Origin of the sequence: Longispora sp. NPDC051575, assembly GCF_040681875.1 — a bacterium.
Classification (GTDB): Bacteria; Actinomycetota; Actinomycetes; order Mycobacteriales; family Micromonosporaceae; genus Longispora.
The window spans coordinates 113786-171456 of record NZ_JBFAZP010000003.1 but is presented as its reverse complement, the minus strand read 5'-3'; the positions used below and the strand labels follow the sequence as shown (position 1 = coordinate 171456).

General features: G+C 73.6%; 44 protein-coding genes (2 of these 44 running past the window's edge). 21 read left to right on the top strand and 23 right to left on the bottom strand.

Annotation, left to right across the window (positions count from 1 at the left end; translation table 11 throughout):
* Positions 1-13, bottom strand: partial view of a WHG domain-containing protein gene (locus AB0M43_RS08240; RefSeq protein WP_363722337.1) — the 5' end (the start) only. The gene continues 686 nt to the left of window position 1, outside the view; 13 of the gene's 699 nt are visible here — the first part of the coding sequence; the start codon lies at positions 11-13; the stop codon falls past the left edge of the window.
* A 115-nt stretch (positions 14-128) separates the two neighbouring features.
* On the opposite strand from AB0M43_RS08240, the gene AB0M43_RS08235 reads away from it, so the two are divergent.
* The 10 genes from AB0M43_RS08235 to AB0M43_RS08190 all read left to right on the top strand — a co-directional run bounded on the left by AB0M43_RS08235 (position 129) and on the right by AB0M43_RS08190 (position 14091).
* Complete coding sequence (locus tag AB0M43_RS08235) at positions 129-1016, top strand: NAD-dependent epimerase/dehydratase family protein (RefSeq protein WP_363722335.1); 888 nt, start codon at positions 129-131, stop codon at positions 1014-1016.
* A gap of 94 nt (positions 1017-1110) precedes the next feature.
* On the top strand, positions 1111-5667 hold the full coding sequence (locus AB0M43_RS08230) for a HEAT repeat domain-containing protein (RefSeq protein ID WP_363722332.1): 4557 nt from the start codon (positions 1111-1113) through the stop codon (positions 5665-5667).
* Between the two features lie 98 nt (positions 5668-5765).
* The gene (locus AB0M43_RS08225; protein ID WP_363722330.1) at positions 5766-6707 is read left to right on the top strand and encodes a threonine/serine dehydratase; all 942 of its coding nucleotides are present in this window, start codon (positions 5766-5768) and stop codon (positions 6705-6707) included.
* Positions 6708-6896: 189 nt separating this feature from the next.
* On the top strand, positions 6897-7919 hold the full coding sequence (locus tag AB0M43_RS08220; protein WP_363722329.1) for a hypothetical protein: 1023 nt from the start codon (positions 6897-6899) through the stop codon (positions 7917-7919).
* 9 nt (positions 7920-7928) lie between these two features.
* Complete coding sequence (locus tag AB0M43_RS08215) at positions 7929-9530, top strand: VWA domain-containing protein (RefSeq protein ID WP_363722327.1); 1602 nt, start codon at positions 7929-7931, stop codon at positions 9528-9530.
* Positions 9517-10071: a hypothetical protein gene (locus AB0M43_RS08210; RefSeq protein WP_363722325.1), complete on the top strand. Its 555-nt coding sequence runs from the start codon at positions 9517-9519 to the stop codon at positions 10069-10071. The genes AB0M43_RS08215 and AB0M43_RS08210 overlap by 14 nt, the downstream gene beginning before the upstream one ends.
* Before the next feature lie 27 nt (positions 10072-10098).
* Entirely contained in the window at positions 10099-11469 is a 1371-nt protein-coding gene (locus AB0M43_RS08205; protein WP_363722323.1) for a glutamine synthetase family protein, read from the top strand.
* Positions 11457-12512: an amidohydrolase family protein gene (locus tag AB0M43_RS08200; protein ID WP_363722321.1), complete on the top strand. Its 1056-nt coding sequence runs from the start codon at positions 11457-11459 to the stop codon at positions 12510-12512. The genes AB0M43_RS08205 and AB0M43_RS08200 overlap by 13 nt, the downstream gene beginning before the upstream one ends.
* A gap of 85 nt (positions 12513-12597) precedes the next feature.
* The gene (locus AB0M43_RS08195; RefSeq protein ID WP_363722319.1) at positions 12598-13164 is read left to right on the top strand and encodes a hypothetical protein; all 567 of its coding nucleotides are present in this window, start codon (positions 12598-12600) and stop codon (positions 13162-13164) included.
* Between the two features lie 306 nt (positions 13165-13470).
* Positions 13471-14091: a carbonic anhydrase gene (locus AB0M43_RS08190; protein WP_363722317.1), complete on the top strand. Its 621-nt coding sequence runs from the start codon at positions 13471-13473 to the stop codon at positions 14089-14091.
* Between the two features lie 14 nt (positions 14092-14105).
* On the opposite strand, the gene AB0M43_RS08185 is transcribed toward AB0M43_RS08190, so the two are convergent.
* Positions 14106-14291 carry a hypothetical protein gene (locus AB0M43_RS08185; protein ID WP_363722316.1) on the bottom strand — a complete coding sequence of 62 codons (186 nt, stop codon included), beginning with the start codon at positions 14289-14291 and terminating at the stop codon, positions 14106-14108.
* A gap of 213 nt (positions 14292-14504) precedes the next feature.
* Between AB0M43_RS08185 and AB0M43_RS08180 the strand changes: the two genes are divergently transcribed.
* Entirely contained in the window at positions 14505-15701 is a 1197-nt protein-coding gene (locus AB0M43_RS08180; RefSeq protein ID WP_363722314.1) for a geranylgeranyl reductase family protein, read from the top strand.
* Positions 15702-15854: 153 nt separating this feature from the next.
* Here the strand turns inward: AB0M43_RS08180 and AB0M43_RS08175 are convergent, their stop codons facing one another.
* Complete coding sequence (locus tag AB0M43_RS08175; RefSeq protein WP_363722312.1) at positions 15855-18422, bottom strand: tetratricopeptide repeat protein; 2568 nt, start codon at positions 18420-18422, stop codon at positions 15855-15857.
* 133 nt (positions 18423-18555) lie between these two features.
* On the opposite strand from AB0M43_RS08175, the gene AB0M43_RS08170 reads away from it, so the two are divergent.
* Positions 18556-19650, top strand: coding sequence for an FAD-dependent oxidoreductase (locus AB0M43_RS08170; RefSeq protein WP_363722310.1), 1095 nt, complete (start codon positions 18556-18558; stop codon positions 19648-19650).
* Here the strand turns inward: AB0M43_RS08170 and AB0M43_RS08165 are convergent.
* Both AB0M43_RS08165 and AB0M43_RS08160 read right to left on the bottom strand, forming a co-directional pair.
* Positions 19601-20248: a hypothetical protein gene (locus AB0M43_RS08165; RefSeq protein WP_363722308.1), complete on the bottom strand. Its 648-nt coding sequence runs from the start codon at positions 20246-20248 to the stop codon at positions 19601-19603. The two genes, AB0M43_RS08170 and AB0M43_RS08165, sit on opposite strands and share 50 nt — an antisense overlap.
* Positions 20245-22032 (bottom strand): carbamoyltransferase C-terminal domain-containing protein, encoded by a 1788-nt coding sequence (locus AB0M43_RS08160; protein WP_363722306.1) that lies wholly within the window; start codon positions 22030-22032, stop codon positions 20245-20247. Before AB0M43_RS08160 ends, AB0M43_RS08165 begins: the two co-directional genes overlap by 4 nt.
* A gap of 84 nt (positions 22033-22116) precedes the next feature.
* On the opposite strand from AB0M43_RS08160, the gene AB0M43_RS08155 reads away from it, so the two are divergent.
* Genes AB0M43_RS08155 through AB0M43_RS08145 form a run of 3 tightly spaced genes read left to right on the top strand, consistent with a single transcriptional unit; the run spans position 22117 to position 25459 of the window.
* Positions 22117-23013 (top strand): glycosyltransferase family 2 protein, encoded by an 897-nt coding sequence (locus AB0M43_RS08155; protein WP_363722304.1) that lies wholly within the window; start codon positions 22117-22119, stop codon positions 23011-23013.
* A complete protein-coding gene (locus AB0M43_RS08150) occupies positions 23010-24203 on the top strand; it encodes an ATP-grasp domain-containing protein (RefSeq protein WP_363722302.1) in 1194 nt (397 codons plus the stop codon). The genes AB0M43_RS08155 and AB0M43_RS08150 overlap by 4 nt, the downstream gene beginning before the upstream one ends.
* Complete coding sequence (locus tag AB0M43_RS08145; protein WP_363722300.1) at positions 24200-25459, top strand: hypothetical protein; 1260 nt, start codon at positions 24200-24202, stop codon at positions 25457-25459. Before AB0M43_RS08150 ends, AB0M43_RS08145 begins: the two co-directional genes overlap by 4 nt.
* Here the strand turns inward: AB0M43_RS08145 and AB0M43_RS08140 are convergent.
* Entirely contained in the window at positions 25435-26370 is a 936-nt protein-coding gene (locus AB0M43_RS08140) for a GNAT family N-acetyltransferase (RefSeq protein WP_363722298.1), read from the bottom strand. The genes AB0M43_RS08145 and AB0M43_RS08140 overlap by 25 nt on opposite strands.
* A gap of 14 nt (positions 26371-26384) precedes the next feature.
* Here AB0M43_RS08140 and AB0M43_RS08135 point away from each other — a divergent pair, with 14 nt between their 5' ends.
* Together AB0M43_RS08135 and AB0M43_RS08130 are read left to right on the top strand one after the other, a co-directional pair.
* Entirely contained in the window at positions 26385-27551 is a 1167-nt protein-coding gene (locus tag AB0M43_RS08135; RefSeq protein ID WP_363722297.1) for a hypothetical protein, read from the top strand.
* A 269-nt stretch (positions 27552-27820) separates the two neighbouring features.
* Positions 27821-30592 carry a CBM35 domain-containing protein gene (locus AB0M43_RS08130; RefSeq protein ID WP_363722295.1) on the top strand — a complete coding sequence of 924 codons (2772 nt, stop codon included), beginning with the start codon at positions 27821-27823 and terminating at the stop codon, positions 30590-30592.
* Between the two features lie 112 nt (positions 30593-30704).
* Here AB0M43_RS08130 and AB0M43_RS08125 read toward each other — a convergent pair whose 3' ends face one another.
* From AB0M43_RS08125 to mtnA, 10 genes are all read right to left on the bottom strand, one after another.
* Complete coding sequence (locus AB0M43_RS08125; protein ID WP_363722293.1) at positions 30705-31766, bottom strand: hypothetical protein; 1062 nt, start codon at positions 31764-31766, stop codon at positions 30705-30707.
* Positions 31767-31794: 28 nt separating this feature from the next.
* Complete coding sequence (locus AB0M43_RS08120) at positions 31795-32643, bottom strand: hypothetical protein (protein ID WP_363722291.1); 849 nt, start codon at positions 32641-32643, stop codon at positions 31795-31797.
* Between the two features lie 149 nt (positions 32644-32792).
* Positions 32793-36428 (bottom strand): NPCBM/NEW2 domain-containing protein, encoded by a 3636-nt coding sequence (locus tag AB0M43_RS08115; RefSeq protein ID WP_363722289.1) that lies wholly within the window; start codon positions 36426-36428, stop codon positions 32793-32795.
* Between the two features lie 38 nt (positions 36429-36466).
* The gene (locus tag AB0M43_RS08110; protein WP_363722287.1) at positions 36467-37279 is read right to left on the bottom strand and encodes a carbohydrate ABC transporter permease; all 813 of its coding nucleotides are present in this window, start codon (positions 37277-37279) and stop codon (positions 36467-36469) included.
* Complete coding sequence (locus AB0M43_RS08105) at positions 37272-38216, bottom strand: sugar ABC transporter permease (protein WP_363722285.1); 945 nt, start codon at positions 38214-38216, stop codon at positions 37272-37274. Before AB0M43_RS08105 ends, AB0M43_RS08110 begins: the two co-directional genes overlap by 8 nt.
* 17 nt (positions 38217-38233) lie before the next feature.
* The gene (locus tag AB0M43_RS08100) at positions 38234-39472 is read right to left on the bottom strand and encodes a sugar ABC transporter substrate-binding protein (protein ID WP_363722283.1); all 1239 of its coding nucleotides are present in this window, start codon (positions 39470-39472) and stop codon (positions 38234-38236) included.
* Positions 39473-39575: 103 nt separating this feature from the next.
* A complete protein-coding gene (locus AB0M43_RS08095; RefSeq protein ID WP_363722281.1) occupies positions 39576-40361 on the bottom strand; it encodes a DeoR/GlpR family DNA-binding transcription regulator in 786 nt (261 codons plus the stop codon).
* Between the two features lie 210 nt (positions 40362-40571).
* The gene (locus AB0M43_RS08090; protein ID WP_363722279.1) at positions 40572-41432 is read right to left on the bottom strand and encodes a hypothetical protein; all 861 of its coding nucleotides are present in this window, start codon (positions 41430-41432) and stop codon (positions 40572-40574) included.
* A gap of 68 nt (positions 41433-41500) precedes the next feature.
* Positions 41501-43138, bottom strand: coding sequence for a choice-of-anchor B family protein (locus tag AB0M43_RS08085; protein ID WP_363722277.1), 1638 nt, complete (start codon positions 43136-43138; stop codon positions 41501-41503).
* A 198-nt stretch (positions 43139-43336) separates the two neighbouring features.
* Complete coding sequence (gene mtnA / locus AB0M43_RS08080) at positions 43337-44311, bottom strand: S-methyl-5-thioribose-1-phosphate isomerase (RefSeq protein WP_363722275.1); 975 nt, start codon at positions 44309-44311, stop codon at positions 43337-43339.
* 77 nt (positions 44312-44388) lie between these two features.
* Here mtnA and AB0M43_RS08075 point away from each other — a divergent pair, with 77 nt between their 5' ends.
* Complete coding sequence (locus AB0M43_RS08075; protein WP_363722273.1) at positions 44389-46386, top strand: bifunctional aldolase/short-chain dehydrogenase; 1998 nt, start codon at positions 44389-44391, stop codon at positions 46384-46386.
* A 42-nt stretch (positions 46387-46428) separates the two neighbouring features.
* On the opposite strand, the gene AB0M43_RS08070 is transcribed toward AB0M43_RS08075, so the two are convergent.
* The 3 genes from AB0M43_RS08070 to AB0M43_RS08060 all read right to left on the bottom strand — a co-directional run bounded on the left by AB0M43_RS08070 (position 46429) and on the right by AB0M43_RS08060 (position 50171).
* Positions 46429-47637 (bottom strand): sialidase family protein, encoded by a 1209-nt coding sequence (locus AB0M43_RS08070; RefSeq protein WP_363722271.1) that lies wholly within the window; start codon positions 47635-47637, stop codon positions 46429-46431.
* Complete coding sequence (locus AB0M43_RS08065) at positions 47630-48151, bottom strand: sigma-70 family RNA polymerase sigma factor (RefSeq protein WP_363722269.1); 522 nt, start codon at positions 48149-48151, stop codon at positions 47630-47632. The genes AB0M43_RS08070 and AB0M43_RS08065 overlap by 8 nt, the downstream gene beginning before the upstream one ends.
* An 88-nt stretch (positions 48152-48239) precedes the next feature.
* Positions 48240-50171, bottom strand: coding sequence for a S8 family serine peptidase (locus AB0M43_RS08060; RefSeq protein WP_363722267.1), 1932 nt, complete (start codon positions 50169-50171; stop codon positions 48240-48242).
* A gap of 164 nt (positions 50172-50335) precedes the next feature.
* Here AB0M43_RS08060 and AB0M43_RS08055 point away from each other — a divergent pair, with 164 nt between their 5' ends.
* Positions 50336-51676: an aspartate aminotransferase family protein gene (locus tag AB0M43_RS08055; RefSeq protein WP_363722265.1), complete on the top strand. Its 1341-nt coding sequence runs from the start codon at positions 50336-50338 to the stop codon at positions 51674-51676.
* Positions 51677-51724: 48 nt separating this feature from the next.
* Here the strand turns inward: AB0M43_RS08055 and AB0M43_RS08050 are convergent, their stop codons facing one another.
* Genes AB0M43_RS08050 through AB0M43_RS08035 form a run of 4 tightly spaced genes read right to left on the bottom strand, consistent with a single transcriptional unit; the run spans position 51725 to position 56503 of the window.
* Positions 51725-52726 (bottom strand): TIGR03842 family LLM class F420-dependent oxidoreductase, encoded by a 1002-nt coding sequence (locus tag AB0M43_RS08050; RefSeq protein WP_363723308.1) that lies wholly within the window; start codon positions 52724-52726, stop codon positions 51725-51727.
* A 2-nt stretch (positions 52727-52728) separates the two neighbouring features.
* The gene (locus AB0M43_RS08045; protein ID WP_363722263.1) at positions 52729-54204 is read right to left on the bottom strand and encodes a CoA-acylating methylmalonate-semialdehyde dehydrogenase; all 1476 of its coding nucleotides are present in this window, start codon (positions 54202-54204) and stop codon (positions 52729-52731) included.
* Between the two features lie 11 nt (positions 54205-54215).
* Positions 54216-55664 carry a dihydropyrimidinase gene (hydA, locus tag AB0M43_RS08040; protein ID WP_363722261.1) on the bottom strand — a complete coding sequence of 483 codons (1449 nt, stop codon included), beginning with the start codon at positions 55662-55664 and terminating at the stop codon, positions 54216-54218.
* On the bottom strand, positions 55661-56503 hold the full coding sequence (locus tag AB0M43_RS08035; RefSeq protein WP_363722259.1) for a nitrilase-related carbon-nitrogen hydrolase: 843 nt from the start codon (positions 56501-56503) through the stop codon (positions 55661-55663). The genes hydA and AB0M43_RS08035 overlap by 4 nt, the downstream gene beginning before the upstream one ends.
* Before the next feature lie 230 nt (positions 56504-56733).
* Here AB0M43_RS08035 and AB0M43_RS08030 point away from each other — a divergent pair, with 230 nt between their 5' ends.
* Positions 56734-57378, top strand: a complete 645-nt coding sequence (locus tag AB0M43_RS08030) for an allophanate hydrolase subunit 1 (RefSeq protein ID WP_363722258.1) — start codon at positions 56734-56736, stop codon at positions 57376-57378.
* Positions 57379-57580: 202 nt separating this feature from the next.
* Positions 57581-57671, top strand: partial view of a biotin-dependent carboxyltransferase family protein gene (locus AB0M43_RS08025; RefSeq protein WP_363722256.1) — the 5' end (the start) only. 791 nt of this gene lie beyond the right edge of the window; only the first 91 of its 882 coding nucleotides appear in the window; it begins with the start codon at positions 57581-57583; its stop codon lies beyond the right edge, outside the window.

The window sequence follows — 57671 nt, the reverse complement described above, 5'->3', positions numbered from 1 at the left end:
TCTGCTCTGCCATGCGGGGAGTATCGCACAGTTTCGAGAGCACTGCTCTTGACAGTGAGCACCCGACCGGGAGAGCATGACTCTTGTTAGAGAGCACTGCTCTCGGCACCTCCCGAAGGAGCACCACGATGCACGTCATCCTCGGCGCCGGCGCGGTCGGCACCGCCGTCGCCACCCAGCTGGCAGCACGCGGCGAGCAGGTCCGGGTCCTCAGCCGGCGCGGCTCGGGTCCCGAGCACCCGGCCGTCGAACGGGTCGCCGCCGACGCCACCGACACCGCCCGGCTCCACGCGCTCACCGCCGACGCGACCGTGCTCTACAACTGCGCCAACCCCGAGTACCACCGCTGGCTCACCGACTGGCCGCCGATCGCCGCCGCGCTGCTCACCGCCGCCGAACGCAGCGGGGCCGTGCTCGCCACCACCAGCAACCTCTACGGGTACGGGCCCGTCACCGGCCCGATCACGCCGGAGACCCCGCTCGCCGCCACCCACCCGAAGCTGCACCTGCGCGCCCAGATGTGGCGCGACGCGCTCGCCCTGCACGGGGCCGGAAGGATCCGGGCCACCGAGGTCCGGGGCAGCGACTACCTCGAAGCCAACTCGATCTTCACGTACCTGGCGGCGCCGGCCCGCGCGGGCAAGCGGATCCAGTCGCCGGTGCCGCTCGACGTGCCGCACAGCTGGACGTCGATCACCGACGTGGCGCGCACCCTGATCGCGGCCGCCGGCGACGAACGCGGCTGGGGCCGGGCCTGGCTCGTGCCCTCGAACCCGCCGATGACCGTCCGCGAGCTGACGAACCGGTTCGCGAAGGTGGTCGACGCGCCGGAGCCCTCGCTGAGCGCGGTGCCGTACCCGCTGCTGTGGACCATGGGGTTGTTCGACCGGATGGCGCGGGAGCTGCGCACGACGCTGTACCAGTTCGAGAAGCCCTTCGTCCTCGACGCCATCCTGACCGAGCGGACGTTCGGCGTCACGCCCTCCGACCTGGACGGGGCCCTGCGGGTCGCGTGACCGCCACGGCCGGACCGGCGGGGTCCGTGGCTCCCGGCGCCGCGCGCCGGAAACCCGGCGGCCCGGGTGGGCACGGGGGACCTAGGCTGCACCCGTGAGCACCGTGCCGGGGGCAGCCCGGAGCACCGAGGACGCGTCGCCGACCGGGCTGCCCGGCTCCCCCGAGGCCGCGCTGGAACTCGCCGGGCACCACCTCCGGCGCGGCGCGGAGGACTGGCCGGACTGGCGGGCCGGGGACCTGCCCGTCCCGGTCCGGGTGGCCTGGCTGCGGGCCGAGATCGCGCACCGGCCGGACGCCCTGCGCGCCGAACCGGCCGGCGAGCTGCTCTACCAGGCGGTGCACGGGCTCACCGGAGGCGACCTGCCGACGCCGGAGGCGTTCCTGACCGAGCTGACGGGTACCCGTCGGGATCTGGTCCTGCGGGGTGAGGCCGTCCGGCTGGCGCGGGAGGCCCTGCACGCCGGATCGCTCGCCCCGGACCGGGCCGGCGCGCTGCTCGCCCGCCTTCTGGACCAGTGTGCCGCTGCCCCGGGCCGGAGCGACGAGCGGCACGGGCAGGCCCCGGCGCGGGTTGTGCCTCGCACGGAGACCGTGCCACCGCACCGGCTGACCCCGGCGCACGAAGGACCCGACTCGCGGGTGCTGGCCGCCGTCCTGCGGGAGTGGGCCGAGCCGTGGGCGGTGCTGGTCGGCCTGCCCGCCGCCGCGCTCCGCCCCCTGCTGGACCGCCCGGAGGCCCTGGAGGTCGCGGCCCGGCACGGCCACGCCGACCTGCTGTGGGCGGTGGCGACCGACGGGACGGCCCCCGAGGACGCCCGGTGCCGGGCCGTCGAGGCGCTCGGCGGGCTCGTGGACCGGTCCGACCTCGACGCGCTGCTCGCGGTGGCCGGCACCGACCCGCTGCTGTTCGGCGGCCCGGCACTGGCCGCCCTCCGCGCCGCCCACCAGCGCGGACACTTCCCCGCCGACCCCACCGCCACCCTGGACCTGGCGCTGGCCGACCACGGGACGGCCGCCACCGAGATCGCCACCGTGCTGTACACGTGCCGGCACGACGCCCTCGCCGCGCTCGTCGCCGCGGCCCCCGACGATCCGAGCTGGCCGCGCCGCCTCGACCTGCTGGTGGCGCTCGCCGACCAGGGCGCGGGAAACCCGGCGGTCGGCGACGCGATCGCGGCCGTGCTGCCCGGGGTCGCCGACCCGACGCCGTTCCTGGACGCTCTCCGGGTACTGCGGCACGCGCCCGCCGAGCGCGCCCTCCTCGACGCGCTGCCCCGCGCAGCCGGCCCGGCCCTGGAGGCCCTCGCCCCGGTCGCCGGCGCCCGGACGGTCGAGGCGCTGCGGGACGGACTGCTCGGGCCGGTGGTCGCCCCGCACCTCCGCCCGGTCCGGTACCGCGCCCTCGAACTGCTCTGGCACCTCACCGACACCCCCGCCGACCGCGCCGGGCTGGTCCGCCGGCTCGACCCGCGTGACCTGCCCCGGGGCATCGCGCGCGACCTGGGAGCCCCGGAGGAGAGCGAGCTGGCGCTGCTGGCCGCCGACTTCGCCCCGGACCGGCCCGATCAGGCGCTGGTCGCCCTCGCCCGGGTGGGCGGGGCGCGCGCCGTGCCCGCGCTGACCGATCTGCTCCGCCGGGTCGTGTCCGCGGGACCGGTCCCGGTCCCCCGCGACCACGACTACCTGCACCCGCGCCGGATCCCCGGCTCCGCGACCCGGACCGGGAGCCGGGCGGGCACGGATCCCGCCCGGCCCGACACCGGAGCCGACGCGGCCGGCGTCGCTTCGGGGCAGCTTTCAGCAGGTCGGGAGCCCGTGCTGCCGGTCGAGGTGACCGACGCGCTGCGGGCGCTCGGCGGGCGGCTGCACGACCGGGGCCGGATCCGGCCGGCGGGCCTGCTCGGCGCTCCGGACGCCCGGGCGGCCGGCGACGCGTTCCTCGCCGGGCTGTGCCTGGACCTGCTCGACCGGCCCGACCTGGCCCCGGCGGAACGCGCCACCCTCCTGGAGGTCCTGGCCGGCGCCCGGCACCCCGACACCCGGCGCCGGGTGTACCCGCTGCTCCGGGACCGGGACCGGCGCGTCCGGCAACGGGCGATCGGGCTGCTCGCGGCGGACGCGCGGACCCTGTCGGCGAGCCTGGTGCCCCTGACCACGGACCGCGATCCGGGCACCGTCCGTCAGGCGCTCCTCGCGCTCGGCACCGCCCGGGCCACCTGGGCGGCCACCGCCGTCGCGGCGTGCCTCGACCATCCGGCCATGGCCGTGAAGAAGACGGCGGCGGCGACCCTCGCGGTGGCGGGCACGCCGGAGGTCGTACCCCGGCTGCTGTTCTGGGTGGGGCGGCACGACAACCCGGGGCTGCGGGCCGCGCTGGTGGCCGCGCTGCGGGCGATCCTGGGCCCCGCGTTCGCGGCGACGGTCCGCGCCGCCCGCGACCACGCCGCCGACGACCGGTCCCGGGACCTGCTCGGCGAGGTGCTCGGCGACGGGTCGCAACAGCCCCCGGCGGGAGTGTCCGCCATGGCGGAACTGGTCCGGGACGGCTGGCAGGACGCGACCGGCGACCGGGTCCTGGCCGCCGGACTGACGACGGAGGAGCTCGCCGTGCTCCGGCCCCTGCTCCCCGACTGGCTCCGGTTCGCCGAGCGCCGGTCGGCGGTGAGGGTCCGGCCGGACGGAGCGGGCGACCGGGGTGGATCCGAGGCGAGCGGAAACCCGTCACCCGGAGGCTCCGAGGTGGCCCGGGTCGCGCTGCGGGTCGCGCCCGGGCCGTGGTCGGCGGCGGAGTCGGCGGAGTTCCTGCGGGTGTTCCCCACGCTGCGCGCGCACCTCGGCACGATCGACGGACCCGACCGGGACCTGCTGCTCGCGGTACTCGAGGACCTCGCGCCCCGGCTGCGCCCCGACGAGGCGACGGAACTCCGCCGCGCGATCCGGGAGCTACCTCCGACCGCCGGCGGCACGCGGGGAACGTTGCCGCTGCTGCGGGCGTCGGGCGCGGTGCTCACCAGGACCGACCTGGACCGCGCCCTCGCCGACGCACTCCTCGGCCCCGATCCGTGGCGCGCTGTCGAACGCACCCTGCGTGACGCCTTCGACCAGCCGCCCGCCCCGGGTCGCGTCCCCGACGGGAACTCCGCCCTGACGGCGGCCGCCGCGACCCCGGAGACGCTCCGCGCGTTCCGGCACCGCTGCGGAGCGGGTCTCCCGGCCACCGACGGCACTCCGCGGCCCGGCGGCCGATCCGGCGCGACGCCGAGCGCCACCGTGGCCGACCGCCCCGGGGCACGGCGGGCGTCCGGCGCCGAGCGGGCCGGTTCGCGGGACCGGCTCGATGCGCTGATCAGGATGTATCCGACCGCGGACCGGGCCGTGCGGGAACCGTTGCTCGACTGGATGCTGGACCTCCAGCCGCTCGGCGCGGCCCCCTGGACCCTGGGCGAGCGGGCCGGGCCGTCCTGCGGGTCGGGGTCGACCGGCGCACATCGTGCCGGCGGGCCCTGGGCGGAGAGCGACCACCGGGGGGAGGCCCGGCACCGACCGGACGGCGGACAGGCCGTGGCCGCGCCGCCGGTCGCGCGCCGGTCCGGGGCGCGGCGGGAGCAGCTGCGGGCGGCTCTGACCGGGGCGGATCCCGGCGCGCGGCGGGCGGCCGCCGAGGAGCTGACGGGCTGGCCGGATCCGGCGGACCGGCTGGTGGTGCTCCGGGAGTACCTGGCCGGGCGGGTCGACCTGCCGATCGGCCGGGCCGTCGCCGGGACGCTGCGCGCCGTGCCCGGGGCAGAGCTGCGCGCCGCCCGGCCGGACCGGATGGTCGACACCCTCCGCTGCCTCGACGGTCCGGGTCGGGCGGCGCACGCCCCGCTGCTGCTCGCCTGGTGGGAACAGGGGCGGATATCCAGGACCGACCTCCGACAGGTACCCGACGAGGCGCTCTTCGATCTGGTCGGCGCCCGGATCTCGGCCGGCGAGACCGGACTGGTGGCGGCGGTCGCCGGCCTGCGGGTGCCGTACACGCCGGAGCGGGCCGCGCTGCGGCGCCGACTGGCGGGGCTGTCCGACACGTTCGAGCTGGTGGAGGGGCCGCTGCGGTCCCCGGCGGACCGGGCGCGCGACGGGGCGGCCCTCGCGGCGCTGCGCGAACCCCCGCACCCGGCCACCCGGCGGGAACCCACCTGGGTGGAACTGCTCGACCGGGCCCGGGCCGGCGACCCCGAGGAGGTCCGCCGCGCGCTCACCCTGCTCGGCGAGGCGCACGGGGACGGCCGGGGCGGCGCGGGACTGCCGGAGCTGCTGGCCCGGTTGCTCGGGCACGGCGAGCCCCGGATCCGGCTGCACGCGCACCGGTTGTCCCGGCGGCTGCTGGACCGCGACACCTACCTCGGGCACACCGAGCTGTTGTTGCGCGACCCGCAGCCGGCGATCGTGCGCTCGGCGGTCGCGGCCCTCGGGCACGCCGGACACCGGCCGGCGGTCCCTGCGCTGGTGGAGCTCCTGTCCCATCCACATCCGACGGTGCGGCGCGCGTCGGCCGCCGCCCTGGAGCTGATCGGACCGGCGGCGGTGCCCGCGCTCCGGCACGCGGCGGGGCGGGCGCGCCCGGACCGGCGGGCGGTGTACACGGCGGTGCTGGACCGGCTGGGGTGAACCCCGGGATGGGCCGCGTCACCCCGGGCGCGGTCCGCTCGGCGGGGTCGGTGCCGGGGCGTAGCGTACGGGGCAGACGATCACGGGAGGACCACAGCATGATCAGCCGTACCGACATCGAGGCCGCCGCCGCCCGGATCGACGGCCGGGTCCGGACCACGCCCGTCGCGCGGGTCGGGGCGGGCGCCTTCGGGCCGGCCCCCGAGCTGTGGCTGAAGTTGGAGTTCCTCCAGCACACGGGCTCGTTCAAGGCCCGGGGCGCGTTCAACCGGATCCTGGCGGCCGCCGGGTCGGGCACCCTGCCGGCCGCCGGCGTCGTCGCGGCCTCCGGGGGCAACGCGGGGCTGGCCGTGGCGTACGCGGCGTCGGCCGTGGCCGTGCCCGCCGTCGTGTACGTGCCCACCACCGCCCCCCAGGTCAAGGTCGCCAAGCTGCACAAGCTGGGCGCGACGGTACGCCAGGTCGGCGCGGAGTACGCGGAGGCCTACGAGGCGGCCGTCCGGTACGCGGCGGACACCGGCGCGCTGTTCTGCCACGCGTACGACCAGCCGGAGATCTGCGCCGGTCAGGGCACCCTGGGCCTGGAACTCCTCGACCAGCTCGGCGGCGAACTGGACACCGTCCTGGTCGCGGTCGGCGGCGGCGGGCTGCTCGCCGGGGTGGCCGCCGCGCTGGAGGGCCGCGCCCGGGTGGTGGCCGTGGAGCCCGAGGGCATCCCGACCCTGCACGACGCGCTCGCCGCCGGCCGTCCGGTCGACGTCCCGGTGGGCGGCATCGCCGTGGACTCCCTGGGCGCGCGCCGGATCGGCGACATCGCCTTCGACGTGGCCACCCGGACGAAGGTGGCCAGCCTCCTCGTGTCCGACCAGGCGATCGTCGACGCGCGCCGGCTGCTGTGGGACCGGTGCCGGGTGGTGGTCGAGCACGGTACGGCGGCGGCGCTGGCGGCCGTGGCCACGGGCGGGTACGTGCCGGCGGACGGCGAGCGGGTCGCGGTGCTGCTGTGCGGGGCGAACACGGACCCGTCCGACCTGGGCTGAGCCGTCCGGCGCACGGACACGTCGCACCTGGCCCGGCCGCGCGGCCCCGGTACCCCGCGAATGGTGCGTTTGATCTTGGTTTGAGGGGCGGGTCCGGGCACGTGCCGTGGCCGGTTCACCCCGAGTTCACGGTCCGGCCACTATGGAGCCCCATCCTGTCGTCATGACATCTACGGGGCTGGGTGCGGCGTGCGGCGTGCGCTGAGCGTGCTGCTGGCGGTCGTGCTGATCGGCGGGGTGGTCACCGCGGTGCTGCTGGGCCGCGACAGCGACGAGGCGCCCGGCGCGACGACCGTGCACGGGGTGATCGGCTCGGAGAAGCTGCCGTTCTTCGCCGACCCCGACGTGGTGGTGGCGTTCGCGAAGCACGGCCTGACCGTGAAGGTCGACCCGCTGGGCTCGCGGGAGATGGCGGCCCGGGACCCGAAGACGTACGACTTCGCGTTCCCGTCCAGCGCCCCCACCGCCGAGCGGATCGAACGCCAGCTGGGCACCGGCCGGCACTACACGCCGTTCTCGTCCCCGATGGCCGTGGCCACGTTCGCGCCGGTCGCCGAGCTGCTCGCCAGCCGCAAACTCGCCGCGAAGGACCCGGCGGGGCACTGGACCCTGGACATGAAGGCGTACCTGGCGGCGGCCCGCGACGGGCTGCGCTGGGGGGACATCCCGAACAGCGCCGCCGTCGCGCTGCCGTCCCGGCACGTGCTCGTCACGACCACGGCGCCCCGCGCGTCGAACTCGGCCGCCATGTACGCGGCGGTCGCCGGCTACCTCGCCAACAACGACCGGGTGCTCGGCGACGAGGCCCAGGCGAAGGCGGTGCTCGACCGGGTCGGCCCGCTGTTCCGCGACCAGGGCTACCTGGAGACGTCGAGCGGCTACCCGTTCGAGAGCTACCTCTCCCAGGGCATGGGCTACTCGCCGATGGTGTGGATCTACGAGGCGCAGTACGTGGGGGCGAAGGTGAAGCCCGAGATGGCGCTGATGTACCCGTCACCGACGATCCTGTCCCAGCACACGGTCGTGCCCCGCACCGACGGCGGCGACAAGGTCGGCAACCTGCTCGTCAACGACCCGGAGCTGCGGAAACTGGCCGCCCGGCACGGGTTCCGCACCCCCGACACCGGTGCCGCGCTGCCCGCGCTCACCCAGACGGTGCCGCCGCCGTCCTACGACGTGCTCGAAGCACTCCTCGACGCCCTGCAACACTGAGGACCGACCATGCGACGCACCCTCGCCCTGCTCTCCGCCGTGGCGCTGCTCGCCGGCTGCACCGCCGACGAGCCCACCGTCAGGGACGACACGCACAAGGCCGCCGCCGGCACCCTGCGCGTGTTGGCCGGCAGCGAACTGGCCGACCTGGAACCGATCCTGGAGGACCTGACCAAGGCCACCGGGGTCAGGGTCACCCTCGACTACACCGGCACCCTCGACGGGGTCGAACAGGTCACGTCCGGGACGGCCGGCAAGGACCACCAGGCGGTGTGGTTCTCCTCCAACCGGTACCTGGAGCTGCAGTCGGGGGCGTCGGGCCGGATCGGCACCCAGACGAAGGTGATGTCCTCCCCCGTCGTGCTGGGGCTCAAGCAGTCGGTGGCGAAGTCCCTGGGCTGGGACGCCAAGCGGCCCAGCTGGCAGGAGATCGCCGACGCGGCCGCCGCGAAGCGGTTCAGCTACGGCATGACCAACCCGGCCGCGTCGAACTCCGGGTTCTCCGCCCTCGTCGCGCTCGCCACCGCGCTGTCCGGCAAGGGCACCGCGCTGACCGCCGAGCAGGTCGGGCCGGTCACGCCGAAGCTGCGCCAGTTCTTCGACGCGCAGGCCCTGACGTCGGGCTCCTCGGGCTGGCTGGCCGACACGTTCACCCAGAAGGGCGGCGTCGACGGCCTCGTCAACTACGAGTCGGTGCTGCTGTCCCTCAACGCGGGCGGCAAACTGCCCGAACCCCTGACGCTGGTGTACCCGGCGGACGGGGTCGTCACCGCCGACTACCCGCTGACCCTGCTGTCCGGGGCCGACGCCGAGGTGAAGGACCGCTACCAGGCCGTCGTCGACTACCTGCGCCGGCCGGAGACCCAGAAGACCCTGATGGAGCGCACCTCGCGGCGGCCCGTCGCGCCCGGGGTGGCGCTGGCCGAGCGGTTCGGCGGCGGCACGCTGTTCGAGCTGCCGTTCCCGGTCAAGCTGGACACGGCGAACGCGCTGATCGACGCGTACAACAACGTGGCCCGCCGGCCGTCGAACACGATCTACGTGCTGGACCTGTCGGGCTCCATGAACGAGGACAACCGGCTCGCCGGGCTGAAGACCGCGCTCCTGGGCCTCACCGGCGCCGACACCAGCCTGTCCGGCCGGTTCTCGGGCTTCCACCAGCGCGAACAGGTGACCCTGCTGCCGTTCTCCAGCGCGCCCAGGGCGCCGAGCACGTTCACGGTGCCGCCCGACGCGCCCGGCCCGGTCCTCGACCAGATCAAGGGGGCCGTGAACGGGTTCCAGGCCAACGGTTCCACCGCGATCTACGACGCGATGCGCGAGGCGTACCGGATCGCGCGGGCCCAGCAGGAGGCCGATCCCGGGCGGGTCACCACGATCGTGCTGCTCACCGACGGGGAGGTCACGGCGGGGGCGAACCTGAAGAGCTTCACGGATCAGTACCAGAAGCTGCCCGCCGCCACGAAGGCCGTACCCGTGTTCCCGGTGTTGTTCGGGGAGAGCGCCGTGGAGGAGATGAAGGCCCTGGCCGCGCTGACCGGCGGGCGGACCTTCGACGGCCGGACGGGCACCCTGTCGGCGGTGTTCAAGGAGATCCGTGGGTATCAGTAGGTACCTGCAGTCCACCCGCAACCTGGTCGGCTCCGCGCTCGGGCTGGTCGCGCTCGGCCTGCACGCGCTGGCGGTCGCCGGCCGGTACTGGCCCCTGGTCGTCGCCGGCTCCTACCTCGCCGGGGTGCTGGCCACGCCCCCGGACCGCCGGGTGGCCCTGGCCCCGGAGCCGGCCGAGGAGCTGCGCACCAGCCTCGCCCGGCTCGCCGCCACCGTCGAGGAACACGAACAGCGGTTGCCGCTCAGCGCCCTGGAACACTTCCGCCGCACGGTCGCCCTGCTCGACGCGCTGCTGGGGACGCCCGTGGACCTCGCGGCGAACCCGGAGAACTGGTTCACCGCGCACACCGTGATCCAGGTGGACCTGCCGCTGGCCGTGGGCGGGTACCTGAACCAGCCGCGCTGGCACGCCGCGCTGCCCGGGGTCCGGCCCGGCGAGATGACGCTGATCGACGAACTGGAGGCCGTGGCGTCGAAGGTCGAGGGGGTCGCCGACTCGGTCTACCAGGAGTCGATGCGGCGCGCCACCGAGGGCCCCTGATCATACTTTGTCCTGAATAATGGCACCGTGGACAGAGAAGAGGAACGACTCCGGGGTGTGCGGTGCGCGGCGGAACTGGCGGCCCGCGACATCCGGGCCGTGGCGCTGACCTGGGTGGACAATGCCGGCGTGACCCGGGTCAAGGGCGTCCCCACGGCCCGGCTGGCGCACGCCGCCGCCTGGGGGGTGGGGGCGTCGCCCGTGTTCGACGTGTTCCTGGTCGACGACGCCACCACGACGAGCGCGCACATCGGCGGCCCCGTCGGGGACCTGCGGCTGCACCCCGACCTCGACCAGCTCACCCCGCTCGGCGCGCAGCCCGGCTGGGCCTGGGCCCCGGCCGACAAGTGGACCCAGGAGGGGACCCCCGCGGCGTCCTGCCAGCGCGGCTTCGCCCGGCGGATGGTCGCGCGGGCCGCCGAGCGCGGGCTGACGTTCAGCATGGCCTTCGAGGTGGAGTGGTTCGTCGGCGCGCCCGACGGCACCCCGGCGTGCGCGGGCTCGGCCTACGGGATGAACCGGCTGATCGCGGTCTCCGACTACCTCGCCGACCTGCTCGCAACCCTCGACCTCCAGGGGGTACCGGTGGAGCAGCTGCACCCCGAGTACTCCCCCGGCCAGTTCGAGCTGTCCGTCGGCGCGACGGATCCGGTGGCGGCCGCCGACCTGACGGTGCTCGTCCGGCAGACGGTCCGCGCGGTGTCGGCGCGGCACGGGTTCGGGGCGTCGTTCGCGCCCGTCGTGGTGCCCGACCAGGTCGGCAACGGGGCGCACCTGCACTTCTCCGCGCACGCCGACGGGCGCAACCTGTTCGCCGGGGGCCCGGGGCCGCACGGGACGACCGCGCGCGGGGAGGGGCTCCTGGCGTCGGTCCTGGCCCGGGTGCCGGCGCTGGTCGCGATCGGCGCGCCGGGGGTGGCCAGTCAGCTCCGGCTGGTGCCGCAGCGGTGGGCCGGGGCGTACCAGTGCTGGGGCCGGGAGAACCGGGAGGCGGTGCTGCGGTTCGTGACCGGGCCGGTGGGCGCGCGGGAGGCGGCCGCGAACGCGGAGCTGAAGTGTGTGGACGGGGCGGCGAATCCGTACCTGGTGGTGGGGGCGGTGATCGCGGCGGCGCTCGGGGGCGAGGCGGGGGCCGGTGCGGCGGCGGCCGGGGACGCGGGCTGGGGGACGTTGCCGCCCGAGGTGACCGTCGACCCGGCGACCCTGGCCACGCCACCGCCCCGGCTGCCCGACTCCGTGGCCGCCGCCCTCGACGCGCTCGCCGCCGACGACGTGCTCCCGGCGGCGCTGGGCCCCGAGCTGTACGCGGCGTTCGTCGCCGTGCACCGCGCCGAGGCCGCCCTGTTCGACGGCCGGACCCGCGCGGAGATCACGGAGGCGGTCCGGTGGACGTACTGATCGACCAGCACTGCCATTCCGTGCTCGCCGACGACGACGTGGACCTGGGCCGGTGGGCCACCGAGGCGGCGCACAGCACCCTCGACGGCCAGCTCGGCCTGGCCCTGCGCCGGTGGTGCGCCCCGGTCCTGGACCTGGAACCGCACGCCCCGCTGGCCGTCTACGCCGCCCGGCGCCGGGAACTGGGCGCCGCCGAGGTGAACCGCCGGATGCTCGCCGCCGCCCGGCTCGACACCCTGCTCGTGGACACCGGCCTGGACACCCCGGGGCTGCTGCCGCTCGCGGAGTTCGGCCGGCTGGCCCCGGTCCGCGAGGTGGTCCGGCTGGAGCACGTGGCGGAGCGGGCGACCGGGGACTGGTCCGAGGCCCTGTACGCCGCGACCAGGGACGCGGTGGCGGTGAAGTCCATCGCCGCGTACCGGTGCGGGCTCGATCTCGATCCCCGGCGGCCCACGGCGGGTGACGTGCGGCGGGCCCTCGCCGGGCACGCGGGCCGGCTGACCGATCCGGTGCTGGTCCGGCACCTGCTGTGGCTGGCCGTGGACCTGGGGCTGCCGATCCAGCTGCACACCGGGTTCGGGGACGACGACGTGCCGCTGGCGCGCGCCGATCCGGCCCTGCTCCAGCCGTGGTTGGCGGCGGTCGAGCCCTCGTGCGTGCCGGTGGTCCTGCTGCACTGCTACCCGTTCCACCGGCAGGCCGGCTGGCTGGCCCAGGTGTTCGGCAACGTGTACGCGGACGTGGGCCTCACGGTCGGCCAGCTCGGTACCCGGGCCACGGCGGTGCTGGGCGAGTTCTGCGAGCTGGCCCCGTTCGACCGGCTGCTGTTCTCCACGGACGCCTTCGGGCTCGCGGAGCTCTACGTGGTCGGGGCGGCCCAGTTCCGGCACTCCTGGCGGATCCTGGTGGACGGCTGGCTGGCCGACGGGGCGCTGTCCCCCGCCGACGCGGCCGCGATCGGCACCCGGGTCGGCGCGGACAACGCCCGCTGTCTGTACGGGCTCGGGCAATCCGACCCGCCGCCCGCCGACATGAATGAATAGTCCCAATTTGGCGGAATCCCCAATTTTGAGATGTCAGTAATTCAATACTTTGCCCTGAACCACTGTCGAGATTCAGGAGGCAGAGATGCGAAGAATCCTCATCGCGATCGGCGCGGCGCTCGCCGCGCTGGCCGTCGTACCGGTCGCGGCGCACGCCGAATCCGGTACCGGCCGGCACTGCGCCGTGCAGCTCACCCAGGACGGACCGCGGCACCAGTGCTTCGGCACGTTCCGGCAGGCGATCGCGTTCGGCACCGACGGGGCGATCACCAGCGCGCCCGACGCCACGGCCGCCGCGACCGACCCGGGGTTCCAGGCGGAGGTGGAGCACCCGGCGACCCGAGCGGCGAACGTGCTGATCGGGATCGAGTACGACGCGACGAACTTCGGCGGCAACACCTTCTCGGTGTTCCGCTACGCCGCCTGCACCGGGCCCACGAACGACGTCGACAAGCAGATCGTCGACCTCGACGTGATCGGCTGGAACGACAAGGTGTCCTCGTTCCGGACGTACAACAACTGCATCGCCGACCACTACTACCTGACCAACTTCGGCGGCGTGCACACCGGGTACCTGGGCTCGTCGGCGACCATGCCCGTCATCAACGGCACCAACATGAACGACAACGCCCGCTCCATCAGGTGGAGCTGACCGTCCTTCATGGACCGGCCCGCGACGGGAGCCACCCGCCGCGGGCCGGTCCGACGGCCAATGACGCACAATCCGTCCGATCCCGCCCGGAGCGGGCTTGGCACGATGGCGGCGGAACGGAGTTCAAGGAAGTAGCCGCCCCGCCGGGCGGTGAACACGTCCGTACCGCCGGCACAACCGTGGCCACCCCGGGCCCTCGCCCAGGGGTGGCCACTGTGGCGAACAGCTCCCTGGGATCCGGCCCCGGCCGGGCGGCCGGGACACTACGCTGCGGGGGACGACATCGGCCGGCACGAGGAGTGACCGATGGTGGACAACGACAGGCCCGAGACCCCGGCCGAGGCGCTGCGGCTGCTCCTGGAGGGCAACCGGCGGTTCGTGGACGGGGATCTGCGGCACCCCAACCAGGACGCCGAGCACCGTACCGCCCTGGCCCCGGGCCAGCGCCCCTTCGCCGTCCTGTTCGGCTGCGCCGACTCCCGGCTCGCCGCCGAGATCATCTTCGACCGCGGGCTCGGCGACCTGTTCGTCGTCCGGACCGCCGGGCACGTCGTGGGCCCCGAGGTGCTCGGCAGCATCGAGTACGGGACCGCGATCCTCGACGCCCCGCTCATCGCCGTCCTCGGACACGACTCCTGCGGGGCGATCGCCGCCACCCTCGACGCGCTCCGCGACGGCCAGACCCCCGGCGGCTTCATGCGCGACGTCATCGAGCGGGTGATGCTCAGCGTGCTGACCGTCCGCGAGGAGGCCCTGGCGGACTCCGAGGCGGCGGTCGAGGAGCACGTCCGGTACACGGTGGAGATGCTCACCCAGCGGTCCACGATCATCGCGGACCGACTGGCCCAGGGCAAGGTGGGCGTGGTCGGGCTGTCCTACCGGCTGGCCGAGGGGACCGTGCGGCGGGTGGCCGGGCACGGGGTGTGAGCTCCCCGCTCCGGTCACTGGCCCGGGCGGCTCCCGTCGTCGGTGTCCTCGGTGCCGTCGTCGGTCAGCCACCGCCGGTCGGTGAACTCGTCCGCGTCGTCCATTTCGTCCGGATCCGGATCCAGGACGGGCACCCGGATCCGGCCGCCGTCCAGCACCGCTCCGGGTGTCGAATCCTCGATGTCGAAGTCCATGGCCATGGTGACCTCCCCGCCGCCCCATAGATAGATTGCACCTTTCGCACATTATGTGTCAGCCGTTGACGAGCAAAACCCAGCCCCCTCCTCCGGGTACCGGCGCGCCGGTCACCCCGCGATCGGCACCGGGGTCCGCCGTGACCGGTCCCTTCCGGCGGGTGCACTGCCGCGCTTCGTCGGCCCCGGTGGGGGTCGCGGCCGCGTAGGCTCGGGCGGGTGGAGTGCTTCGATGTGGCGGTGGTCGGGGCGGGACCGGCCGGGTCGGCGGCGGCACTCGCGGCCCGGCGCGGCGGGGCGGACGTCGTCCTGCTGGACCGGTCGGACTTCCCCCGCGACAAGCCCTGCGGCGACGGCATCGCCCCGGAGGTCCTCGACGTGCTGGCCGCGTTGGGGGTGCGGGGCGTCGCGGACGGGTACCCGCCGGTGCCCGCCCTGCGGCTCGTGTCCCCCGGCGGCGAGGTCGTCGCGCGCCCGTTGCACGCCGGCACCCACACGATTCCCCGGGTCGTGTTCGACCACCGCCTGGTGACCGCCGCCCTCGGGGCCGGGGTCCGGTTCCGCCGGCACCGGGTCCGCAGCGTGGAACGGCTCCCCGACCGGATCGTCCTGGACGGCACGCTCGCCGCCCGGGTCGTGATCGGGGCCGACGGCGCCGGTTCGGTCGTGCGGCAGGCGCTCGGGCACGCCGGCAACCCGCCCGGCCACCTGGCCCTGGCCCTGCGGGGGTACGCGCCCGCGCCGCCCGGCCCGCCCGAGCAGCGGATCGTCACCATCCCCGGCCGGTGGCCCGCCTACGCGTGGTCCTTCCCGATCGGGGACGGCCGCGCGAACGTCGGCTACGGGGAACTGCTGCGCGGCGGCCCGCTGAGCCGGGAGTACCTGCTGGAGCGGCTGCGTACCCTGATGCCGGATCTGGATCTCGACGCGGCCACCGGCTGGCGCGGCCACCACCTGCCGCTGTCGACCCGCCGGCCGCCGCCCGGACGGGGCCGGATCCTGCTGGTCGGCGACGCGTTGTCGCTGGTCAATCCGTTCACCGGCGAGGGCATCTTCTACGCGGTGGTGTCCGGCGCGCTGGCCGGGGCCGCCGCCGCCGCGTCCGTGGCGGGCCCACCGGCCGACTGCGCCCCCTCCGGCACCGGGCGGGGATCGGACCGCGCCACCGGTTCCGCGACGGGCACCGGTGGCGCGGGCGCCGCCGACCTCTACCGCCGCGCCCTCGCCCGGCGGCTGCACGGCCACCTGCGGCACACCGCCGTCACGGCCCGGCTCGGCCGCTGGCCCCGGCTCGTGGACGCGGCCGTGCGCGCCGCCCGCGACGACCAGGGGGTCTTCGACACCCTGCTCGCGATCGGGCTGGCCGACGGCCGCCTGAACCTGCACACCCTGCGGCACATCGTCCGCCACCTCTGACGTCCGGAAGGCCCGGTTCGGGGGCCGCCGCCTCCGCGACCTGCGGGCGTGGACCGAAGGCCGCCGTCTCTGCAGCCTGCGGGCAAGGCCCAGTGCCGCCGCTTCCGACGACTCGCGGGCCCGGCTCAGTGGCCGCCGACGGGCCCGGCCGGGCTACTCCGGGACCGGTACCCCGAGCCGGGTGTAGGCCTCGCGCGCCCGTTCCCGGTGCGCCGCCCCCTCCGCCCCCGGCAGGGCCGCCCCGAGCCCCCGGTGCGCCCGGGCCTGCTCGTACGGGTCCCCCATGTCCACCGCCAGCACCCGCCGGTGCTCCGCGACGGCCCCGGCCTCGTCCCCCAGCGCGTGGCACGCCTCGCCGAGCCCGTTGCGGGCCACCACCTCCAGCCGCCGCGCCCCGGTGTCCAGGGCGATCGCGAGGGCGGCCCGGTGGCTCTCCAGTGCCTCCTCGTGCCGCCCCAGCAGGCCGTACGCGAAGCCGAGGCACGTCCACGCGCTGCACTCGTTGTCCCGCGCGCCGACCTCGCGGGCGATGTCGAGGGCCCGCAGGTGGTGTTCGACGGCGAGGGTGGTCCGGCCGAGGCTCGCGTACACGATGCCGAGGCAGTTGGTGCTGCCGCCCTCGCCGCGCCGGTAGCCGTTCTCCCGGGCGAGTTCGAGGCCCCGGGTGTGGTGGTCGAGGGCCTCGTCGTAGTGGCCGAGGCGTTCGAGGACCATGCCCAGGTTGAAGTGCCAGATGCCGACGGACACCTGGTCGCCGAGCGACGCGAACTCGGCGAGGTTGTGCCGCAGGGTCGCGACGGCCTCCCGGTAGCGGCCCACCGAGCTGTACACGTTGGCCAGGTTGCCGGACACCCGGGACTCGGTGATCCGGTCGCCGGTGGACCGGGTGACCTCCAGGACCCGTTCGTAGTGGTCGATCGCGGCCGGGAACCTGCCGAGCTGCGCGCTCAGGTTGCCGAGGTTGCCGTGGGCGTAGGCCTCCTGGGTGCGGTCGCCGGCCGCCCGGGCCATGCCCAGCGCGTCGGTCTGGTGGCCGATGGCCTCGTCGTAGCGGCCGGTGAGTTCGCAGGTGCGGCCGAGCGCGACGGCGGCGCGGATCCGCTGGCCCGGGTCGCCGAGGCGGCGGGCGGCGGTGTGCAGGACCTCGGCGTCGGGGTAGTGGCCGGATACCTCCAGGTGCCGTTCCAGGTGGGCGGCGAGCCGGCAGGCGTGGTCGGACCAGCCGTGCTCGGCGGCGTGCCGGGCGGCGGCGACCAGCACGGCCCGTTCGTCGGTGAACCACCGGACCGCGCCGGCCTGGTCCGTCACCCCGGGCAGGGCGGGCGTCCCGGGGGTCCTGCCCTGCGGGAAGGCCAGCGCGTCGGCCGTACCGGCGGCGTGCGTCAGGTGGTCGAGGAGCCGGGTCACGGCGGCGTGCTGGCGGCTGTGCGGCTCCTCGACGTGCGCGAGCCGCCGGGCGTGCGCGCGGACCAGGTCGTGCATCCGGTACCGGCCGGGGGCGCCCTCCTGCACCAGGTTCTCGGCGTGCAGCCGGCGGAGCAGCGCGCCGCCCTCGTCGGGGTCCACCCCGGCCAGGGCCGCCGCCGCGTCGGGGGTGACGTCGGGTCCGGGGTGCAGGGCGAGCAGCCGGAACAGTTCACGCTGGCCGTCGGGCAGGGTCGCGTAGGAGGCGGCGAGCGCCGGGCGGACCGCCTCGTCCCGGGGCAGGGCGGCGATCCGGATGACGTGGTCGGCGAGGGTCCAGTGCGCCTGCCGGGCCAGGTCGGCGCCGGTGACGGCGAGGTCGAGGGGCAGGTGGCCGCACAGTTCGGCGATCCGGCGGGCCGCGTCGGGTTCGGCGGCGAGCCGGTCGGTCCCGGTGGCCCCGGCGAGCAGGTCGAGCGCCTCGGCGGCGGTGAACACGTCGAGGGGCACGTGGGTGGCGTCGAGGTCGGCGAGGTGTCGGCGGCTGGTGACGAGCACCCGGCAGCCGGGGCCGGTGGGCAGCAGCGGCCGGACCTGGTCGGTGCCGGCCGCGTCGTCGAGGACGAGGAGGGTCTCCCGGTCGGCGAGCAGGCGCTGGTAGAGGGCGGCGCGGTCCTCCGGGGTCAGCCGGCGGACCTGGTCGGCGGGTGCGCCGAGGAGCAGCAGGACCTCGGCGAGCACGGACTCCGGGGCGGCGGGCGGCGCCTCGGGGTCGTAGCCGCGCAGCCCCACGAACAGGGGGCGGGTGTCGGGCGCGGCGCGCAGGACGGCGTGCGCGGCCCGGACGGCGAGGTGGGACTTGCCGACGCCGGGCATGCCCGCGACCAGGCAGTGCCCGTCGGCGAGGGCGGCGAGGACCCGGTCGAGGTCGGCGACGCGGCCGGTGAAGGCGGGCGGGTCGGCGGGCAGGCCGGTCCGGGCGTGTCCGGGGGTCGACGGCGGGGGGCTCAGGGTGTCCCGGCAGGCGTCCCGCCACCGGCCGGCGGCCTGTTCGTCGTCGGTCAGCGCCCGGACGATGTCGACGACGAGTTCCACGTCGATCCGGCGCCGGCCGGGGCGGAAGCAGTCGTACACGGTGACCCGGCCTGGGGAGCGCTCCCCCGGCGGCAGGCCGCGCCCGGCCCGCAGCCGGCCGATCCGGCGGACCAGTTCGGCGTAGGAGGGGTTGCCGGCCCACGCGCGCAGGGCGAGGAGTCCGGCGGCGAGCGCGTCGAGCGTTCCGGCCGGGGGCGGGCCCGGGGGTCCGGTTTCGGTCACCGTGGGTCCGTTCCGGTAGGTCTGGTCATGATCTCGGTCGAGTCTATCCGGCCCGGTTCGACGCCCGGTCCCGGCGGAAAAGGGCACGTCCGGACCGCCCCGCCCGACCCCACTGTCCCTTTAGGATGCTCGGATGGTGATCAGGGTGGTGGGCGGCGGGTTGGCGGGCGCCACGGTCGCGTACGCGCTGGCGGGGGCGGGCCGCGCCGTCGAGGTGCTGGAGGCGGATCCCACCTGGGGCGGCCAGCTGCGCACCGCCCGGGCCGGCGGCGTGTACTACGAGCCGACCGGCGCGCACATCTTCCACACCCGCGACGCCGAGGTGTGGCGGCTCGTGTCGGGCCTGGTCCGGATGCTGCCGTACCGGCACCGGGTCCGCACCCGGGTGTTCGGTACGGAGCTGAGCTGGCCGCCCCAGCTGGGCGAGCTGCGGAAGCTGGCCGAGTGGCCGGCGATCGAGCGCGAGCTGCGCGACCGCCCGCCGACCCCCGCCCCGGACAACTTCGAGACCTGGTGCGTCGACCTGATGGGCGCGACCCTGTACCGGGAGTTCATCGCCGGGTACACCCGCAAGCAGTGGGGCACCGAGCCGGCGCGGCTGGCCGCCGCCTGGGCCCCGAAGCGGATCGAGCTGCGCGACGACGGGTTCACCGACCTGTTCCGGGACCCGTACCAGGGCTGGCCGGCGGGCGGGTACACCGATCTGGTCGACGCGCTGCTGCGGGACGTACCGGTCACGATGGGTCGCCGGGTGTCGGTCGCCGACTGGGACGGGTTGTGCCGCGACGCCGAGGCCGTGGTGCTGACCTGCGCGCTGGACGAGTTCTTCGCCGAGTCCCGGGGCCGGTTGCCGTGGCGCGGGGTGTCCCTGGTCAGCCACTACCTGCCGGGGGTCGAGCACGAGCTGCCGTGCGGGGTGCTGAACACGCCGGGGCCGGAGGTGGCGCACACCCGGGCGATCGAGACGAAGTGGATGAGCGGCCAGTCGGGGCCGGGCACCGTGGTGAGCTACGAGTACCCGGGCGCGCCCGCGCGGCACTACCCGGTGGACGACGTGGCCGGGGACAACCGCCGGCTGCAGGCGGAGTACGAGAAGGATCTCGACGCGCTGCCGGGACCGCCCCGGTTCGCGGCCGGCCGGCTGGCCACGTACACGTACATCGACATGGACCAGGCGATCAGGCAGGGTCTGAACGTGGCCCGGAGAGTCGCCGGAGCGGGACGGTGAGCACGGCGGCGGCGAGGGCGAGGTGCACGGCCAGGAAGACCACGGCCTCGACCACGGACGGCTGGTGCCCGTAGAACACGGTGATGTGCGAGGCCCACTTCAGGTGGGTGGGCCGGCCGGCGGGCCAGTGGTAGGTGGCCCAGAAGGTCAGGTCGTTGAGCCCGGAGATCATCACCAGGACGGCGGCGAGCCCGGCCCGCGCGACACGCAGGGTGCCCGCGCCGCCGAGCCGGTAGGCGAACAGCACCGCCAGGACCGTGAACGAGCCGACGAACAGCTGCGCCTGGTACAGCGGCGGGAAGGCCGACTCGGCGCCCGACGCGGCGGCGTAGTCGTCGATCCGGGTGATGTAGAACGTGTCCACCGCGCCCATGTAGACCACGAACAGGGCGAACACCAGGCCGAGCCCGAGACCCTTGCGCTGCGGGAAACCGGCGACGGCCAGCACCGCCAGTACCAGTGGACTGGTCTTGAACAGCACTTCCCAGACGCTGTCGATGGACCGGTCCGCCGGGAGGACCACCATGATCACGGCGGCCAGGACGGCGGCGCCGAACGCGGGCAGGATCCACCACCAGCCGCGCAGCAGCCGCGTCACTTCTCCACCCAGAACGGCCCCAGGGCGAGGGCGTCCATGTCGGTCTTCAGGAAGCAGCGCACCGCCTCCTCCGGCGAGCACACGATCGGCTCCTCGTTGTCGTTGAAGGACGTGTTCACCAGCATCGGCACCCCGGTGAGCTCGTCGAACCGGGAGATCAGCGCGTGGTACAGCGGGTTGTCGGCCTTCGACACCGTCTGCACCCGGGCCGTCCCGTCGGCGTGCGTGATCGAGGGCACCTTGTCCCGCTGGTGTTCCAGCACGTCGAAGACCAGGAGCATCACCGGCGACGGGTACCCGCTGGCGAAGTAGTCCCCCGCCCGCTCCGCCAGGCACGACGGCGCGAACGGCCGGAACGACTCGCGGTGCTTGACCTTCTCGTTGAGCCGTTCCTTGCTGTCGGCGCGGCGCGGGTCGGCCAGGATCGACCGGTTGCCCAGGGCGCGCGGCCCGCACTCGCCCCGGCCCTGGTACCAGCCGACGATCCGGCCGTCGGCGATCGCCCGCGCGGTGGTGTCGAGCAGGTCGTCGGGGCGGGTGTGCGCGAGCCCGGCGGCCTCCAGCGCGGCGAGCATGACGTCCTCGCCGAAGGAGGCGCCCAGGAAGATGTACTCGCCGCCCTTCTTCCACGGCCGGCCCAGTTTCGTCGTGCTGACCATGACCGCCGCGCCCAGGGCGGACCCGTCGTCGGCGGCGGCCGGCTGGGCGTAGAACTCCTCGAACGGGGTCTCCAGCAGGATCCGGCCGTTCATGACGCTGTTGAGGGCGACGCCGCCGGCCGTACACAGCCGGGTCTCGCCGGTGGCCTTCGCCAGCCAGTTAGCCGCGTGCAGGCCGACGCGCTCCAGGGAGTCCTGGAGGGCGTAGGCGACGTCGGCGTAGTGCTGGTCGATCTCGCCGCGCACCCGGGGCCGGGGCGGGCCGAACAGCTCGAGGAACTTCTTCGACACCTGGTGCTTGGCGGTGGCGTGGTGCCGGAAGTAGGACAGGTCCAGCTCGTACGCGCCGCCGTCGGTGAGCCCGACCAGGGGCGCGAACGCGTCCACGTAGCGCGGGGTGCCGTACGCGGCCAGGCCCATCACCTTGCCCTCGTCGCGGCTGGGGTGGAAGCCGAGGAAGCCGGTGACGGCCGCGTACAGCGCGCCCAGGGAGTGCGGGAACCGGATCCGCTTGAGGTCGACGATCGTGTCGCCCTCGCCGAGCCCGAAGTAGGTGGAGGTGCCGTCGCTGCCGATCCCGTCCCAGGTGATGATGGCCGCCCGGTCGAACGGGGACAGGAAGTACGCGCTGGCCGCGTGCGCGTGGTGGTGGTCGACCAGGTGCACCTTGAACTTCGTGGGCCGGGTCCAGCCGAGCTGCTCGCGGACGATCGCCCCGAACCGGACCGACCGCTTCAGGTGCAGCAGCAGCGCGCCGCCCACGTGGTAGTCGTCGGGGTGCCGCTGGACGCCCTGGTCGCGCAGCGTGTCGACGAGCCCGGTGGCCTTCGGGGTGAAGTCGCCGCCGTCGTTGCGGAACACCGCGAGGGTGTCGGGCAGGTGCCGGACGAAGTGGGTCAGCGCGTGCCCGATCTCGCGGTAGCCCTGCCAGAAGTACGCCACGTGGTCGACGTCGCCCAGGGTGATGCCGGCCTCGTCCAGGCACCAGCGCGCGGCCAGCCGGGGGAAGGCCCCGTCGTGCTTGAGCCGGCTCAGCCGCTCCTCCTCGATGAAGGCGACGATCTCGCCGTCGCGCAGCAGGGCCGCCGCGGAGTCGTGGTGCTGACTGAGGCCGAGTACGTACATGGCTGCGATCATCCACCGGGGGACCCGACGAATCAAGGGCGTCGATCCCTTCCTTTTGCCCACAGTGGACGCTAGTTTCGCCCGATGACGCCGTTCCCCCTCTCCGTCGTGGTGCCCTGCCACAACGAGGAGGACAACGTGGGGCCCTGCTACGCGGAGATCGTCGCCGAACTCGGCGACTGTCGGCCGCTCCAGGTGCTGTTCGTGGACGACGGCAGCACCGACGGCACCCTGGACCGGATCCGCGCGCTGGCGGCCGGCGACCCCCGAGTCGGGTACCTGTCGTTCAGCCGGAACTTCGGCCTGGAGGCGGCGTTCTCGGCCGGGTACCTCTACGCCGCCCAGCCGTGGATCCTGCACCTCGACGCCGACCTGCAGTTCCCGCCGGCCGAAGGGCTGCTCCTGATCGCCAAGGCCGCCGAGGGCTACGACGCGGTGTTCGGGGTCCGGCCCGACCGGCGCGACTCCGGCCTGCGCAAACTCGCCTCCCTCGTGCACGACCGGATCGCCCGCCGCGTGCTCGGCATCCAGCTGCCCCGGGGCGCGACCTGCTTCCGGCTGGTGCGCACGGACCTGGCCCGGCGGATCGTGCGGCTGCGGCTCGGCACCCCGTACTTCCTGGCCACCGTGCCCCGGCTGACCCGGGCCTGGACGACGGTGCCGACCGCGCACCGGCCCCGGGTGCGCGGGGAGTCGAAGGTGTCCGTCCGGGGCCTGGCGAAGCACTCCGTGGAGCTGTTCGTGTCGTACTCCGACCGGCTGCTCACCTTCGCGGCCGTCGGCTGCCTGCTCGGGGCGGCCGTCGCGCTCGCCGGCTTCCCCGCGGTCGGGCTCGCCCTGGGCCTGGCGGCCCTCGCCGTCGTCGCCCGCTACCTCGTGCACCTGTCCCGGGGCGGTCCCCGCCCGCCACTGTTCCTGGTCCGGGAGACCAACCTGACCGTGGCTCCCGCCGACCTCCTGTACCCCGAGGAAACCCCATGAGAACCCTGGTCGTCCTGGGTGGCGCCGACGGAGCCATCACCACCCTGCGCACCGCCCGCCGGCTCGACGTGCGCACGGTCTGCGTGGACGTGCGGTCCGACGCGCCCGCCGTGGCCTGGGCCGACGAGTTCTGCAACGTCAGCACCCGCGACGTCGACAGGCTCGTCGGGGTGCTCGCCGGCCGGCCCGACCTGGCCGGGGTGCTGTCGCCGGCCAGCGACGTCAACCTGCCCACCCAGCTCGCCCTGGCCGAGCGCCTGGGCCTGCCGTGCGGGCTGTCTGCCGAGGCGGTGCGGGCCTCGGTGGACAAGGGCTTCTTCCGCGCCGTCGCCGACGGGCTGGGCCAGCCGGGGCCGCGCTACGTCCAGGGCTCCCCCGCCGAGGTCCGGGCCGCGCTGCCCGGCCTGCGGCTGCCGGTGATCCTCAAGCCGACCGACTCCAGCGGCGGGCGGGGCATCAGCCTGTGCTCCACGGCCGGCCAGTTCGAGGGCGCGTTGGACGGGGCCGCCGCGTACTCGATGTCGGACACGCTGATCGCCGAGGAGTACCTGCCGGGCCGGCACCTGACCGCCGAGGCCGTGGTCGCCGACGGCCGGGTCGCGCTCCTCGGGCTCAGCGACCGCCGGCTCACCGCCCTACCGCACTTCGTCACCGTCGAGCACACCATGCCCGAACGCGGCCACGGGCTCGCCGGCCGGGTCCGGGCCATGCTCGACGACGTGTGCGCGGCGCTGGCCTACCGGTGGGGCTCGCTGAACGTGGACGTGCTGGTCACCGACGACGGCGACGTGGTGCTGATCGAGGTCGGCGCCCGGCTGGGCGGCAACGGGGTCGCGGAACTCCTCGGGCTGGCGCAGGGCGTGGACGTGACGGAGCTCTACATCCGGATGGCGCTCGGCGAGGCCGTGGACCTGACCCCGGGGGCGGCCCGGCACGCCGGGTTCCGGGTGCTGCGCGCCGAACGGGAGGGCAAGCTGACCTCGATCGCCGGGCTGGACGTGGCCCGGGCGCTGCCGGACGTGGTGGACATCGTGGTGGCGGTGACGGAGGGCGAGCACGTGGAGCCGTACACCCGGGCGGGGGCGAAACTGGGCTACGTGCTGGCGGCCAGCTCCGACCGCGACCAGCTGATGGGCACGCTGGACGCCGCGGAGCGGCTGCTGCGGTTCGACATCCGGGACGCGGCGTGAGCAGCGGCGGCGGGGTGTCGCTGTGGGAGCTGGGCTCCCTCGTCGCGGCGCTGCGGGTCCGCCGCCGGTCACCGCAGGACGTCGAGCGCCGGGCCAGGGCACAGATCAGGGCCTTCCTCGGGTACTGCCGGGAGCACGTCCCCTACTACGCCGACTACCCGGACGTGCCCCTGGAGGACCTCCCGGTCCTGGCCAAGCCGGTGGTCGTGGCCGCCGGCGTCGAACGGTTCCACGGCCCGGTGGCCGACTACCTGGTCGACCGGACCAGCGGCACCACCGGCCTGGCCATCGAGGTCCGGCACGACCGCCGCGCGTACGGCTACCACGGGGCGACCATCGTCCGCCGCTTCCTGACCGCCGGCTACCGCCCCTGGTGGCCGATCACCCAGCTCAAGCCGTTCGACCGGCCGACCCGGTGGTTCCAGCGCCTCGGGGTGTTCCCGCGCACCGTGATCCGGTCGACCCTGCCCGACGCGGACGTGGCCCGCGCGGTGCTGGCCTCGCGCCCCCGGGTCCTGATGGCGTACCCGCTGGTCCTGCGCACCCTGCTGCGCACCCTCACCCCGGACGAACTCGACCGGCTCCGGTGTCGGCTGCGGGTCGTGCTGACCGACTCGGAACTGCTCACCCCCGAGGCCCGGACCCAGCTGGCCGACGCGTTCGGGGTGCCGGTGTTCGACGAGTACTCCGCGTACGAGGTGCTGACCGTCTCCTCCGACTGCGCGCTCGGCCACGCGCACGTCGACCTCGACCGGGTGTGGGTGGAGGTCCTCGGCCCCGACGGCGGTCCGGTGCCGGCCGGCGAGGAGGGCGACGTCGTCGTCACCCACTACCGGGAGCGCGCGATGCCCCTGGTCCGGTACCGGGTCGGCGACCGGGGCGCGCTGGTGCCCGGCCGGTGCGGGTGCGGCAGCCCGTTGCCCCGGATGCGGCTGGCCACCGGGCGCACCGACGAGCACGTCGTCCTGATCTCGGGGCGCCGGCTCGGGGCGGCGCTGTTCCTGCGGGCCGGCGCGTACACCCCCGGGCTGGCCGAGTGCATGGTGCGCCAGGACGCCACCGGACTGATCACCGTGCACCTGGTGCTGGAGCGGGGCGCGGAGTTCGAGCCGGTCGCGCGCGGGTACGACGCCCAGGTCGCCGGCAGCCTCGACGGCACCCGGATGCGGCTCGTCGAGGCCGACCGCGTCGAACTGACCGCCGCCGGGAAGGGCCGGTTCCTCACCTCGGACTACCGGCCCAGGGCCGACGCGTGAGCCAGCACCGTCCACTGCGGCCGGAGCCGGAAGCCCAGGGTCCGCTTCGTCTGTTCGCTGCCCTTGCCCATCACCACCCCGGCCCGGCCCTCGGCCACGCACCACCGGACGCACGCGGTCAGCATGTGGAACCACAGGTGCTTGCGGCCGCCGTCCTCCGGGGCCAGCGCGCCCCAGGACCCCAGCACCGGCCACTCGGCATGGTCGAGCAGGTACGCACAGGCCAGCAGGCGGCCGTCGCGGTCGCGGTAGGTCAGCCAGTGCGTGGTCGGGTCGGCCAGCAGGGCCGCCGCCAGCGCGGGCCCGGTGGACGGGGCCGGCAGCAGGCCGGTCCGCTGCCGGCGGGCGGTCGCCGCGACCAGCCCGACGACCTCGGCCGGCTCCGGCAGCGCGTCCCGGCCGAACCCGCAGACCAGGCCCGGGTCCGCGTCGATCCGGCGCAACTGCGTGGTCAGGGAGTTCCGCCGCCCCTTGCCGAGGCCGGCCAGGTAGCCGTCGAACGAGTCGAAGTGGTTGTCGAACACGGCGACGGACAGGCCCCGCCGGACCACGGCCGGGCCGCGCAGCACCGCCGGCAGGTGGGCTTCCTGGAGCTGGCGGAGCAGCACCGCGCCGCCGAGCGCGCCGCCGACCGCCCGGAGCGCCTCCGACCAGACGCCGGGGTCCGCCGCGACGCCGGGCAGGACGCTGGACGCCGGACACAGCACCTCCGTGGCGCCGGGCACCCCGCGCCAGGCGGCCAGGCCCGCGACCGAGCCGTCCTCGGCGCGCAGCAGCGCCCGGACGCCGCGCCGGCCGGCCCGGGCCCGCAGCACCGGCCACGCCCAGGCCGCGTGCAGTCCGGCGGCCGACACCGCCGCCGCCCAGCCCGGCGGCTCCACCCCGTGTCCCTTGTGGAGTTCCACGCGCATCGCCAGACGGTACCGTGGCGCGGCTGAGGACCGTCGTCACCCTGATCGCCGGGCGCGGCGCGTACCGGATCGCCCAGCAGGTGTCCGAGGTGTCCCTGCTGGCCCTGTGGGGCGCGCACGGGTTCGCCCCGTACGCCGCCGCGACCGGGATCTCCGCGTGGCTGTTCGCGCTGACGTCCAGCGGGGTGGAGAAGGCGGCGCTGACCCTGATCCCCCGGGGCGACGGGCCGGGCCTGGAGCGGTTCTTTCACCGGCTGGCCCTGGTGCCGCTCACGGTGTGCCTGCTCGGCTGGCTGGGGGCCACGGCCGTGCAGCCGGGCGGGTCGGCGGCCCGGTACGCCGCCGCCGCGACCCTGGCCACCGGGATCGGCTGCTGCGCCGTGCAGGTGGCGCTGTTCCGGCTCCGGGGGCTCCCGCACGCCGACGCGGTCGCGTACTCGGCCATCGCGGCGAGCTACGGCTGCGGGGTGCTGCTGGTGGCCGCGACCGGCGCGCGCGCCCCGGCGGTGCTGGCGTTCCTCGCGGGCGCGGTCACCCTGGTCAACGTCGTGCTGGCGCTCCGGCTCCGGCCGCCCGGCCCCCGGCTCGCGACCGGCGCGTGGCCGGCGGCCCGGGCGGCGGCGGTACTCACGGTCGGCGAGGCGCTGGCCATCGCCTCGGTGTCGGTCCTGTACGCCGAACTCGCCGCCCTCTCGACCCCCGAGCAGGTCAGCCTCTTCTACCTGCTGGTCCTCGGCCCGGTGGCCTGCGGCGTGCTGTGGGGCTACCTGCTGCGGATCTGGCAGCCGCGCACCGTGGCCTGGCTGCGCTCCCACGGGCCGGAGGCGGGGGTGCTCCTGGCCCGCCGGGTGCTGCGCTGGCTGCTGCCGCCCGCCGCCCTGGCCACCGGGGTGCTGGTGGTCCGGCCGCACCCGGTGGCCATCGGGGTGGAGATCGCGCTGTCGGCCGGCTGCGTGTTCTGCGTGTACCTGATGGAGAACCTCGACGCCCGGTGGCGGCGCGGCTCGGCCGGCACGGCGGTGGCCCAGTGCGCGACGGTGGCCGTGGCGGGCTGGCTGCTGGTCCCCGGGGCCGGCGCGGTGGGCGGCATCGTGGCCGTGGCGGCCGGGTACGTGGTCCAGGGCGGGGTGTTGTGGCTGCTGCTGCGCCGGGGCGGGCCGGCCCCGACCGGAACGGTCTGAGGACGCGACTCCAGGGCCGCCCGAATGTGCGGGATCGGCCAGGACGAAACATGGCCGACTTCAATTCTTGACGAAGTTAATTTATTGGCGCTACGGTGCTGACACATCATGCGGTAGGTCCACAGGTCGGCGCCGGGACGCGCGGCACCGACGCGCACCGCCATGTCCACGCACGGCGGTCAGGTCACCAAGAAGGGGCCCTAGCTGTGAACGCACTAGTCAGAACAAGGATCGGTCGGGGGTTGTCAAGCGTCCTGATTGGCCTCGGCATGACCGCGGGGACTCTGCCCGTGGCACAGGCGGCGGCCAGCCCGGTCACGGCCGCACCCGCACCCGCACCCGCCGTGTCCGCGGTGGCACAGAAGCCGTACCTGGGCTGGAGCAGTTGGAGTCTGCAGTCCACCAGCTACCCCGGGGTCAACACGCGCGGCAACTACAGCTGGCTCACCGAGGCCAACGTCATGGCCCAGGCCAACGCCATGGTCTCCACCGGCCTCAGGGACGTCGGCTACCAGTACGTCAACATGGACTCGGGCTGGTTCGCCGACTGGAACTGGAACTTCAAGGTCGACGCCTACGGCCGCCCGACCCAGGACACCGTCCGGTTCCCCACCCCCATGGGCACGGTGATCTCCCGGATCCACGCCCTCGGCCTCAAGGCCGGCCTGTACTACCCCGCCGGCATGATGGTCGGGGGCTACGACGCGAACGCCCCGGTGTTCGGGAGCACCACCGGCTGTACCACCAGGAAGGCCGTGCTCAAGGACGCCAACGGGAACCCGGTGCCGATCCGCAACCAGTGGAACGGCTGGTACGTGCTGGACTTCTCCCCGTCGAACCCGTGCGGCCAGGAGTACATCTCCTCGGTCGCTCAGATGTTCTCCGACTGGGGCGTCGACCACCTCAAGATCGACGGTGTGACGCCCGGCTCCACCAACGACAGTCCCGCACCGCTCGCCCACAGCAGCTACTACGAGGTGGCCGCCTGGCGCACCGCGTTCGCCGCGCTCCACTGGCAGGGCGAGATCCAGCTGTCGTACTCGCTGCCGATCTCCTACGCCGAACACTGGAAGGCCAACGCCGAGAGCGTCCGGATCGACAACGACGTCGAGTGCTACTGCGGCACCCTGGTCGGCGGCTGGAGCGGGTCGCTCACCCAGCGCTGGCGCACCGTGGTGCCCTGGCTGCAGCACGCCAGGCCCGGCTTCTGGCCCAACCTCGACTCCCTCGACGTGGGCAACGGCGCCATGGACGGCCTGACCGACATCGAGCGCCAGTCCTACATGACGCTGTGGTCCATCGTGTCCGCACCGCTCTACATCGGCGACGACCTGACCAGACTGGACAGCTACGGGCTGTCCCTGCTGAAGAACACCGAGGTCATCGCCCAGAACCAGTCGGGCCTTCCCGCCCGCCCGGTCAACCAGGACACCGGCCGTCAGGTCTGGACCGTCAGGAACGCCGACGGCACCTACACCGTCGCGCTGTTCAACCTCGACGGCTCAGCCGCCGACGTGACCGCCGACTGGTCCGACCTCGGCCTGCCGGCCACGCAGCGGGCGGCGGTGCGCGACATGTGGAGCCGTACCGACCTGGCGCCCGCCACGGGTCGCTTCACCGCGAACCTGCCCGCCCACGGATCCCGCCTGATCAGAATCAACCCCGGCCCGCCGCCGGTGGGCCCGGAGGCTCCCGGGAACGTCCGGGGCTACGCCCCGTCCCCCACCAGCGTCACGCTCAGCTGGACCGAACCGAAGGACAACACCGTTCCGCCGTCGTCCGTCACCAGCTACGACGTCTACCGGGGCACCGTCAGGGCCGCCACCGTCGCCGGCACCACCGCCACCATCACCGGCCTGAGCGCCGCGACCGCCTACACCTTCACCGTCGTGGCCCACGACGCCGCCGGACACACCGGCCCACCCAGCAACCCGGTGTCGGTGACCACCCTCAACGCCGACGGGTCGGCGACGTACAAGGCCGACGACCCGGGCAACACCCTCGCCGGCGGGGCGAAGGTGCAGGCCTGCACAGGATGCACCGACGGCAACGTCGTCGGCTACCTCGGCGGCGGCGGCACCCTGACCTTCAACAACGTCGGCGCCGTGGCCCCGGGCGCGCACCAGATCAGGGTCGTCTACGTCAACGGGGAGGCCGCTCGCACCGCCGACGTCAGCGTCAACGGCGGCACCCCGGCAACCGCCACCTTCCCCGGAACCGGCGACTGGAACACACCGAGGACCCTCACCCTCACCGCGAACCTGGCCGCGGGCGCCAACACCGTCCGTTTCGCCAACCCCGGCGGCTGGGCGCCCGACATCGACTCCATCACGGTGCTGCCCTCCGGCCCCGTCCCCGGCGACTTCGCGCTGACGCTGGCCACCGCGTCCGGCTCCACACCGGGCGCGGGCACCCTCTCCACCACGGTCGTGACCCAGACCACCGCCGGCAGCCCGCAGAACATCGCGCTGACCGCCTCCGGCGCGCCCCCGGGCGTCACCCTCGCCCTGAACCCCACCACCGTCACCAGCGGCGGCAACGCGACCCTGACGATCACGGTCACCGCAGCGGCGGCGGCCGGTACCTATCCCGTCACCGTCACCGGTGCCGGGGCGTCCGGCAGCCACGCGGCCACCTACAGCCTCACGGTCGCCCCGTCCGGAGGCACCACCACCTACCAGGCGAGCGAAGCCGGAATCCTGGCCGGCGGCGCCGTCGTCCAGACCTGCCCGGCGTGCTCCAACGGTAGGAAGGTCGGATACATCGGCTACGACGGCACCCTCACGATCCCCGTCGACAGCGTGCCGATCTCCGGGAACTACACCCTGCGGATCGCCTACGTCAACGGTGGATCCGGCAGGTCGGCCACCATCACGGTCAACGGGACGGCGACCAGCCGCTCCTTCGGCGGCACGAACGACGACAACTGGAACGTCGTCCAGACCCTCACCGTCACGGTCGCGCTGGCGGCCGGCGGCAACACCATCCGGTTCGGCAACCCGAACGGCTGGGCGCCCGACATCGCGACGATCACCGTCTGACGTCCGCCCCCAGACCCGCTCGGCGGCGGGCGGTCACAACGGCCGCCCGCAGCTGGGTGAGGGGGTCCGGCGGAGCACCCGCGTCCGGTGCTCCGCCGGCACCCCGGCCCGCCTAGACCGATCCCAGGAACGACCGCAGCGACTCCCGGTCCGACGGCAGCCCGTACGACCGGACCAGCATGGACACGTTGCCGAACGTCTGCTCCCCGATCTTCCACGGCCCCTCGTGCTCGGCGAGCACCCGGGCCAGCCGGACCTGCCGCTCGTCGAGCCCGGTGGCCGGCACCCCCTCGGCGAGCGGACCGGTCGGGAACGCCAACCGCAGCGCCTCGCCGAGCACCGGCAGGGTCTCCGTACCCGTCACGGTGGGCATCCGGGTGAGCAGCGCGTCGTAGGTGGCCTCGACGTGGGCGGGGCCGAGCTGGGCGAGCGCCAGGGCCGCGTACCCGGAGAGGTCGCCCTCCAGGAACGGGATCTCCCACCGGACCCCCGCCCCGGTGCGGGTCCAGCCGAGCAGCTCGTCGGCGACCGCCTGGTCCGCGTCGGCGCCCCGCACCCGGGCGGCGGCGACGGCGGCGGCCCAGCCGATGACCGGCCGGTTGTCGACGGGACGCTCGAAGGTGCCGCCGAGCAGCCCGATCGCGACCAGGGCGGTGGCCGCCACGCCCTCGTACTCCTCCGGGGAGACGAGTTCCACCAGGGGCGGCAGGCTGTCCTCGGCGTCGTCGGGGAACCAGGCCAGCAGGTAGGCGGCCATGGTGCGGACCCCGAGGTCGGGCGAGCCGAGCAGGTCGCGGTAGAGCCCGACGCCCGCGCGCACCGCCCCGTAGGCCGCCGACGCCGCCGGGTCCGACCACAGCTCGGCCTCCGTCAGGCCGGCGGGCAGCCAGTTCTCGTCGTAGCCGACCGTGAGGGCCGCCAGCAGGCCCAGCAGGGTGGACTGGTCGGCGGGGGCCTGCGCGGCGAGCACCTCCAGGAGGAACGGCACCGCGTGCGCCGTCGCCTCGAAGCGGGCGCCCTGGTGGAAGATCGTGCCGTACAGCCCGCCGAGGGCCTCGTCGCGGGTCCTCTCGTCGGGGGCCAGCAGGGCGCGGATCAGGTCGGGCACGTCCCCGGCGGATCCGGGCGCGCGGCCGAGCCGTGTCCAGTTGATGTCGTCCAGTCCGGTCAGCACCCGGATATCCTGTCATCCGGGTCCGACATCAGTGCGCCGGGCGCAGGTCCGCCCAGGCCCGGCCGAGCGCCGCCAGCCGCCAGCCGTCCAACAGTCCGTCGAGGAGCCCCGCCGGCCCGGCGAGCCACACCAGTTGGGTACCGGGCGCGACCACCCGTTCCTGGGTCACGCTCCCCTCGCTGCAGCACCGGCACAGCACCCGGGTGTTCGCGGCCGGCTCGGCGCACAGGCCGCGCGCGTCGAACAGGTCCACCAGGTCCTCCAGGTCCCCGGGGGCCGGCACGGTCACCGTCACCGTCCACGAGGACAGCTCGGACGTGCGCCACAGCAGGATCTCGTCGAACACCGGGAACGTCTGGTCGCCGACCACGCGTTCGCCGTTCGGCGCGCCGTCGTGCAGCACGATCTCGCCGAACCGGCGCTCCGAGGCGGTGGGGATGCTGACGACCCGGGCCCGGGTGGGGCAGATCCGGCGCGCCCAGACGACCTCGGAGCCGTCGGCCTCGTCGAGCCGGACGCACGTCATGCCGAAGTCGTCGACGATCTCGCCGTCGCCGGGCGCGAGGTCGATGCCGAAGCCCTGCCAGGCATCGCGGGCGGTGGCCCACTCGCCGAGGACGGTGGCGGCGATGCCGAGGTTCCAGTACGCGGGCTCCTGGACTCCACGCTGGACCCGGGCGGCGGCCCGCACGCCCATCGAGTAGGCGCGCGCCCAGTCCCGGCGGAACTTGTGCGCGAGGGCCGCGTCGAACAGCCACGCGGGACAGCCGGCGTGGTCGGGATAGTCGGCGGCGAGGACCTCCAACAGTTCGGCGGCGGTCTTCCAGTCCTGGGTCTCCCAGGCCGCGTACGCCTGCTCCAACCGCTCCCGCCCCACCGAGCCCACCCACTCCCCGTCGCAACTGACACAGGCGGCCCACCCTAGAGGACGGGCACCGCGACGGACAACTGTGCACAGGTCGCCGCCGGTCACGGGGCGTGGTGGGGTTCCGGGCCGGCCCGACCGACCCGGAACCCCGGTCTCCGCTACCCGCAGGCGAACCGGGCCGCCGCCCAGTCCGCGTGGTCGCCGCCCTTGCCGTCACCCCCGTCGGTCACCACGAGGTCGACGAGCCGGGCCCCGGTGATGTCCACCGACACCGGTACCGGCGTCGACGTGCCGGTCATCAGGGGCGAGCGGTACTTCTCCACCCCGTCGACCTTGACGGCGAACACCACCGAGCCGTAGTCGGCGATCTCGTCGTCCACTCCGACGGTGGCCGTGAACCGGCCGCACTTCCTGTCGAGGTGGTAGGTGACGGTGGAGTCGGCGTGCGCGCCGAGTCCCTTGGGGTACACGGTGCCGGCCAGGGTGAGCGGCGCGCCGTCCCCGCCGTCGTCCTCGCCGTTGCTGCGGTCGCGTTCGACCGGCCCCCAGCCGTTGCTCGACTCGACCCAGGTCAGGTCGCTGGCCCAGGTGTCGCCGGTCGGGGCGGGCGGCAGCGGCACGCTGGCCACGGTCGCGGCGAACAGGTGCAGGGCCGGCGCGTCGGGCAGGGTGATCGCCTGCACCGTCTTGCCGGGGTCGATCCTGACCTGCTGGTAGAACACCCGGTAGGGCGTCGTCGGGTACTGGTGCGCCCCGGCCGGCGTGTTCTTCCCCAGGGTGCTCAGCGCGACGGTCGCCCCGAAGCCGCCGGGGTCGACGCAGCACCAGTTCGGCACCCCGAGGTCCCGGGTCTCCGTACTGCCGTCGGTGTAGCGGACCGTCACCGGCCCGTTGGCCTGGCCCGTGCCGGTGGCGAGGACCGCCAGGTGCGTGCCCTGGCCGGACAGCGAGATCGTCTGGCCCTTCGCGGTCACGTTGTCGGGCCGGCCCGCCGGCACGTCCGGCCAGGTGAAGGAGGTGCCCTTCACGGTGACCGTCGCGCCCGGGGCGGCCCCGGCGGCGGCGAGGGACTGGGCCGAGAAGCTCGAACCGGCGCCGTCGATGTTGCCGGCGGTGGTGGCCGCGTCGTCGCTGGTCGCCACGTTGTTACGGGCGGCGGCCAGGGAGCCGTAGGGCACCTGGGTGGTCGCGTTCGCGGCGGCGGAGTTCTGCCGGCCCCGGACCGTGTAGTCGACCTTGCCCGTGACGGTCTTGTCGCCCGGGCCCTCGGCGGGGGTGACCCGGAACCGGACCTCGAACACCTTGCCGGGCTGCACCAGGTCGGATGTCGGGCGGCCCACCGGGGTGGCGGTCCAACCGGCCGGGGTCTGGATGCTCAGCTTGACGTCCTTGACCGGCTGGCCGGTCAGGTTGCGGAACAGCACGCTCTCCTCGTGCGTCACGCCGGGCGGCGCGAACGCCGGGGCCCCGATCTCGGCGCGCCCGAGCCCGTCGGTCGGGTACAGGCCGCCCAGGGCGGTGCCGCCGACGAGTTCGACGGTCGCCGACGCGGTGACGGCCACCGACGGGGTCTTGACGCGCACCACGCCGGCGCGGTCGGCCGGGTCGTAGTACCAGCCGGTGGTCGCCGTGGCGTAGGCCGCCTTGTCCAGGGCGGGCAGGGTCTCGCCCGCCACGGTGACCATGGTCGGGGCGGAGCCGGAGTGCACGGTCAGCTCGTAGGGCCGGGCGGTCGGGCTGCCGGTGTAGGAGCCGACCGACGGGCCGATCCGGACGGACACGTTCCCGGGGCCGTCCTTCGGGGCGGAGACCGTGAACTCCTGGGCCGCCGACGCCGTGGAGCGGGTCACGCCGTCGTCCTCGTGCAGGGTGAACGACGAGTTCCCGGCCGGGTACACGTCGAGGGTCAGCCGGTCGCCCGGCGCCCGGTCCCGGTGGTTGTTGATGCCCTCGGGCCACATGGGCACGACGGCGCCGGCCTTGACGAACAGCGGCAGGGTGGCCAGCGGCGCCTGGTAGCTCTCGATCGTGGTCGGGCCCTGGTAGAGCCGGCCGGACCAGTAGTCGACCCAGGTGCCCTTGGGCAGGTAGATGCCGCCCCGGGACTCGCCGGAGGTCGACACGGGGGCCACGAGGAAGTCCTCGCCGGCCAGGAACTCGCCCGTCGCGTTGCCGCCCCAGGTCTTCGGGTCGTCCGGGTACTCCAGGACCAGGGACCGCGCGATCGGGGTACCGGTCCGGTGCGCCTCGGCCGCGTACGTGTAGAAGTACGGCAGCAGCCGTTCGCGCAGCTTCAGGTAGTTCCGGTTGATGCTGGTGTACGGCTCGCCGTAGGTCCACGGCTGCTTGTCGTACTCGGCCCAGCCCGACATGCTCATCAGCGCCGGGGTGAACGCCTTCCACTGCAGGTCGCGCACGTAGCTCTCGGCGGAGCCGCCGAAGATGCCGTCGATGTCGCCGGCCGCGTACGCCTGCCCGGACAGCCCGGAGCCGTGGATGGCCGGGATCTGCCAGCGGATCGCGTCCAGCGAACCGGCGTGGTCCCCGGTCCAGGTGACCGCGCAGCGCTGCGAGCCGGTCCAGCCCTCGACCATCCACACGAAGCCGCGCGCGTCGGAGTGCCGTTCGATGCCGTCGTGGGCGTCCTCGCAGCCCGACAGCGCCTGCCGGTAGCCCTCGCCGACCCAGGCGACGTCGAGCTTGCGGACCCGGACGCCGGCCGTGCCGACCTCGTAGGGCTGGTTGGTCAGGGCGCGCTCGGTCCACAGTCCCATGTCGATCTTGCGGTCCCGCAGCGCGGTGCCGACCTGGTCGAGGTCCACGTACTCGCAGCCGTAGCCGTCGTTGACGAGCATCCAGCCGCGCGGCATGTCGTGGTCCACGAAGCCCTGGGCGACCTTGACCGCGTCGGGGGTGCGCAGCTTGTCGGGGTCGCGGGTGCCCTTGTAGCCGGGGTTGGACCGGTTGTAGCAGTCGGCGTCGCCGTACTCCAGGCCGTAGACCGGGGGCATGAAGGGCCGGCCGGTCAGCTCGGTGTACCGGTCGAGGGACTGCTTGAGGTCGCCGACGAAGAAGTACGCGTCGAAGCGGCGCTCGTCGTGCGTGGTGGCCACGGGCGCCGTGAACGCGTAGCTGCCCGGGGCGAAGGTGTTGCGGAAGACGCCGTAGCCGGCGGTGCTCATGTAGTACGGGACGGCGTTGGGGTTGCCGCCGTCCTCCCAGTTGTAGTCGGTGGAGATGGCGATGGTCTGGTCGCGGTGCGAGAACCGGCCGTTCTGCATGCCGCCGCCGAAGAACTGCTCCTTGTCGCCCCGGCTCAGGCTCTGGGTGGCGCTGCCGGAGGTCCAGGACAGGGGCGCGGTCTCGGCCCAGATCTTCTTGTTGTCGGCCCCGTACAGGGTGAAGGTCAGGGCGCTCTTGCGGGCCACGAGCCGCATGGAGGCGGTCCGCAGCTCGTAGGTGTCGCGGGTCTCCTTCCACGTGGTCGCCGGTACCGGATAGTCGGTCTTGACGACCAGGTTGGCCTTCGGCGCGGCCGGGTCGGCGGGCGCCGTGTTCGCCGGGTCGGTGAACTCGCCGTCCGGGGCGAGCCACAGCCGGAACACGTCGGCCTTCTGGAACACGACCCGGACCTTGGCCGCGCCGGAGCTGAAGGTGTAGGTGGCGCCGTCGGCCGCGAAGCCGGTGACCGCGCCGAGGTGGCCCGGATCGGCCGCCACGGCGGTGCCCGGCGACAGGATCGAACTGGCGAGTACCAGTCCGACCGCCGCCGCCAGCAGGGGTTTCATACGCATCTTTCCGACCGCCCGTCGTTGAGAGGGATGAGGCAGTGCTACTTGGAACCGGTGAAGGCGATGCCCTGGATGAGGTGCTTCTGGGCCACCACGAAGATCACGATGACCGGGAGGGTGGCCATCAGGGAGCCGGCCATCAGGACCGGGTACTCGGTGAGGTGCTCGCCCTGCAACGTCGCCAGCCCGGCCGACAGGGTCATCGACTCCGGGGAGGTGTTGACGACCAGGGGCCACATCAGGTCGTTCCAGGACCACAGCACGGTGAGGATGCCCAGCGCGAGCAGCCCCGGGCGGGCCAGCGGCAGCATGACGTGCCAGAAGATCCGCAGCGGGTTCGCGCCGTCGATCCGGGCCGCCTCCTCGATGTCGTTGGGCAGACCGAGGAAGAACTGCCGGAGCAGGAACGTGCCGAACGCGCTGAACATCCCGGGCACGATGAGCGCCGCGAGGGTGTTGAGCCAGCCCAACGACGACACGATCTGGTACTGCGGGATGAGGAACAGCTGGCTGGGCACCATGAGGACGGACAGGAACACGACGAACAGCGCGCCCCGCCCGGGGAACCTCAGCCGGGCGAACGCGTAGCCGGCCAGCGCGCAGAACACGAGTTGCGCCAGCGTCCGCCCGGCGGTCATCAGGACCGTGTTGAGGAACTGCCGGCCGAACGGCAGGGAGTCGAAGACCCGGCCGTAGTTGGACCACTCCCACGAGGGCACGAACGTGGGCGGGATCCGGGTGGACTCCCCGAACGACTGCACCGAGGTGAGGAACTCCCAGAAGAACGGGGCCACCATCGCCGCCGCGCCGATCGCGAGCACCAGGTGCACCGGCCAGAGTCGGCTCCTACTCATAGTGCACCCACTTCTTCTGCAGCCGGAACTGGACCACGGTCAGCGTCAGGATCACGGCGAGCAGCACGACGGCGATGCAGGCCGCGTACCCGCGCCGGTTGTCGACGAACGCCGCCTCGTAGAAGAGGTAGACGATGGTCCGGTTGTCCGTGAGCGCCGGGTTGCCGCGGTCCATCATCATGTAGATCAGGTCGAACATCTGGAGCGAACCGATCACGGTCAGGACCGTCACGAAGAAGATGCTGGGGCTCAGCAGCGGCAACGTGATCGAGAAGAACTGCCGGACCCGGCCGGCGCCGTCGATGGCCGCCGCCTCGTAGTAGTGCTGCGGGATGCCCTGCAGGCCGGCGAGGAAGATGACCGCGTTGTAGCCGATCAGGGTCCACACCCCGACGACGGCCATCGCGTACAGCACGACCCGGCCGTCGGAGACCCAGTACGGGCCGTCGACGCCGAACAGGGACAGGCCGTAGTTGAGCAGGCCGTAGTCGCCGTTGTAGATCCACCGCCAGAGCATCGCCACGGCCGCCGGCATGGTGACCACCGGCAGGAAGTAGAGCGTGCGGTACACGCTGACGCCGCGCAGCTTCGGCGTGTTCAGCAGCACCGCCAGCACGATGGACAGCGGCACGCCGAGCAGTACCAGTCCGGAGTAGACGAACGTGTTCCGCAGCGCCTGCCCCACGGCCGGGTCCTGGAACAGGGTCGTGTAGTTGGCGAACCCGACCCAGGTGTGCCCGCCGAACGCGCCCCACTCGGTGAAGCTGAAGTAGACGGTCTGCACGACCGGCCACAGGTAGAACACGGCCAGGCCGAGCCCGGTCGGGGCGATCATCAGGTACGCCCAGGGCCAGTCGCCGCGCGGCCGCCGACCCGCGCCCCCGGAGCCCCCGAGCCGGGCCAGCCACCCCGGGGCCCGGGTGACCGCGTCGGCCACCCGGGACTCCGTCGCCGTCATTCCTTCGCCAGCGCCGCGTTCATGGCCGTGGCGAGCTCCTTGGCCACGCCCGGCAGGTCGCGTGAGCCGTCCCAGGCCAGCGGGAGCAGCTTGCGCTCCTGGTCGGCCCATCCGGCGGTGTTCTTCGAGATCGGGTACGCCACGGCGTAGGGCAGCTCGTCGAGGAACGCCTTCAGCTGGTACTGCGGCATCGCGCCGACCCACGTCGCCTGCGTGCCCTCGTAGGCGGGGATCACCGTACCCGTCTCGGCCTGGATCCTGTGCGCCTGCTCCGAACCGAGGAACGTGGCGAACTCCAGGGCCTCCTTCGGGTGCTTGCTCTTGGCGTACACCACGTTGCCGAGGCCGTGGATCACGACGGCGCGCTTGTCGCCCCGCGGCAGGACCGCGACGTCGATCTTGCCCTTGAGCGCGTCGTCCTTGGCGAAGCCGACGGCCTCCCAGGAGCCGCCGTACATCATGGCGACCTTGCCCGAGGTGAACAGCTGGGTCGGCTCGGTGTCCGACATCTGTTTCACGGTCGGCGACACCTTGTGCCTGTTGATCAGGTCCACCCAGAACTGGAGGCCCTTGACGGTGGCCGGGTCCTCGTAGCCGGACTTCTTCCTGTCGGCGGACACGACCGTGCCGCCGGACTGGAAGATCGTGTTGTAGTAGTTCTCCTGGCTGTAGGCCGGCGCCGCGATCCCGAACTGCCCCTTGGCCGGGTCGGTCAGCTTCTTCGCCGCCTCGGTCAGGGTCTCCCAGGTCCAGGTCTCATCGGGGTACTTCACGCCCGCCGCGTCGAACAGCGCCTTGTTGTACCAGAGCCCGATGGTGTCGAAGTCCTTCGGCAGCGCGTACTGCCTGCCCTGCCAGTTGTAGGTGTCCACCAACGACTTCGGGTACTTGGACAGGTCCGCTTTGCTGTCCATCGGCGCGAGCACCCCGGAGGAGGCGTAGAGCCCGAAGCGCGGGGCGTTCATCCAGAACACGTCGGGGGCGCTGCCGCCGGTGACCGCGGTCTGGAGCTTCGTCCAGTACTCCTTGTTCGGCGTCAGCTCCACCTTGACCTTGACGGTCGGGTGCGCCTTGGTGAACTCGGTGGCGATCTTCTCCATCGCGGGCACCTGGTTCTTGTCCCACACCCCGTACGTCAACGTGACGTCGCCGCCGGAGTCCCCCGACCCCGAGCAGCCCGCCGTCGCCAGCAGGGCAGCCGTGAACAGGCCCGCCAGCACTCTTCTCCGCAACATCAGTCCGTCCTTCCGCGGTGCGCGTGGCCCCCGATGTTGAGGGAGCCTAGCGCGCACTTATGCAAGAAGGAAGCATAATTCTTGCCGAACTTTGCAGACGGCGTCAGACGGTGAGCACGGTGACCCCCAGGTCCTCGAACGCGCGCACCGCGTCGGCCGGGGCGTCGCGGTCCGTGATCAGCAGGTCGACCTCCCGGGTGTGGCAGATCCGGGCGAAGGACCGACGCAGCAGTTTGGAGCTGTCGGTGACCACCACGACCTGCCGGGCGAGCTCGGCCATCAGGTGGTTGATGCTGGCCTCGCCGTCGTGGTGCGCCGAGGCCCCGAACGCCGGCTCGATGCCGTCCACGCCGAGGAACGCGATGTCGAAGGTCAGCTCGGAGATGATCTTCGTCGCGAGGGGGCCGATCAGCTCGTAGGACTGCGGCAGCGCCACCCCGCCGGTGGCGACCACCCGGACGTTCGGCCGCATGATCAGTTCGGAGGCGATGTTCAGCGCGTTGCTGACCACCGTCACGACCTGCCCGCCGCCCGGGTCGGCCAGCGCGGGGCTGGTCGCGATGGCCCGGGCCACGGCCGTCGTGGTGGTACCGCCGTTGAGGGCCACCACCATGTCCCGCTTGACCAGGGCGGCGGCGGCCGCGGCGATCCGCTCCTTCTCGGAGACGTGCCGGGCCGACTTGTACCGCATCGGCAGGTCGTAGGACACCTGGTTGGCCACCGCCCCGCCCCGGGTGCGGGTGACGAGCTGCTGGGCGGCCAGCTGGTCGAGGTCGCGGCGGACGGTCGCGGCGGACATGCCGAGTTTCTCGGCGGCCTCGTCGATCTCGACCTGGCCCTGGGTGGCCAGGATCTCCAGCAGGGCGCTCAGCCGTTCGTGACGGTTCACGGGGTCCTCTCGTAGCGCGTGTGTTCCACAGACTCCACCATGAGTCCACACGAATCTACGCTCCGCGCACCAATGTTGCAAGAAGCTGCAATATTAGTCGGCAATCTTGCAGTTGGACCGCGCGGCGGGTGGGACGGGCCCGTGCGGCTCCGGCGGTGGTGGTCGCGCGGAGGTACGAGGGGCCGGCGGTCGCGCGCCGGCCCGCACCGGTCACGTCACGAACACCGTGAACTCCGCCAGCTGCACCTTCCCGCCCGCCGCGAACTGCAGGAACATCCGCTGCTCCCCCCGGGTGCCGAACTGGGCGTGGAACACCAGGGTGGACCCGCTCGGCCCGGCCGTCGTCATCGCCGGGGCCAACGGGTGCAGGTGGGTCAGGGCCAGGCTCTGGGACTCGAAGGAGGACAGGTGGGCGTACGCGCCGAGGTAGGGCTCGAGGGCCGTGACCACCGTGCCGGACGCGTCGGACACCTCGAACCGCATCATCGCGCTCCGCCCGACCGGCAACATGGCCAGCCCGTCGAGCCGGGTCACCGTGTACGGGCCGGCGGTCGCGGTCTTCGCCGGGGCCGGCAGCGGGACGAAGTTCGTGTCGCCCGGGATGAGGAAGGGCACCCCGAGAACGGTCGGGTGGCCCGCGCCGCCCCGGCCCCGGGGCAGGAACTCGGCGAAGACCCGGTACGCGCCGCCGTCGGGGACCGCGACCGTCGCGCGCCAGGTGCCGGCGTCCAGGGTCGGGTGCAGGTGCTGGTAGGCGCTCATGTCGTCGCGGACCACGTACATGTGCAGGCGCTGGGTCTGCAGGTCGTCGTACTCGGTGGCGGGTTCGCCGTCGGGGCCGAGGATCCGGAACGCCACCTCCTTGGCCGGGCCGCGCGCGTCGGGGACCGTCACGGCGATCATCCGGTAGCCGTCGTGGCTGTCGGACAGGCCGTCGCCGTGCAGGGTCGGGGACGGCGAGGGCAGGGGGGCCGACGCGGCGGGCGGACCGGACGCGGCCCGCACCGTGTACAGGACGGACGCGGCGAGGATGCCGGCCAGCAGTACCCCGAAAGCGATCTTGAGTTTCACGGGTCCTCCACGGACGCGCCGAGCCCGGGCGGGGAGCGAAGGGGCGCTCCCCGCCCGGGCGGGCGGGATCAGAACTGCAGGTTCCAGGCGTCGATCTTGCCGACGTCCTGCGAGGCGACGTCCTTGACCTGCAACTTCCAGACGCCACCAGGCGCCTCGGAGGAGGCGTTGACCGTGTACGTCTTGATCACGTTGTCGGCGCTGTCGCTGTTGGCGATGTCCTCCAGCAGGTAGACGGTGCCGTCCGGCGCGATCAGGGAGATGACCAGGTCACCGCGGTAGGTGTGCTTGATGTCCACGCCCACCTTCAGCGTGCCCGGCGTGACGGTCGGGCCCGACACCGTGATGGAGCTGGTCACCGTCTGGTTGTCGACGATCGCGACGTCGGCGGTGTTCTCGAAGTAGCCGCCGGTCGGCGGGGTGCCGCCCAGGTTCGGCTTGACCAGCACCAGGCCCTGCTCGATGCCGTTGATGGCCACGATCCCGCTCTTCAGGAACGGGTAGACGTTCCACGCCCCGTTGAACGACTGGTTGTTGTCCGCCGGGTAGATGTCGAAGTAGCCGGCCTCCGTCAGGGTGTTGGAGGCGATGTTCTTCGCGTCCAGGATGTGCAGCCCGGCCCGGTAGTTGGCCTGGTACACGTACCCGTTGTGGATGTACTGGTTGTGGTCGATCGCCGCGCCCATGGTGCTCGGGTTCGGCGTGTAGGTGCCCGACCACACGGGCGCGTCGAGGTCGGCGACGTTCCAGATCAGGGTCCGGCCGTCGTTGTCGAGCTCGTCGTCCATCACCAGCATCTTGTGGTCGGCGGTCAGCCAACCCTGGTGGGTGTACCGGTTGTTGGTGTACCCGGTCCGCGACAGCTGCTTCGGGGCCGACTTCGTGGTCACGTCCACGATGGTCAGCGTGTCCTCGTTGTAGTTGAAGCAGATCTCCTTGTTCTGGTACGCCACGTCCGGCCCGTGGTAGACCACGCACTGGTTCTCGTGGGTGTACCCGTCGTTGCTGACGCAGCCCGCGTTCGTCGGCGACTTCGGGTTCTGCACGTTGACCATGTGCACGCCGCCGCTGCACGTGTTCGTGCCCACGGCGTAGATGAAGCCGGTCTCCTCGTTCACCGCGAGGGTGTGGGAGTTGCCGAAGCCCGTGTAGCGCGCGTCGGCGGTGAACGTCTGCGGGGTGGTCACGGTCCGCAGCCGGGTCAGGTCGAACACCTGCATGCCGTGGGTCGAGATCGAGTCGGCGCCCACGTACGCGTGGTTGGCGTACACCTTGATGTCGCGCCACGAGCTGCTGGTGCCGTTGTACGACGGCAGGTTGCCGAGGTACTTCGGGTTCACCGCGTCGGTCACGTCCACGAAGGACGTGCCGTTGGACCGGCCGACGAGGATGTACTCCTTGTTCGTGGAGGTGTCGGTCCAGCCCCACATGCTGTTGCCGTTGCCACCGCCGATACTCGACAGCGGCAGCACGGACAGCAGGTCGATGTTCGAGCAGGGGTAGCTGCCCGCCTTGCCGTTCACGCACGTCACGGCCGCCCCGGTGATCGGGGCGGTGCGCCAGGCGGGCTGGTGGTCGGCCTGGTGCCGGCGGACGTCCTCCTTGCCGGCGGGCGAGTCGGGATCGTGGGCCGAGGCGGGGGTGACGGTCAGCAGCAGGGCCAGGGCCCCGACCGCCAGACCCGCCACGCGGATACTAGTGCGCACGGCGGCGCTCCATTCCGGGGCGCGCGGACGATCCGACGCTCGCGGCACGGCCGGACGGGCGCCCGGTTCCGCACGACCCTGTGAGTGAGGGGAAGGGTGTCGCGTCCACATATGTGGTGGTCCACATCGTACGCAGACAATCGCCGCACGGCACTCACAGTTGTCTATGTGAAATTTCCGTTCAGCCTGGCACACCGGTCACGGGTACAGCCGCAGCTCCGTCACCACGGCCGTGACCAGCTCGGCCGGCGTCACGTCGAACGCCGGGTTGTACACCCGGGTGCCCGGCACCGTGGCCAGCTCCCCCATCCAGTCGGTCACCTCGGCCGCGTCCCGCTGCTCGATCACGATCCCCGCGCCCGTCGGGGTGTCCGCGTCGATCGTGGACTCCGGCGCGACCACCAGGAACGGCACCCCGCTGCGGGCGGCGGCGCACGCCAGCGCGTACGTGCCGACCTTGTTGGCGACGTCGCCGTTGGCGGCCACCCGGTCCGCGCCCACGATCACCGCGTCGATCAGGCCCGCCCCGATCGCGGCCGGCCCGGCGGAGTCCACGCACAGCCGGTACGGGATGCCCTCGGCGGCCAGTTCCCACACGGTCAGGCGCGCGCCCTGCCGCAGCGGCCGGGTCTCCGTGGCCAGCACCGACTCGACCCGGCCTGCGGCGGCCAGTTCGCGGACCGCGCCCAGGGCCGTGCCCCAGGCGACCGTGGCCAGCGCCCCGGCGTTGCAGTGCGTGAGCAGGCGCAGCGGCCGGTCGCCGTAGCGCTCCGCGAGCAGGTCGGCGGCGCGCTTCCCGGCGGCCCGGTTGACCCGCTCGTCCTCGTCGACCATGGCCACCGCCTCGGCGAGGACCGCGTCGGGCCCCTCGGGCAGCTTCGCCAGGGCCCGGCGCACGCCCCAGGCCAGGTTCACGGCCGTCGGGCGGGCGTCGGCGAGCCGGGCCGCGTCGGCGCGCACCGCAGCCTCGTCGCCCGGGTGCGAGAACGCGGCCAGAGCCACGCCGAGGCCGCCGGCCACCCCGATCGCGGGGGCGCCCCGGATCGCGAGGCGCTGGAGGGCGGCGATCAGGGCGTCGACCGTGTCGAGGCGGATCAGCCGGTACTCGGCGGGCAGCGCGCACTGGTCGATCGCGAGGATCGCTCCGTCGTTCCAGTCCAGGGTCCGGTCCATCGTGAAAGCCTAGGGGAAGGGGGCGGCCGGCGCCCCGTAGCATCAGCCGGGAGATCCACCGAGACGAAGAGGGCCCGATGCGCGACCGCTGGAACGACGCCGACGCACCCGCCGACCCGCTCGGGAGCTGCGTGTACGGCTCGCGGCTGCTCGGGGCCGAACCCGACCTCGTCCTGCACGGCGGCGGCAACACGTCCGTCAAGACCACCGTCGCCGACCTGGACGGCTCCGAGATCGAGGTCCTGCACGTCAAGGGCAGCGGCTGGGACCTGGCGACGATCGAGCCGGCCGGGTTCGCCCCGCTCCGGATGGCCCGGCTCCGCCAACTGCTCACCCTGCCGGCGCTCAGCGACCCGGCCATGATGAACGCGCTGCGCTGCTCCTCCCTCGACGCGGGCGCGCCCGACCCGAGTGTCGAGTCGCTGCTGCACGCGCTGCTGCCGTACCCGGCGGTGCTGCACAGCCACGCCGACGCCCTGATCGCGCTGACGAACCAGCCCGACGGGGCCGAGCGGGTGCGCAAGCTGCTCGGGTCGGCCGTCGTGGTCGTGCCGTACGTGATGCCCGGGTTCGACCTGGCCCGGCGGTGCGCGGACACCGTGCTCGACCAGCTCACCGACGAGACCGTGGGGCTGGTGCTGCTCAACCACGGGCTGTTCACGTTCGGGGCGGACACCCGGGAGGCGTACCGGCGGCATGTCGAACTGATCAGTCGGATCGAGGGGGCGCTGCCGGAGCCGGGGGGCCGCACTGCGACGCCGGTGGGCGACGCGCGGGTGACCGACCGGCCGGCCGGGGACGCGGCCGTCCCGGTGTTCCCGCCGGTGGAGCACGCCCGGCTGCGGGCCGAGGTGTCGGCCCTGGTGGGCGCGCCCGTGATCCTCAGCCGGCACGAGGATTCCGCGCTGCGGGCCTTCGTCGAACACCCCGGGCTGGCCGACCTCGCCGGGCGCGGCCCCCTCACCCCCGACCACGTGATCCGGACCAAACGGGTACCCCTCGTCGGTCGGGACCTGGCGGGTTACGCCGCCGACTACCGGGCCTACTTCGCCGAGCACGCCCACCGGCGCGGCACCGCCCTCACCATGCTCGACCCGGCACCCCGGGTGCTGCTCGACCGCGCGTTCGGGCTGCTCACGGTCGGTCGGCGCGCCGTGGACGCCGACATCGCGGCCGACATCTACCGGCACACGGTGACCGTGATCGGCCAGGCGGAGGAGCTCGGCGGGTACCGGGCGCTGCCGGCGGCGGACCTGTTCGACATGGAGTACTGGGACCTGGAGCAGGCCAAGCTGCGCCGGGCGGGTGCCGCCGCCGAGTTCACCGGGGAGGTCGCCCTGGTCACCGGTGCCGCGTCCGGCATCGGCCTGGCCTGCGCGGACGCGCTGCGGGCCCGGGGCGCGGCCGTCGTCGGCGTGGACGTCGACCCGGGCGTGACCGGCCTGTTCACCGGCCCGGACCGGCTCGGGCTGGTCGCCGATGTCACCGACCCCGACGCCCTGCGCGCCGCCGTGGCCGCCGGGGTGGCCCGGTTCGGCGGGCTCGACATGGTGGTGGCCTCCGCCGGGGTGTTCCCGGCCAGCCGGCCGCTCGCCGACCTCGACCCGGTGGAGTGGCGGCGCACGATGGCCGTCAACGCCGACGCGACCGCCACGCTGCTCGCCCTCGTCCACCCGTACCTGGCGCTCGCGCCCCGGGGCGGCCGGGTCGCGGTGATCGCGTCGAAGAACGTGCCCGCGCCGGGGCCGGGCGCGGCGGCGTACTCGGCCTCGAAGGCCGCCACGACCCAGCTCGCCCGGGTCGCCGCCCTGGAGTGGGCCGCCGACGGCATCCGGGTCAACCTCGTGCACCCCGACGCGGTCTTCGACACCGGCCTGTGGACCCCGGAGCTGCTCGCCCAGCGCGCCGCGCACTACGGGATGAGCGTGGCCGACTACAAGAGGCGGAACCTGCTGGGTACGGAGCTGACCAGTGCCCGGGTCGGGGAGCTGGTCGCCACGGTGTGCTCGGCGGTGTTCTCGGGCACGACCGGGGCGCAGATCCCGATCGACGGCGGCAACGAGCGCGTGATCTGACGGGGCCCGGTGGGGGTGGCGCGCGCCGCCCCCACCGGGCGCCTACGGCAGGGTGGCCGCCCGCCAGGTCCGGCCGTCGTCGGACAGGTACAGGTGTTCCCGGTCGCCGATCTGGAGCCGGCCGGGGCCGAGGAACCGGGGCGGCGCCCCGAGTCCGGTGGCGCCGGGGAGGTCGACGACCTTGTACGTGCGGCCGTCGGGGCTGGTCAGGTAGCGGGTCGACCCGGAGGTCTGCACGGCCATCAGGTGCCCGCCGTCGGCCGTGGCGACCGAGGTCGGGCCCAGGAGGAACGCGCCGCCGGGCATGTTCGCCGCCGTCCGGACCCAGGTCCGGGCGCCGTCGGTGGTGCGGTAGACCCGGGTGTCGCCGCCGCCGACGAACAGGGCGTAGCCGGTCCGGCCGTCGAACGTCGTCACGTAGGGCCGGTACATCGTCGCCGGGTTGGGCCGGGGCGCCTCCCCGTCGAGCACCGTGACCTGCCAGGTCGCGCCCCGGTCGGCGCTGGACGCCACGGCCGGCTTCTGGGTGGCCGGGTCGAAGCCCGTCATCCACAGGCCCTCCCCGGTGGAGCCGGGGTCGAACGCCGGAGAGTCCAGCGCGGGCTGGGACCGCAGTTCGGCCAGGATCCCGGTCGCCGGGTCCACCACGGCCAGCCGGCACTCGTCGCCGTCGCAGCTCAGCGGCCGGGTTCCCGCCGGCACCGCGTCCGCCGGCCGCTCCGACTGCCGCAGCGCCTTCCAGGTCCGCCCCCCGTCGGTGCTGACCTGGTAGCCGGTCCCGGTCGGCGTCGGCGTCGGCTTCGCGGTCGCGTTCGGTGGCCTCGGGATCATGAACCCGCCCGCGCCGCCGACCAGCAGGTCCGGGCCGAGGACCCGGAACCGGGTGACCCCCGGGGCTTCGCGGCGCTGCCAGGTGCGGCCCTGGTCCTCGGAGACCATCAGTTGGCCGTTCCTGAGCACGTAGAAGTGGTCGCCGTAGCCTTCGACGGTGCCGCCCAGGCCCATGCCCAGGTCCAGGCTCGTCGGTTCTCGGAGGGCGGGCGGGCCCGCCGGTCCGGGCTGGCGGTCGGGCGAGCCCGCGGTGAGCGCCACCGCGCCGGTCACCGCGACCACGGCCAGGAACACGCCCCCGAGGACGACCGCCCGGCGGCGGCGCACCGTCTTCACCCGGTGGGTGACGGCGTCGAACTCCGGCTGGCGGGCCGCCGCCTCCGCGTCGGACCGCAGCCCGGCGAAGTCCAGTTCAGGCATGACTGCTCCTCGTCTTCAGGGAGTGGGGGGCCGCGTCGTCGGCCAGGTGCCGGGCGAGTTGGGCCCGGCCCCGGGACAACCGGGCCTTGACCGTGCCGACGGGGACGCCCAGGTTCTCGGCCACGTCCTCGACGCTCAGGTCCGCGAGGTGGTGCAGGATGACCGCCTCCCTGGTCCCCCGGTTGAGCCGGGCCAGCGCCGCGACCAACGCCACCCGGTCCGGGGACACGCCCGGCACCTGTTCGGCGACGCCGATCCGGCGGCTGCGGGCCAACTGGTCGAAGAGCCATCTCCGCCGGTACCGGGTGCGGGCCACGTTGAACGCTGTCCTCCGCAGCCAGCCCTCAGGGTTCGCCACCGCGAGGAAGCGCGCCGGGCGGGTGAGCGCCCGGGCGTACGCCTCCTGGACCACGTCCTCGGCCTCCACGAAACTCCCCGTCAGGCCGTACAACTGCGCCACCAGTCGGCGGTAGTGCGCGTGGTACGCCTGGCGGACGGCTTCGGTCGCGTCCATCTGGTCTCCTCTCGACGACGTCGTCAGTAGACCAGCGGGCGGGGCTTCCGGTTGCACCCGACCTTTCCGGCGCGGGGGCCGGCCCGGCTCAGGCGGTCGTCAGGGTCACGTCGTCGAGGACGAAGCTGGTCTGGAGCCGGCTGTCCTCGATGCTGGTGAACGTCAGGAGCCCCGTGGTGCCGGCGAGCGCGGACAGGTCGACGGTGTGCCGGACGTACCCGGAGCGGGCGTCGCGGTCGCTGTGGCCGGCCACCGCCGTGCCCCCGAAGGTGACCGTCAGCGTGTCGTCGGCGGTGTCCCGCCACTCGAACGTGTCCACGTGCAGGAAGTAGCTGAGGGTGGCGGTGCAGCCCGCCGCGATCCTGACCGGCTGGGACAGCTGTCCGGTGTCGGCGCGGCCGTGCCCGCCCAGCCAGGCGGCCCGGTCTCCGGCGTGCGGCCGTCGCAGGAGGAAGTGTCCGATCGTGACGGTGTCGCCGGTCCAGGGTGCCGTGCCGTCCTCGAAGCCGGGGTTGCCGAGCAGCTGCCGGGCGACGCAGCCCCGGGTGGTCCAGGTGAACGTGGCCGTGCCGTACTCCCCGCCGGGGTCGGTGGCCGTGACGGTGACGGTGGCGGTGCCGGCCTCCGTCGGCGTACCCGAGATGAGGCCTGTGGCGGGGTTGATCGTGAGCCCGTCGGGCAGGCCGGTGGCGGTGTGGCTCAGCGCGTCGCCCTGCGGGTCGGTCGCCTGGATCTGCAACGAGGTCGCCACGCCGACCGGCGAGTCCTGGTCCGTCGGGCGGGTGACCGTCGGGCCGGGGGCGGTGACGAACAGCAGCCGGTTGGGGGAGCCGGCGCCCAGGTCGGTGAGCACGTCCTTCGTGGCCACCGCCAGGAGCCGGGCCTTCGCCTGGGCCATGGTCAGCGCCGGGTCGTCGTGCAGGGCGAGCGCGACCGCGCCGGCGGCCAGGGGCGCGGCGAACGAGGTGCCGTAGTAGCCGCCGACCGTGGCCGTGTCGCTGGAGATCGCCGCCCCGGTGACGTCGGCCCCGGGCGCGAACGCGGTCACGCACGGCCCGTAGCTCGACGCGTGGGCGGCGGTGTTGCGGGCGTCGGCGCGGTCCGTGGCGCCCATGGTGATGGCGCGCGGGTCCTTGGGCGAGTTCTGGCAGTCGCCCCGGTTGAAGTTGCCGGCGATCAGGACGACGAGCAGCCCGCCGTCGACCAGGCCCTTCGCCGCGTCGTCCATCGCCGGGTCGCTGTCGCCGCCGCCGCTCTGGATGCTCAGGTTCACCACGGCCGGCCGGACGGCGTGCGCGGCCGTCCAGTCCATGCCGTCGACGATCTCGTCGGTGGAGGCGCTGTTGTCGCAGCGCAGGATGCGGACCGCGTGCAGGGTCGCCTTCTTGGCCACCCCGTACGTCTTACCGCCGACGTGGCTGGCGACGAACGTGCCGTGCCCGGCGCAGTCGTTCGTGCCGTTGCCGTCGTTGATGGAGGTGTACTCCCCCGTCGCCCGGCCCTCGAACTCGGCGTGGCTGGCGCGCACGCCGGAGTCGACCACGTAGACGTGGGTGCCGGCCGCGTCGCCGGGATAGGTGTAGCTCGTGTCCAGGGGCAGGTTCCGCTGGTCGATCCGGTCGAGGTGCCACGGGGCGGCCGGTTGGGTGCCGCGCGCCGTCTCCATCCGGTGCAGCCGGACCGACTGGACATAGGAGACCGTCGGGTCGGCGCGCAGCCGGGTGAGCGCGGCGGGCGGCAGGTCGGCGGAGAAGCCGCGCAGGGCGGAGGTGAACCGGCGCAGCACCGTGCCGCCGGACGCGCGGGCGGCCGACAGCGGGCCGGCGAGCGCCTGTTCGGGGCCCGAGCGGGGGCCGCCCTGGTCGGGGCGTTTGAGGACGACAACGTACCGGCCGGGGATGTCGCCGGTGTCGGACCGCAGCAGGGGGGCGGGCGCCGCAGCGGCGGGCGTGGCCACCCCCACCGTCAGGCCGCCGGACAGCACCAGCGCCGCGACGCCGACCCGCATCAGGACCGTCATGTCTCCCCCATCGGACGCCGAGCACCTGAATCGGCACGTTATCAGTGCCAATCCCCATAATGGGTACTGATCGCGGGACGAGGACGGACGCGCCGAGTCACCCACCGATGACCCTGGGTCTCCTAGACTGCGAGGATCGCGCAGCCGCCACCGAGGGGGTCCTGATGACCGATTCCGCCTACCGCGATGACCGAGCCCACGTCTTCCACTCCTGGTCCGCGCAACGCGCCCTGAACCCGACCGTGCTGGCCGGCGGCGAGGGCAGCTGGTTCTGGGACGGCGACGGCAAGCGGTACCTGGACTTCTCCTCCCAGCTGGTCAACCTGAACCTCGGCCACCAGCACCCCCGGATCGTCGCCGCGATCCAGGAGCAGGCCGCGAAGCTGTGCACGGTGGCGCCGACGTTCGCCAACGACGCGCGCAGCGAGGCCGCCCGGCTGATCGCGGAGGTCGCGCCCGGGGACCTGTCGCACGTCTTCTTCACCAACGGCGGCACCGAGGCCGTCGAGCACGCGCTGCGGATGGCCCGGCTGACCACCGGCCGGCACAAGATCCTCTCGGCGTACCGGTCCTACCACGGGGCGACCGCCGGGGCGATCACGCTCACCGGGGACCCGCGCCGGTGGGGCAGCGAGCCGAGCATCCCGGGCGTGGTCCGGTTCTTCGGGCCGTACCCGTACCGGTCGGCGTTCCACGCGGTCACCGCCGCCGAGGAGTGCGACCGCGCGCTGGCGCACCTGGAGCAGGTGTTCACGCTGGAGGGTCCGCACACGGTGGCGGCCGTGATCCTGGAGAGCGTGGTCGGCACGAACGGCATCCTGGTGCCCCCGGACGGGTACCTGGCCGGGGTGCGCGAGCTGTGCGACCGGTACGGGGCGCTGCTGATCTGCGACGAGGTGATGAGCGGGTTCGGCCGGTGCGGGGAGTGGTTCGCGGCCGACCGGTGGGGCGTCGTCCCGGACCTGATCACGTTCGCGAAGGGCGTCAACTCCGGGTACGTGCCCCTCGGCGGGGTGATCCTGGGTGCGCGGGTCTACGAGGCGTTCGCCGACCGGCCGTACCCGGGCGGGCTGACCTACTCGGGGCATCCGCTGGCGTGCGCGGCGGCCGTGGCGACCATCCAGACGATGCGCGACGAGGGCATCCTGGAGCGGGTGCGCGACCTGGGTTCCCGGGTGGTCGGGCCCCGGCTCGCGGAGATCGCCGAGCGGCACCCGAGTGTGGGCGAGGTGCGCGGGCTCGGGTTCTTCTGGGCGGTCGAGCTGGTCCGCGACCGCGACACCCGGGAGATGCTGGTGCCGTACAACGCGGCGGGGGCGGACGCGGCGCCGATGGCGGAGCTGGTGGCGGCGTGCAAGGAGCGCGGGCTGTGGCCGTTCACGCACTTCAACCGGGTGCACGTGGTGCCGCCGTGCGTGACGTCGGAGGCGGACCTGGTGACGGGGCTCGACATCCTCGACGAGGTGCTGACGTTGGCGGACCGGCACTACACGGGGAAGGTCTAGCGGCCGGCCGGGGACGCGGATCCGCGTCCCCGGTGTCGCCCATCGGGTTCAGGCCTCCCGCAGCGCCGGGATCACCGTCTCCTCGTAGGCGGCGAGCGTCTCGGCCTTCGCGTCGTGCTGCAGGTACACGGCGAACTGGTCGACCCCCAGATCCCGCAGCTCCCGCAACCGCTTCACGTGCTCCTCGGCGGGCCCGAGCACACAGAACCGGTCCACGATCTCGTCGGGTACGAAGCCCGTGTGGGTGTTCCCGGCCCGCCCGTGTTCGGCGTAGTCGTAGTCCTGCCGGCCCCGGATGTAGTCGGTGAGCGCCTTGGGCACCGCCCCGGTGTCGCCGTACCGGGTGACGATGTCGGCCACGTGGTTGCCGACCATGCCGCCGAACCAGCGGGTCTGGTCGCGCTGGTGCGCCAGGTCGTCCCCGACGTACGCGGGCGCGGCGACGCAGATCTTCACGGCCGCCGGGTCGCGCCCGGCCCGCTCGGCGGCGGTCCGTACCGCGCCGATCATCCACGCGGCGATCTCGGGGTCGGCGAGTTGCAGGATGTACCCGTCGCCGACCTCCCCGGCGAGCGCGAGCGCCTTCGGCCCGTACGCGGCGACCCACACCTCCAGGCTGCCGTCGGTGATCCAGGGGAAGTGCAGCTCCTGGCCCCGGTAGCTGACGGTGCCGCCGTTGGCCAGGCCCCGGACCACCTCGACGCAGGCGCGCAGCTCGGTCAGGGTGGTGGGTTTGAGGCCGAGGGTGCGCATGGCCGAGTCGCCCCGGCCGATCCCGCAGACGGTGCGGTTGCCGAACATCTCGTTCAGGGTGGCGAACAGGGACGCGGTGACGGTCCAGTCGCGGGTGCCGGGGCTGGTGACCATGGGGCCGACCATGACCCGTTCGGTGGTGGCGAGGATCTGGCTGTAGATGACGAACGGTTCCTGCCACAGCAGGTGCGAGTCGAAGGTCCACACGTGGCTGAACCCGGCCCGTTCGGCCCGTTGGGCGAGGGCCACCACGTCGAGGGCCGGCGGGTCGCACTGGAGGACGACGCCGATGTCCATCGTCACCTCACCTTCGGGAAGCCGAGGTCGACCGCGCTGGTCGCGGGGTCGGGCCAGCGGGACGTGACGACCTTGGCCCGGGTGTAGAAGGCGATGCCCTCGGGGCCGTACATGTGCAGGTCGCCGAACAGGGAGGACTTCCACCCGCCGAACGAGTAGTACGCGACGGGTACCGGGATGGGCACGTTGATCCCCACCATCCCGCACACCGCGTCGTACTGGAACTGCCGGGCCGCCCCGCCGTCCCGGGTGAACAGCGCCGTCCCGTTGCCGTACGGGTTGTCGTTGACCAGCGCGAGCGCGTCCTCGTACGTGTCCACCCGCACCACGGACAGCACGGGGCCGAAGATCTCCTCGGTGTAGAACACCGAGTCGGTGGCCACGTGGTCCACGAGACAGGGGCCGAGGAAGAAGCCGGGCCCGTCGTGGGCGGCGCGCCCGTCGATGACGACCCGCCCGCCCGCCGCGTCGAGGTACCCGGCGACCTTGTCCCGGTGTTCGCGACTGATCAGGGGACCCATCTCGGCGTCGGGGTCGCTGGCCGGCCCGACCCTGATCTGCCGGATCCGGTCGGCGATCGCCTCGACCAGGGTGTCGCCGACGGAGCCGACCGCCACGACCACGGACACGGCCATGCACCGCTCCCCCGCCGAACCGAACCCGGCGGACACGGCCGCGTCGGCGGCGGCCGGGATGTCGGCGTCGGGCAGCACGACCATGTGGTTCTTGGCCCCGCCGAGCGCCTGGACCCGCTTGCCGGCCCGGGTACCGGCCTCGTAGACCGCCCGGGCGACCGGCGTGGAGCCGACGAAGCTCAGCGCCGCGATGTCCGGGTCGGCGATCAGCGCGTCGACGGCCACCTTGTCGCCCTGGACGACGTTGAACGCGCCCGGCGGCAGCCCGGCCTGCCGGAGCAGGTCCGCGAGCAGCAGCGACACGGACGGGTCCTTCTCACTGGGCTTGAGCACGAACGTGTTGCCGCACACCAGGGCGTTGCAGAACATCCACATCGGCACCATGGCCGGGAAGTTGAACGGGGTGATCCCGGCGACGACGCCGAGGGGCTGGCGGATCGAGTACACGTCGACGCCGGTCGCGGCCTGTTCGCTGAACCCGCCCTTGAGCAGGTGCGGAGCCCCGGTGGCGAACTCGACGTTCTCCAGGCCCCGGGCGACCTCGCCGAGCGCGTCGGCCACCGTCTTGCCGTGCTCGGCGGACAGCAGGGACGCGATCTCCTTGCGGTGCGCGTCGACGAGTTCGCGGAACCGGAACATCACCTCCGCGCGCCGGGACAGCGACGCCGCACGCCAGCCGGGCTGGGCGGCCAGGGCGCTGGCCACGGCCGCGCGGACCTCGGCGGGCGTGGCGGCGAGGACCTCGGCCTGCTGCTCGCCGGTCGCAGGGTCCCAGACGGGCAGCCGCCGGTCCCCGGTGCCGGGGACGGCCGCGCCGTCGATCCAGTGCGTGACCTGCTTCATCGCGGCTCCTCCTACGTCAGGTACTGCGACAGGCCCCGCCGCAGGTAGCGACCGTGCCCCTTGCGTCCGTGGTACTCGCCGCCGGCCACCAGCACGCTGCCCCGGGAGATCACCGTGTCGACCCGGCCGTTGACCTGGAAGCCCTCGTAGGCGGAGTGGTCCATGTTCATGTGGTGGGTCGCCACGCCCAGGGTGGTGTGCCCGGCGGGGTCGTAGACGACGATGTCGGCGTCGGAGCCGGGGGCCAGCACACCCTTGCGGGGGTAGAGGCCGAACATCCGCGCCGGGGTGGTCGAGACGGTCTCCACCCAGCGGGCCAGGGACAGCTGCCCGTCGACCACGCCCTGGTAGAGCAGGTCGAGGCGGTGTTCGACGCCGCCGATCCCGTTGGGGATCTTCGAGAAGTCGCCGAGGCCGAGTTCCTTCTGGTCCTTGAAGCAGAACGGGCAGTGGTCGGTGGACACCACGGCCAGGTCGTTCGTGCGCAGCCCGCGCCACAGGTCCCGCCGGTGCGGCTCGTGCCTGCTGCGCAGCGGGGTGGAGCAGACCCACTTGGCGCCTTCGAACCCGGGCGCGCCGAGCTGGTCTTCGAGGGTCAGGTACAGGTACTGGGGGCAGGTCTCCGCGAACACGTTGCGCCCGGCGTCCCGGGCGGCGGCGACCTGTTCCAGGGCCTCGCTGGCGGACAGGTGCACGATGTACAGCGGGCAGTCGCGGGCGACCTCGGCGAGCCGGATCGCGCGGTGCACGGCCTCGGCCTCCAGCGCCGGGGGCCGGGTCAGCCCGTGGTAAATCGGATCCGTCTCGCCCCGGGCCAGGGCCTGCTGGATCAGCACGTCGATCGCGATGCCGTTCTCGGCGTGCATCATGATCGTGGCGCCGTTGTCGCGGGCCTTCTGCATGGCGCGCAGGATCTGGCCGTCGTCGCTGTAGAACACGCCCGGGTACGCCATGAACAGCTTGAAGCTCGTGATGCCCTCGTGCGCGACGAGCTGGTCCATGGCGGTCAGCGCCGCCTCGTCGACCCCGCCGAGGATCATGTGGAAGCCGTAGTCGATATGGCACTCGCCGTCGGCCTTCGCGTGCCAGGCGGCGAGCCCGTCGGCGACCACCTCGCCCGTCTTCTGCACCGCGAAGTCGATGATGGTGGTGGTGCCGCCGAAGGCCGCCGCCCGGGTACCGGTGTCGAAGGTGTCGCTGGCGCTCGTACCCCCGAACGGCAGTTGCATGTGGGTGTGCACGTCGACCCCGCCGGGGATCACGTACTTGCCGGTGGCGTCGATTTCCCGGCGGTTGGTGTCCTCGGGGGCGCGGCCGGGGGCGAACAGGGCCGCGATGGTCTCGCCCTCGACCAGGACGTCGGCCTCGGTGGCGCCGGACGGGCCGATCACCGTGCCCCCGCGGATCAGGAGCCCGGTCACGGCGTCTGTCGCCCCATATCGCTCGCTGCGCTCACTCACGGCGTCACCAACGGCCCATAGGCGTCCGGCCGGCGGTCGCGGTAGAACTGCCACCGGTCGCGCACCTCCGCCAGCAGACCCATGTCCAGGTCGCGGACGATCAGCTCCGGATCGTGGTCGTGCCCGACGTCGCCGACGAACTTGCCCTCCGGGTCCACGAAGTACGAGGTGCCGTAGAAGTCGTTGTCACCCAGGTCGCTCTCGATCCCGACCCGGTTGATCGCGCCGACGAAGAACTCGTTGGCCACGGCCGCCGCCGGCTGTTCGAGCTTCCACAGGTAGGCCGACAGGCCCCGGCTCGTCGCCGACGGGTTGAACACCAGTTGCGCGCCGGCCAGGCCCAGTGCGCGCCAGCCCTCGGGGAAGTGCCGGTCGTAGCAGATGTACACGCCGACCTTGCCGACGGCGGTGTCGAACACCGGGTACCCCAGGTTGCCGGGCTTGAAGTAGAACTTCTCCCAGAACCCCTTGACCTGCGGGATGTGCGTCTTGCGGAACTTGCCGAGGTAGCTGCCGTCGGCGTCGAGGACGGCGGCGGTGTTGTAGAGGACGCCGGGCTGCTCCTGCTCGTACATCGGCAGGACCATGACCATGCCGAGTTCGCGGGCCAGGGCCTGGAAGCGTTCGACGGTCGGGCCCGGGACCGACTCGGCGTAGGAGTAGTAGGCGGCGTCCTGCACCTGGCAGAAGTACGGCCCGTAGAAGAGTTCCTGGAAGCAGATGACCTTCGCGCCCCGCGCCGCGGCCTGGCGCGCGTACTCCTCGTGCGCCTTGATCATGGATTCCTTGTCGCCGGTCCACGTCGTCTGCACGAGTGCCGCGCGAATGATGTCCGCCATGCTCAGTCCCTCCGTCGTGCCGCGTGGGCGGTGTGGAGAACTCACCATCAGTATCAGGTTCACGGCGTGGAGTCACGCATAGCGCAGAACGGAGATTCTTTTTCGGGTACCGGTGGGGCGGGCGTCGCGCGGGCCGGACGCGAGGTCGCGCGGGCTAGAGTGGCGGACGTGTCGCGGCCAGCCTTCCCCGTGCCGCCCGGACCGTGGGCGCCGCGAGTCCCGCCCGGACCATGGGCGCCGCGAGTGCTGCCCGGTCCGTGGGCGCGATGAGAGTCCTGCCCATGGGCGAACACGCCCTCCTGGTCGAGGTCTCCTCCACCGCCGAGGTCACCGCCCTGCACGCCGAACTGCTCCGCCGCCGCGCCGCCGGTGACCTGCCGCCCCTGACCGAGATCGTGCCGGCCGCCCGCACCGTGCTCCTCGACGGCCTCGACACCCCCGGCGACCTGGCCCGGGAGCTGCCCGGCTGGCGCGTTCCGCCGGTCCGTGCCGCCGACGGGCCCGCCGTCGAGGTGCCGGTGACCTATGACGGGGCCGACGTCGGCGAGCTCGGCGCGCTCTGGGGTGCCGACGTCGCGGCCGTGCACTCCTCGTTCGAGTACCGGGTCGCGTACTGCGGCTTCTCCCCCGGCTTCGGCTACCTGACCGGCCTGCCCGAGCGGTACCACGCGCCGCGCCGGGCCACGCCCAGGACCGCCGTGCCGGCCGGGTCGGTGGCCGTGGGCGGGGAGTTCACCGGTGTGTACCCGCGCGCCTCGCCCGGCGGGTGGCAGCTGATCGGGCGGACCGGGGTCGTGGCCTGGGACGCCGGTCGGGATCCGGCCGCGTTGTTCGTGCCCGGAACCCGGGTGCGGTTCGTGCCGGAGCGGGCATGAGACCGGCGTCCGTGCCCGGCGCACGGGCCGCGGCCTGTATGCCGCCCGCCGGACGACCGGCGGCGGGTGTGGTGCCCGGCGCCCGGCCAGCCGCCCGCGTGCTGCCTGCCCCAGGGCCGCCGGTCATGGTGCCCGCCGGTCTGCCGGGTGCGGTCATGGTGCCCGCCGGTCTGCCGGGTGTCCGCGCCCTCCGGGGGCTCCGGTGATCGTCGTCGTGCGGGCCGGCGCGTTGACCACCGTCCAGGATCTCGGGCGGCCCGGGCTCGCCCATCTCGGCGTCCCCCGGTCCGGGG

What these genes read in the sequence shown, in the direction of transcription:
- AB0M43_RS08235 (WP_363722335.1), top strand. Translation starts at nt 129, where the DNA reads ATGCACGTCATCCTCGGCGCCGGCGCGGTCGGCACCGCCGTCGCCACC.
- AB0M43_RS08225 (WP_363722330.1), top strand. Translation starts at nt 5,766, where the DNA reads ATGATCAGCCGTACCGACATCGAGGCCGCCGCCGCCCGGATCGACGGC.
- AB0M43_RS08215 (WP_363722327.1), top strand. Translation starts at nt 7,929, where the DNA reads ATGCGACGCACCCTCGCCCTGCTCTCCGCCGTGGCGCTGCTCGCCGGC.
- AB0M43_RS08195 (WP_363722319.1), top strand. Translation starts at nt 12,598, where the DNA reads ATGCGAAGAATCCTCATCGCGATCGGCGCGGCGCTCGCCGCGCTGGCC.
- AB0M43_RS08190 (WP_363722317.1), top strand. Translation starts at nt 13,471, where the DNA reads ATGGTGGACAACGACAGGCCCGAGACCCCGGCCGAGGCGCTGCGGCTG.
- AB0M43_RS08185 (WP_363722316.1), bottom strand. Translation starts at nt 14,291, where the DNA reads ATGGCCATGGACTTCGACATCGAGGATTCGACACCCGGAGCGGTGCTG.
- AB0M43_RS08170 (WP_363722310.1), top strand. Translation starts at nt 18,556, where the DNA reads ATGGTGATCAGGGTGGTGGGCGGCGGGTTGGCGGGCGCCACGGTCGCG.
- AB0M43_RS08160 (WP_363722306.1), bottom strand. Translation starts at nt 22,032, where the DNA reads ATGTACGTACTCGGCCTCAGTCAGCACCACGACTCCGCGGCGGCCCTG.
- AB0M43_RS08155 (WP_363722304.1), top strand. Translation starts at nt 22,117, where the DNA reads ATGACGCCGTTCCCCCTCTCCGTCGTGGTGCCCTGCCACAACGAGGAG.
- AB0M43_RS08150 (WP_363722302.1), top strand. Translation starts at nt 23,010, where the DNA reads ATGAGAACCCTGGTCGTCCTGGGTGGCGCCGACGGAGCCATCACCACC.
- AB0M43_RS08140 (WP_363722298.1), bottom strand. Translation starts at nt 26,370, where the DNA reads ATGCGCGTGGAACTCCACAAGGGACACGGGGTGGAGCCGCCGGGCTGG.
- AB0M43_RS08130 (WP_363722295.1), top strand. Translation starts at nt 27,821, where the DNA reads ATGACCGCGGGGACTCTGCCCGTGGCACAGGCGGCGGCCAGCCCGGTC.
- AB0M43_RS08115 (WP_363722289.1), bottom strand. Translation starts at nt 36,428, where the DNA reads ATGCGTATGAAACCCCTGCTGGCGGCGGCGGTCGGACTGGTACTCGCC.
- AB0M43_RS08110 (WP_363722287.1), bottom strand. Translation starts at nt 37,279, where the DNA reads ATGAGTAGGAGCCGACTCTGGCCGGTGCACCTGGTGCTCGCGATCGGC.
- AB0M43_RS08100 (WP_363722283.1), bottom strand. Translation starts at nt 39,472, where the DNA reads ATGTTGCGGAGAAGAGTGCTGGCGGGCCTGTTCACGGCTGCCCTGCTG.
- mtnA (WP_363722275.1), bottom strand. Translation starts at nt 44,311, where the DNA reads ATGGACCGGACCCTGGACTGGAACGACGGAGCGATCCTCGCGATCGAC.
- AB0M43_RS08075 (WP_363722273.1), top strand. Translation starts at nt 44,389, where the DNA reads ATGCGCGACCGCTGGAACGACGCCGACGCACCCGCCGACCCGCTCGGG.
- AB0M43_RS08070 (WP_363722271.1), bottom strand. Translation starts at nt 47,637, where the DNA reads ATGCCTGAACTGGACTTCGCCGGGCTGCGGTCCGACGCGGAGGCGGCG.
- AB0M43_RS08065 (WP_363722269.1), bottom strand. Translation starts at nt 48,151, where the DNA reads ATGGACGCGACCGAAGCCGTCCGCCAGGCGTACCACGCGCACTACCGC.
- AB0M43_RS08060 (WP_363722267.1), bottom strand. Translation starts at nt 50,171, where the DNA reads ATGACGGTCCTGATGCGGGTCGGCGTCGCGGCGCTGGTGCTGTCCGGC.
- AB0M43_RS08055 (WP_363722265.1), top strand. Translation starts at nt 50,336, where the DNA reads ATGACCGATTCCGCCTACCGCGATGACCGAGCCCACGTCTTCCACTCC.
- AB0M43_RS08050 (WP_363723308.1), bottom strand. Translation starts at nt 52,726, where the DNA reads ATGGACATCGGCGTCGTCCTCCAGTGCGACCCGCCGGCCCTCGACGTG.
- AB0M43_RS08045 (WP_363722263.1), bottom strand. Translation starts at nt 54,204, where the DNA reads ATGAAGCAGGTCACGCACTGGATCGACGGCGCGGCCGTCCCCGGCACC.
- AB0M43_RS08035 (WP_363722259.1), bottom strand. Translation starts at nt 56,503, where the DNA reads ATGGCGGACATCATTCGCGCGGCACTCGTGCAGACGACGTGGACCGGC.
- AB0M43_RS08030 (WP_363722258.1), top strand. Translation starts at nt 56,734, where the DNA reads ATGGGCGCCGCGAGTGCTGCCCGGTCCGTGGGCGCGATGAGAGTCCTG.